The organism is Streptomyces coeruleorubidus, assembly GCF_008705135.1.
Lineage (GTDB): Bacteria > Actinomycetota > Actinomycetes > Streptomycetales > Streptomycetaceae > Streptomyces > Streptomyces coeruleofuscus.
The window spans coordinates 3,372,205-3,429,009 of record NZ_CP023694.1 but is presented as its reverse complement, the minus strand read 5'-3'; the positions used below and the strand labels follow the sequence as shown (position 1 = coordinate 3,429,009).

Genomic DNA, 56,805 nt, shown 5'->3' with positions numbered 1-56,805 from the left:
CGGCGCGGGCGTCGATCGTGCCGTACGGGTAGCAGAAACCGTCGACCGGGGCGCCGGTCAGCTCCTCGATCTGTGCGCGGCTCTCGGCGACCTCGGCCTTGAGGGTGAGGTCGTCCGCCTTGGTGAGGTCGACGTGCGTCAGCCCGTGCGAGCCGATCTCCACGCCTTCGGCGGCCGCGCGCCGGATGCCGTCCGCGGTCAGGAGCGGCTTGCGCGGACCGAGCGGATCCCAGGCGTTCTCGCCGCCGAGCCGTCCGGGCAACACGAAGAGGGTGGCGCCGCAGTCCCAGCGGTGCAGCAGCGGCAGGGCGTCGGTGACGAAGTCGGCGTACCCGTCGTCGAAGGTCAGCCCGACCAGGTTCCGCCCCTCGCCCCGGGCGCGGGCGGCGAGCAGCTCGGTCACGGACACGCCCCGCAGCCCGCGCCGGCGCAGCCAGGCCAGCTGCCTCCCGAGCCGCTCGGGCGTGACCGTGATGCGGTACGGGTCGTCCGAGCAGTCGCCCACGGAGTGGTACATCGCCACCCACGGGACGGGACCCCTGTGCGGGGCCGCGGGTCTGCCGGTGCCGAGGGAATCAACGGAAGCGGCCATGTGTGAGCCTTCGTGTGACGGCGCGTAGGGAGCGCAGAGCGGACGCGGGAGTCTGGGCACCGAGGGCCCAGGTGAGCGGGAGGAAGACGAGGGTCACGGTCAGGAAGCCGGCCGCGAGGCCCGCCGCCGGGGACGGCAGCCGGCTCGCGGCGAACGCCCCCGCGGCCGTGGCGACGACCGCGGCGCACACCAGCCTGCCCAGTTCGGCCAGGACCCGCCCGACCCGGACCGAGACGCTGTGGGGGCTGTTCAGCCGGCCCGCTCGCAGCCCGGCGAGCAGCAGGGCGGCCGTGACGGTGATGCCGAGGGCATTGGCGGCGGCGATCCCCGCCACGCCCCAGGAGTGCACGGTGGCGGCGCCGATCCAGGACGTCACGGCGATGCCCGCCGTCATCGCGCCCAGGGGATACCAGCTGGCCCGGCCCGCCGAGAAGTAGGAGCGCACGAGCGCGCCCACCAGGGTCTGGCTCAGCAGCCCGAGGGCGTACACGCGCATGACGTCCGCCGTCGCGGCGGTGTCGCTCGCGGTGAACGCGCCCCGCTGGAAGAGCAGTTCGATCATCTGGGGGGCGCAGGCGATCACCGCGCACGTGCCCAGCAGCACCAGGCACGAGGCGAGCGCCAGATCCCGCTCCACGCGGCTGCGGGCCCGCGCGGTGTCACCGTCCGCGAGGGCCCGCGCCACCACCGGGAAGGTGACGGTGCACACCATCAACGACAGCGTCATCGGGATCTGGGCGACCTTCTGCGCGTAGTTCAGGTGCGAGATGGCACCGGCGGGCAGGCCGGAGGCGAGGAAGCGCTCGGCGAGGACCTGAGACTGGCGGCACAGGGCGAAGAGGAGTACGGCGGCGACCAGGGCGAGTTGCATCGGCCGCTCCTCGACGTCCGCCCCGGCCCTGGCGAGGGGCGGCGTGGGCGACGCCAGTCGCCGCCACAGCGACGGCAGTTGCACCGCCACCATCAGACAGCCGCCCGCCGCCACCCCGACCGCGGCGGAGCGCACGCCCCAGCCGTCGCCGAGGAGGAACATCGCGGCGATGATGCCGGCGTTGTAGGCGACGTAGATCGCCGCGGGCGCGAGGAAACAGCGGTGTGCCCGCAGGGCGGCGCTGCAGTACCCGGCGAGCCCGAAGGCCAGCACGCAGGTCGCCGTGATCCGGGTGCAGTCGGCGGCGAGCCGGGGGTCGGGCAGGCCGGGAGCGAGAGCCTGGACCAGGTAGGGAGCCGTGCCGGCGATCAGCGCGGCCACCGCGGCGAGGGCGAGGCACAGCCGGGGCAGGGTGGCGCCGACCAGGGCGCGGACCGGGTCGCCCGGGGCGCCCCGGGCGCGGCGCGCCAGCGCCATGCTGAACGCCGGGATCAGCGCGATCGCCAGCCCGTCCTCGATGAGCAGCGTGGCGGCGAACTCCGGGACGGTCCATGCGACCAGGAAGGCGTCCGTGTCGCTCCCGGCGCCGAACAGCCGCGCCAGCGACTGGTCGCGCACCAGGCCGAGCAGTGAGCCGACGATGGACAGCGACGCCGTGACGAGCGCGGCCCTGGCCAGGAAACTCCCGGAAACCGACGCCGCCGAGGACGGGTCGGCACCGTCCCCTGCCTTGGTGGCGGCACGCGCCGCGGGCACTGTCGCCGCGTCGTCCGTTTCGGAGCCGGGGGACTGCGAAGGCACCACCGTCATCGCGCCAGGGCCTCCTCGGCGTGTTCCCACACCACGCTGCGGGGCGCATCCGCACGCGTCTCGCCGGTCAGCGCCCACCACGCCCCGAGCCCCATGGCCACGGCGATCAGCACGGTCGAGGGGCCGCCGATGTCTCCGTACATGAAGTCGGTCAGCAGCCAGACCAGCAGCCCGCAGGCGACGAGTCCGCACTCGAGTCCCGGCCCGCGGTCGCGGACGCGCAGCAGCCGCCGCATCCCGCACACCAGCAGTGCCAGCCAGCTCCCGGCGAGCGCGAGCAGCCCGATCAGGCCCTGCTCGCTCAGCACCAGCAGATACATGTTGTGCGGCGACAGCAGCGGCTGCCTCTGGTAGGCCACACCCGCGCCGTCGGTCTCGCTGCCCGACGACAGCGCGAGCGTGGCGTGCCCGTCCCGGTACTCGGGGAAGCCCTTCAGCCCGACCCCTGTCAGCGGGTGCTGCCGCCAGATCTCCGTGGCCGACGCCCACAGGGTGTACCGATCGACGACGGACTGGTCGGGAGCGTCGGTGACCTGGGCGATGCTGTCGATCCGCTCCTGCAGAAGCGCCGAGCCCACACCGAACCCGCCCACGAGGATCACGCCCGCGGCGAACGTGGCCGCCACGACCATGAGCGCGCGCCGCAGCCCGGCCAGCACCAGCTGGAGGGTGCACGTCAGGACGGTCGCGATCCACGCTCCGCGGCTGAAGGAGAGCGCGAGCGGCAGCAGCAGCACCAAGGCGCACGCGGTGGCGGCCACCCGCTGCCGTACGGACACCCGGCCCAGCGCGATCCCGACCGCGCACACCAGGCCGAGGGAGACCGCCGTCGCCATGCCCATCACGTCGTGCGGTCCGAAGGTGCCGACCGCCCGGATGTTCTCGCCCTGGTAGGAGGCGCCGGTCCGGGTGACGAACTGGTGGACGCCGACGGCCCCCTGACACAGACCGAGCCCGACGAACGACCAGGCCACCAGCCGGAAGCCGGCCCGGTCGCGGAGCAGCAGCAGCACGGCCGCCGGGACGAGTACGAAGGTCTGCAGATAGCGGCCCAGGCCGGTGAGCCCGGCATCGGGTGAGAACGCCCCCATGGCGGCGAGCGCGAGCCCCACGACCGGCAGGCCCAGAACCACGGCGGCGGCGGGCGACAGCGGGCGCCGCCGTTCGACCAGGAGGCGGATCACGCAATACACCACCATCAGCCCGGAGAAGACGTCGGCGGGCCCCGCACCGTCCGGCGTCAGTGGCAGCGCCAACAGGGCGGGCACGGCCACCACGGGCAGGGCCGGTGCCAGCGCGGCGACGCGGCGGGGGAGCGGTGTCAGTGCGAGGCTCACCTCTGTCAGCTCCCCGTGGGACGTACCACCGTGGCCGCGGTGCGCAGCAGGATGCAGACGTCCTGCCACAGGGACCAGTCGTCGATGTAGGCGTTGTCGAACCGGCAGCGGTCCTCGATCGAGGTGTCGCCGCGCAGTCCGTGGATCTGGGCGAGGCCGGTGATGCCGGTCCGCATGCGGTGGCGGACCGCGTAACCGGGGTAGGTCTGCCCGAACTGCGCGACAAAGTAGGGGCGTTCGGGCCGCGGTCCGACCAAGCTCATGTCGCCCCGGAGCACGTTCCACAGCTGGAGCAGCTCGTCGAGCGAGGTGCGCCGCAGCATCCGGCAGAACCAGCGCATCTCGTTCTCGTTCGCCACGCTCCACCGGGTCGCCGACTCGTGCTCGTCGACCGGGCGGTGCGTACGGAACTTCAGGAGCGTGAACGGCTCGCCGTTTCTGCCGATGCGCTCCTGCCGGAACACCACGCCCGGCCCGTCACTGATCCGCAGCGCCACGGCGAAGGCCAGCAGCAGCGGGCTGACCAGCAGCAACAGCGTTCCCGACACGAGAATGTCGAGCGTCCGTTTGGCCGCGCTGCCGCGCCGGGCCGGGGACATGTCCAGGCGCCGGCAGGAGAACCCGGCCAGCCGCTCCCGCGTCGCGTACGACGGGGAATCGGCGTCGACCTCCCAGACCACGCAGCCCGACTCGGCCAGCGCCCGCAGCAGCGGCTCCTGTTCGGCCCGTACGGAGGGGTGAACGGCCAGCACCGCCCGCACCCCGTTCTGGATGACCGCACGCTCGACCTCCTCCGGGGTCGTCAGAACCGGCAGGCTCTCGGTGCCGTCCGGCTGCTCGGCGACGATCCCCACCGGCCGCACGCCGCACCGCGGGTGACGCAGTACGGCGGCGGCCACGCGCTGCGCGGTCGCCGCCGGTCCGAGGACGAGTGCGGTGTGCGGGTGGCGCAGCAGCGCGGCGCGCCGCCGCGCGTGCACGGCTCCGCGCAGCACACAGCCGGCCGCCGCGTGCAGGGCGAGGCCCGTCAGCACGGTACGGAGGGACAACGCGTGCTCCGGCCGGTACGCCGCCAGGAGCGCCGCGAGTGCCAGCCAGGCCACCGCGATGCGGCCGCACACGGCGGGCAGTTCCTCCAGCAACCCCGGTACCGGCGGCCGCCCGTCGCGCCGGCGCAGCAGCAGCGACATGACGATCAGCAGGGTGACGAGCAGTGGCTGGCGCTGGACATCGGTGAGCGCCGGCGCGCCCGCCAGGGCGGCGACGCCGTCCGCGACGAGCAGCGGGACGGGGGATGCGGGCCGGGCCGGGCCCCGCGGGGCGGACGACCGGAAACCGGTGGCGGTGCCGCGCGGCGGCATGACCGAGACTGGTGAGGATCCGTGGTCCCGTGGCGGTACGCCGGGGGACGGCACGGTACGTTCGGCGGTCACGAGTGGATGGACTCCCTGTACTCGGTGGGCTCGACGCGCTGGGTTGTCCGGTTCACCTCGGCGCCATGTCCGGTGCCGAGCGGCTGACCGTGCTCAGCGCTGGGGGTGGTGGCGGTCCATGGGCCGAGCAGCTCGCGATAGACGTCCGAGACGGCCTCGGCGGTGTACCGCACGTCGTGGGTGGACAGCACGTGCCGGCGGCCCTGATGGCCGAGCGACTCGCGCAGCAGTGGGTCGGCCAGCAGCTCGGTGACGGCCCCGGCCAGCGCCGCCGGGTCCTCCGGCGGGACCAGGCACCGGGCGGCGAAGGAGGGCGGCAGGCTCTCGCGGGCGCCGTCGACGTCCGTCACCACTACGGGCCGCTCGCTGGCCATCGCCTCCAGTGGCGCCAGGGCCATGCCCTCCCAGCGGGACGGCAGGACGACGAGATCGGCGGCCTGGTACCAGGGGGAGGCGTCGGCGACGGCTCCCGCGAACACCACCGATTCCGGGGCGCCCTCACGAAGCCGGTCGTGGTCCGGCCCGTCGCCGACCAGGACGAGGCGGGCGTCGGGCACCTGCCGCACGACGGCTTCCCAGGCCCGCAGCAGGACGTCCTGCCCTTTCTGCCGGCACAGCCGCCCCACGCACACGGCGAGCGGTGCCGCCGGGTGGATTCCGGCGAGCGGTGGGAGCCCGGCCCGCACGGCGCCCGCGGCGGCCGGGTGGAAGCGCTCGGGGTCGATGCCGTTGGGGACGACGGCCCACCGGCCGGTGATCCTGGCGCCCATGCCGGTGGCGCGTTCCGCCTCGCTCACACACACCACGCGTGAGGCCCAACGCGCCCCCCAGCGTTCCCACATGAGCGCCAGGGCCGCGGTGCCCCCGCTGACCGCTTCGAACGACCAGGCGTGCGGCTGGAAGACCGTCGGAATCCGCCCGCGTACCGCGAGCCGGCCGGCGAGCCCGGCCTTCGCGCTGTGCGCGTGCACCAGATCGGGCCGCACCTCGTCGATCACCCGCGCCAGGTGCCGTACCTCCCGGACGAGCGACGTACCCGGCGACCGCGTCGCGTGCCAGTGCCGTACGCGCGCGCCGAGGGTCCGCAGTTTCGTGGTGAGCGCGCTGTCGGGGCAGGCCACGGTGACGTCCAGGCCGTCCGACAGTTGTGCCCGGACCAAGTCCGTCACGACGCGCGCGACGCCGCCGTCCACCGGTTGGGTGAGGTGCAGGACTCTTGGGAGAGGGACGGTGGATGACAGGTGCATGTGGGCGGATTCCTCGCTCGCGAAGGTGTTCGGGGCGGGCGGCGACAAAGTCACCGCCGTGCGTCGACGGCGACGAAGAGCACGCCGGCCCACGCCGCGTCCTGCTGGGAATGGAGCCGGAAGGTCGCCTGGTCACCGGCGTGCTGCAGGCCTCTGCCGAGATCGAACACGTCGGAGTCGTAGCCGAGGTTGTTGGCGTGCGCGGGCACACGTGCCGCATCCGCCCCGGGCTCACTGATGGTGGAATTGAGGACGTCGTCCTGGGGGTTGGCGGCGTTGCCGAGGGCGACCTCGGACTGGCCGGTCGTCATGGTGAGCGCGTCGCCGGTGGTGCCGCGGTCGCCGTTGTACGCCACCAGCCCCGCACGGCCCGACGCGCCCGCGGCAAACCCGAGGTTGGTCAGGGGAATTTCCTGTCCTGCACCGGAATTGAGCGGGGTGAAGCCGTCCCAGAGCGCGAGGTGCCGCAGTGGCTCCGACGGATTCTCGTAGACCACCACGAGCGTCCAGCCACCCCACGCCCCGGCCGCCGAACTGCCCATGGCGACGTTGACCTGTGCCACGGTGTACAGGCCCGGTCCGCCCTCCCGCACCAGCCGTGTCACGTCGGACGAGGCCTGGAAGGCGTCCATGCCGTCCGCCACGCGGTGTCCGACCGTCGTGTCGGCGACCAACTCCTTGTACTCCCCGCCGGGTTCGGCGATCAGCACGCGCCCGTTGTCCTGCGGCGGCTTCTGTTCGCCCACGCGCAGGTTGCCGCCCCAGTAGAGGCGCGCGTAGGTCACGTGGGAGCCGTTGGGGAGGCGGACCTCCGCGCGGGAGGAGTTGTAGGTGTTGGGGTCGCGGTCGACATCGACGTAGAACATGTCGAAGTCGCCGTTCACACCGGACCCGCCTGCCTGGGCGTCCCGGCACGAAGGCCCCTGGGTCGTGCGGCAGGTGATCGATGCGTTGGCCGCGCGTGCGATGCCGCCGTGCTGGAGCGTGAGGTACCGCCCGGTGAACCCGAGGCTCTCGGCCTCCGGTGCGGGCGCGGCGGCCGGCGCGGCGGCCGGGGAACTGCTGGTTGCCCACATGGCGGCAAGGGCCAGGACGCCCACGGTCGCACGGCGCAACACGGGGCCCAGAGGATGGCGCATGACCGGTCGTTGCCCTTTCGGAACAGGTGGCCGTGGCAGCAGCGCCACGAGTGCGGTGTGTCCGCGCTGAGAGTGCGTCGGGCGGTTCGCAACTCTAGTCACCAATCGGACATAGATGAAGAAATTCGGTGAAGTCTGACAAGTGTGTCGGAATCGTGAAACCCCAGTCTTCGCGGGTTCCGGCCGTCGCCTCCTGCGTCGGTCAGCGCCTCCACCCGGGGGCGGCCGGTGCCTTACTCCGGCAGAGGTGGAGAAGGGAGCGTCCTGACATACCGTCTGATCAGGGTGGGCACGGCGAATGGGGGAATTGTTAAATCCTGAAAGGCGTATGAGCGGTTGCGGGAAGTCGCGGGCGCTTTCACGGTGGGCTCAAGATCCAAGGCCGTCGAAAGGAATCCCCATGAGTGCTCTGCCCGCACGGCGCATCGCGTCCAGCGCCCTGTGCGCCGCCCTTCTGGTCGGTATCACCGGCCCCGTCGCCATGGCGGCCGACTCGGCTCGCGGGCACGCTCATGTGGCGCCCGGCGCCCGGCTCCCCGGCGCGGATGCGCGTCTCGCACAGATCGCGAAACTCAACCGGGGTGAGCTCACCCCGGTCGCCGACCTGCTGAACGCCGTGCTGGACAGTAACGGCCTACTGCCCGCGGCCGAGGCCAGGAAGCTGGGAGCCGGAGCGAAGGCCGCCCTGGCCGAGGCGGCCGCCAAGGACCCGCGAATCCCGGTGACGTCGACGGTTGTCCTGTTGCCGGCTCCCGCTCCCGCCCTGCCCGCCCTGGTGCCCGCAGCGCCCGAGCGGCGCGCCGCCGACCCCGTGACCGACCTGCTGGACCTCGTGCTGGGGGCTGTCGACAGTCTCCTGCAGGCGATCACCTCTGGTGTCGGCGGCATCCTTCCCTCCGTCGACGGCCTGCTGAACGGGGTGGACGACCTCCTCGCCGGACTGCTCGGAGGCAACCTGCTTCAGGACGAGCCCGTTTCCTCGACGCCGTCCAGCACGTCGTCGACATCGGTGTCGACGACGCCCGAGGCCGTCACGTACCCCGCAGTCACGCTGCTGCCGCCGGCGCAGCCGACGGCCTCCTGAGCCACGCCCAGTCGTGGTGCCGACCTCAGAGAGCGGCGCCACGACTGTTGTTCTTCCCGCCCCACTTCGCGTATTCCTCCGGTTCTTTTCCGTTCCGCGGCCCGGTCTGTTAATAGATCTCGTATGAGGTATCGGCAATCTTGGGCTTCTCCGGTTTCCGCCCAGGCCAGGGCTCGTTAGGCACGGCGACAGAATCCCCTCCGGCGACGCGCGTTGCCGAAGAAAGGAACACGATGAAGTCTCTGAAGGCTGCCGCCGTCTTTGCCGGGTCCTTGATCGCCGCCGGTTCCGCCACCCCCGCGTTCGCCTACAACGCTCCTCAGCAGGCGCCGACCGGTTACAGCGCCCCCGACCAGGCGCCGGCTGCTCAGAGTGCTCCGTACTACGCGTCGACCCCGCAGGCTGCTCCGCAGCAGGCCCCGGCTCCGTATCAGGCCCCCGCCCCTCAGCAGGCTGCTCCGCAGCAGGCCCCGGCTCCGTATCAGGCCCCCGCCCCTCAGCAGGCCGCTCCGTATCAGGCTCCTGCTCCGCAGCAGGCCGCTCCGCATCAGGCGCCGGCTCCGCAGGCCGCTCCGTATCAGGCCCCCGCTCCGCAGCAGGCCCCGGACCCCCGTCCTGCTCCGGACCAGGCGCCCGCGGCGACGGAGGGCCACCGTACCCGGGACCTGGCAGCCACCAGCGTCAGCGGCGACATGACCACGCGGGTTCCGCTCGACGTGACTGCCGAGGGTTCCAACGCGCTGCTCCCTACGGCTAAGGAGGCTGTGGCTGCGCTGAACGAGGCCAAGCCGGCGCACGGCAATCTGTGGCTGTAGGGCCGAGACTCATCAGTCAGGAGGCGGTCCCCAGTGGTTCCGGGGGCCGCCTCCGTTGTCACCGCAATGGTCGCGCGGTGGTAACCGCCCTTGTTGTTCCTCGGTTACGGCTGTAGACAACTGAAGGGGCGTGGAGCGAATCATGGTCGTCGACATCGGCGCGGTATCGGTTGGCGCCGCAGGTGCGGCACCGGGCCCGCCGCGGCCCAGAACGGAACAAGCCACACGGCGAGATGCGGTGCGAGGTCTGGCCGCGGGCGCACTCGCTGCGGTCATGGTCCCGTTCGCCACCGCCTCCCGACCTCGGCGCCCCGGCCCGGCGCCCGGGAACGCGGTGCTCGACACCCACTTCGACCAGACCTACAGCGGCCGCCGCATTCGAGGTGTGTGGATCCCCGAGCGTGGCACGGCTGAGGCCGGCCGGTGGCAGGTCTCGGTGGACGGCCGACCGCTGCATCTGATGCGCCGGGCCGACGGTACCTGGCTGAGCATGGTCGACCACTACTGCTCCTACCGGTCACCGCTCGAGGCCGCCCGCGCGGCCGTCGACCAGCTCGGCCCCGGTCAACGACTGCGTGAACCGGCCAGGGGCACCGGAGGCGCGGGGCATGTGCACAAGGGGAGCCGGCGTGGCGTACGTACGTAAGGACGCCGGCTTGCTCACCAAGGCCGAGCGAGTCCGCTTCGTCAAGGCGCTGCTGGAGGTCAAACGGCGGGGCGAGTACGAGGAGTTCGTGCGGATGCACATCGAGTACTTCTCCGCGGACGGTGAGCACGGGCTGCGTGCCGCGCACATGGCGCCCTCGTTTCTGCCCTGGCACCGCCGGTTCCTGCTCGACCTGGAGCGCGCGCTGCGCCGGGTGGACTCCTCGGTGACGGTGCCGTACTGGGACTGGACGCGCGACCGCACGACGACTTCCGCGCCCTGGACGGCGGACCTCCTCGGCGGCAACGGGCGTCGATCCGACCTCCAGGTGATGACCGGTCCATTCGCCCACCGAGAGGGCAACTGGACCATCACGACAGGCGTGACCGACCTGAAGTTCCTCACCCGTGACCTCGGCCGCCGCCGCGCCCGGATCGGCCTGCCCACGAAGAGAGAGCTGGAGTGGGCGCTGAAGGATCCGGTGTATGACGTGGCGCCCTGGAACTCGACGGTTCCACGAGGGTTCCGCAACAAACTGGAAGGCTGGGGTGGCGGCCGAGGCGCCACCTCCTGGCGCAACCACAACCGGGTGCACGGTTGGGTCGGTGGGGCGATACTCGGCGGAGCCTCCGTCAATGACCCCGTCTTCTGGCTGCATCACGCCTTCGTGGACCTTCAGTGGCACCGCTGGCGCCTGCGTCACCGCAGGGCACGTTACCTGCCCGCCACACCGCCGGGACAAGGTGATGAGCAGCACGCCCGGATCGTGGCGAGACACCAGACGCTGCCGCCGTGGGACGTGACACCGGACGAACTGGAGGATGTCAGCCACATCTACCGGTACGCGTGAGATGCCGAGGCTTCACGGCAAGAGCCCCGACGCTGAGACACGCCGGGGCTCTTGGGGAAAACGGCAGACTCAGCGGCCGTGGTGGTGAAGGGCCTTCTTGTCGGCCTTCTTGTTGTCCTTCTTACCCTTCTTGTCCTTTTCGTCGTTGCCGTTCTTGCAGACGCCGGCAGACTCGTTGAGTGCACCGATCACGGTGACGGTGTTTCCGCACACGTTGATCGGCACGTGGATCGGGACCTGGACCACGTTGCCGGACAGGAAGCCGGGCGAGCCGATCGCCGCAGCCTTGGCGTCGGCGTCCGCCGCGGCCAGACCGGCCCCGCTGAGCACCATGGCGCCCGTGCCCAGTGCGACAGCGCCAACCTTCGCGATGCGAGACATCACTTCTCCTTAGTGACTCGGATGAGTGCGGCAGCGGGACGCGCGACCGCACTGCCCCTTCAACGCGGCGGCAGGGGACCGGTCACGGCTGCCCCAACGATGGTTTTTTCATGAAAGTTGCGCATGTGTGCGTTTTGCCTGTGAAAGGTGGGAAAAAATCGTCTACTGTCAGAAACTGTAAGTGACCGGTCCGTCACGGATCGTGTCGACTCAAGAAACGGAGAAGTAATGCGCAAGTACCAGAAGGCCGCAGTCGTCGCGGTCATGCTCGGCAGCGTCAGCTTCCTCGGTGCTGGCGTCAGCCAGGCCGGCGACAAGCCGGCGTTCGAGGTGGACAGCAAGCAGTCCAACACCTGTGGCAACGAGAGCCAGTCGGGCGTGCTGAACATCGGCCGCGCCAACGTCCAGGTCCTGAACATTCTGGCGAACCAGCCGGTCGACCAGAGCACCTCGGTGCCCTGCTCCAACGCCTTCGGCATCGGTGGCTGACGATCGCTGACCAGGTGACCTGAGCGGGCCCCGGCGTTCGGACCATGTGTCCGGACACGGGGCCCGCTCGTCGCTGTGCGGAGCCGCGCTCGTGGCGTTGGCGCGGATCCCCGCACGGCGTGGCAAGAAAATTACGCGACTCGGCGTTTCGCCTGTCAAAAGCCGCGAATCTCTCCTAGCTTGAACACCGTCGGTAGGCGGTTCATAACGGACCGTGTGCGACGTGAGAAACGGAGAAGCAATGCGCAAGTTCCAGAAGGCTGCGGTCGTCATGGCCGCGCTCGGCACCGTCACCTTCCTCGGCGCCGGCGTCAGCCAGGCCGGCGACGGGCCGGCGCTCGAGGTGGACAGCAAGCAGTCCAACACCTGCGGCAACGAGAGCCAGTCGGGCGTGCTGAACATCGGCCGCATCAACGTCCAGATCCTGGACATTCTGGCGAACCAGCCCGTTGACCAGAGCAAGTCGGTGACCTGCACCAACGCCTTCGCTCTCGGCGGCGGTCACTGAACAGCTGATCAGGGCGGGCTCCGAGACTCGAACATTTTCGGGGTCCGGGGCCCGCCCCTGGCTTTTGCCGATGCAAGTTCTCGAAGGTCCCCGTCGTCCACCCGGGGAATCGATGCAAAAAGGAGTATGGACATGCCGAATGCAAAGAGGATCGCCGTCGTAGCTGGAGTTCTGTGGAGCGTCGCTCTCCTTGGAGCCGGGGCCGGCCAGGCCTTCGCCCTTGACGGCTCCGGCGGGTCCAGTGGCTCCGGCAAGTGCGTCGATGACGGCAAGGGGAATGTTCGCTGCGTGCACGAGGCCGTATACCGCGACGGAGACGGAAACGTCCACGTCGTCGCGAGCCAAGCGCAGAACTGTTCCAGCGAGGGCTGCAACAGCAGTGTCGTCATCGGCGGCAAGGAGTCCTGACTTCCGAGGCAGCCGACGCGCCTTTGTTCACGTCGGCGCCTGTCGCGTAAGTCCACCCGACGGTCAGGGATGGCCGGGACCCGGTACAGGGTCCCGGCCATTTGCTGTGCCGGGGGCCGCTACTGCTCGCATGCGGCGCCCGGCGAGTGTGTCAGGGCAGCCGTCGCACCGGCGCGCCCGAGAGGAACGCGCGAATGTTCTCGACCGCCTGTCCGTAGTACGTCGCGTAGTTGGCCTGGGAGACGTAACCGAGGTGCGGGGTCGCGAGAAGGCGGGGGGCGGTGCGCATCGGGTGGTCGGCGGGCAGGGGCTCGATGTCGAAGACGTCGACGCCGGCGCCGGCGATCCGGCCCTCGTGCAGGGCGGCGAGGAGGGCTTCCTGGTCGACGATGGCCGCGCGCGAGGTGTTGATCAGGTACGCGGTCGGCTTGAGGAGGGCGAGTTCGGCGGGTCCGAGCAGTCCGCGGGTGCGGTCGCTCAGTGCGAGGTGGATCGAGACGAAGTCGCTGCCGGCGAGGAGGTCCTCCCGGGAGGGGGCGAGTTCGACGCCGATCTCGTCGGTGCGCTCCTTGGTGAGGTTCTGACTCCACGCGCTGACGTGCATGCCGAAGGCGAGGCCGACCCGCGCCACGCGGCTGCCGATCTTGCCGAGGCCGAGAAGTCCGAGGCGGCTGCCGTACAGGTCGGCGCCGACGGTGGACTGCCAGGGGCCGCCGGAGCGCAGGGCGTTGCTCTCCTCGACGAGGCCGCGGGCGAGGCCGAGCAGCAGGGCCCATGTCAGTTCCACCGGCGGGGTGGAGGAACTCGTGGTGCCGCACACGGTGACGCCGTGCTCCTCGGCGGCCGCGTAGTCGATGACCGAGTTGCGCAGGCCGGAGGCGACGATCAGTTTCAGCCGGGGCAGCCGGGCGATCAGTGACCCCGGGAAGGGCACGCGCTCCCGCAACGTCACCACGATGTCGAAGTCGGCCAGGGCCGCGGCCAGGGCGTCCTCGCCGTCCATGTGGGTGTCGAAGGAGACGACCTCCACCTCGTCGGCGACCGGCGACCAGTCGGCGACTTCGGTCGCCACCCTCTGAAAGTCGTCCAGCACAGCACAGCGCAGCCGCACGTCACACCCCTTCCTCGGCCCACGACGGGTTCCCCGGACCATGATCGGGCCTGAGCCGGGCTGCGGGAAGCGGGGTGGGACCCTCGGGACACGGCGGGGGTGTCAGGGAGACGGCCCTCGCCAGGCCTCCGGGCGTGGCCGCGGCACTGCGCATGGCCGAGCGGCCGAAGAGGGTGGTCGTCGCGACGGCCACCAGGGGAGCCCCGGCGGCCAGCGCGGCAAGCGGCCCGCCGGCCAAGGCCGGCACGGCGGAACCGGTGACCGCGATGCTGAGCGGCACCAGCACCGCCGCGCAGACCAGAGCGGCCGGCAGCAACGCGATCGCGCAGGTGAGCACGGCTTCCCAGGCCGGCATCCACAGCACCTGCGCCGACTGCGCGCCGGCCAGCCGCAGCAGGGCGAACTTCCCTCGGCGGCCTGCGGTCACCATGCGAGCGCCACGGACGTCTCGCCGAGGCGGGCGAGCGAGCCGGTGTGGACCCCGAGGTCGAGGAGATCGGGCACCGCGTCGGCCCGCATCACGACCAGGTTTCCGCCGATGACGGACGCGTCGTCGTCCTGGTCGGCGTCCGCGCGGCTCAGTTCGCCGTCCACGGACAGCTGCCCGGAGGCCGCCGCCACGCCGGGGAGCCGGGCGGCCCGCTCCGCGTAACCCGGTGCGATACCGGGCCCGGCCGAGGACACCACGTGCTCGGCGAGCAGCCGCCCCCGTCCAGCCGACCGGTCGCCACCGCGCCGGGACAGTCGCCCGCCTCATCGTCGGCCGGCGCGTCCTGGAGTGGTGCGCAGTCGATGACAAGGCCCGAACGGTAAAAACGCCCTCCCGAGGGGAGGGCGGAGACTTGCGCCCCCGGCAGGACTCGAACCTGCGGCCAAGCGCTTAGAAGGCGCCTGCTCTATCCACTGAGCTACGGGGGCCGGTGTGGTGGCCTCTGTCGTGGTGCCCTGGTGTGGGCCGATCCGTGACGTTGCCGGGGACAAGGATAGGGCTCCCGCGTCCTTGTCCCTGTTGCTTCGCCTCCGTGGCTCGATGTGGAGGTTCGGTGAAGCGGTCCTGATAATCGCAGGCAGGTACGAATCGTGCACCGCTTTTGGCGTCAGAGGCATCGGGTGTTGTGCACTCGTTATGCCTGGAGTGGGCCCGTGTCCCAGTAGTCCCTTCCATCCCTTGTGTTCCATCGGCGCGCAGACATGCTCATATGCTTCAGAATTCCCCCAAAGTTGGGCATTCTTCACATGTGGTGACCTTGGACGTACGGCCTCAGCTGCTCAACGCACTCTCCGCCCTGCGCGACCGTGTCGCCGCCGCACGCTTTCCGCTGCCCCTGGCGGGGGCCCCACGCGCGCGTGCCAGCCGCGACGAACTGCTCGCCCAGCTCGACGACTACTTGGTGCCCCGGCTGAGAGACCCCGAAGCGCCACTTCTGGCCGTCGTCGGGGGCTCCACCGGAGCCGGGAAGTCCACGCTGGTGAACTCCCTCGTGGGGCGCCGGGTCAGCGAGGCCGGGGTGCTGCGGCCGACGACACGGACGCCCGTGCTGGTCTGCCACCCGGAGGACCATCACTGGTTCAGCGGCATGCGGGTGCTGCCCGATCTCACCCGCGTGTGGGTAGCCCAGCAGGACCCCACCGACGATCTGCTGCTCCCGGGCGAGAACCCCGCGCGCGTGCTGCGCGTCGAGACCGCCGAGACGCTGCCGCCCGGCCTCGCCCTCCTCGACGCCCCCGACATCGACTCCCTGGTCTCCGACAACCGCGTCCTGGCCGCCGAGCTCATCTGCGCGGCCGACATCTGGATCATGGTCACCACGGCCGCCCGCTACGCCGACGCCGTCCCCTGGCACATGCTGCGCACCGCCAAGGAGTACGACGTCACCCTCGTCACCGTCCTGGACCGGGTGCCCCACCAGGTGGTCGCCGAGGTGTCACGGCAGTACGGGGCCCTGCTCACCAAGGCCGGACTCGGGCAGGTGCCGCGGTTCACCGTGCCCGAACTGCCCGAGTCGGCCTGGGGCGGTGGCCTCCTGCCGGCCAGCGCCGTGGCCCAGCTGCGCACCTGGCTGGTCCACCAGGTCCAGGACCCGGCGGCCCGGCAGCAGGTCATGGCCCGCACCGCGCACGGCGTCCTCGACTCCCTCAAGTCCCGGATGCCCGAGCTGGCCGGCGCCGCCGCCGCGCAGTACGCCGCCGCGCTGCGGCTCACCGCCGCCGTCGACGGGGCATACGACAGCGAGCACACGCGCGTGCGGGGCCGCTTGCAGGCCGGGGCGGTGCTCGCCGGGGACGCCCTCAAGCGGTGGCGCGCCTTCCCCCTGGACTGCACCGCCGGCGAACTCCTCGACGCGCTCGTGGAGAGCCTGAGCACACTGCTGCTGTGCGCCGTCACCGCCGCCGACGAGCGCATCGACGACGCCTGGCGGCGCGAGCCCGCGGCGGCCGCACCCGGGCTCGCCGACCGGGAACCCGCCGCGGAGAGCGCCGAGCACCGGATCGGTCTCGCCGTACGGCGGTGGCGGCGGGAGCTCGAGGAGTACGCCGAGGACGAGGTGCGCGAGCTCGACCGGAATCTCGCGCCCGACCCCGAGCTGGTCGCCGCCCTGGTCGCCACCTCCCTGCTGGGCGGCCGCCGGGGACGGATGGCCGGGGAGGGGCTCGCCGAGCGGATCGGCGCCCACGGCGCGCTGCGGCTGCGCGACCGGGCCGGACGGCTGCTCGCCGAGCACGTCGACCGGGTCCTGCACGTCGAGCGCGAGCGCCGGCTCGCCCCACTCGACGCCCTCGACGTCCATCCGGAGCCCCAGGCCGAACTCATCGCCGCCCTGTCCGTACTGCAGAAGGAGAGGTGACCGGTGACCGCCGTCACTGACCAGGACCACACCGAGCGCGCCGACCAGCCGGGCGACGCGGACAAGGCGGGAGCCGCCGAGAATCCGCCGTCGAAGGCTTCCGGGAACGCCTCCGGGACCGCCTGCGGGAACGCCTCTCCGAACGCCTCCGAGGGCGAGAGCGTGGACGATGCGCGGGCCCACGCGCGCGTGCCGGACGGCGACTCCTCCTCCCGTAGGGATCCCCGTGCGGATCCCCGTACGGATTCCCGTACCGATCCCCGCACGGACTCCTCCGGCACCTGGGACGACGGCCTCATCGCACGGCGGGTCGACGAGACCACCGGAGGGAACCAGTACGCCGTGATGGACAGCCGTACCGCCGCCCCGCCGACGGTGTCCCCGCTGGTGTACGACGGGCCGCTGCGCTCCCGGCTGGAGGCGTTGCGCGAACTGGTGGGGCTCTCCCGCACCCGGCTCGACAGCAGGACGCTGGCGGAGGCGGGCCGGGTGCTCGACGAGGCGTCCGCGCGGCGCAGGCTCTCCGGGCAGCACACCGTCGTCGCCATCGCGGGCGCCACGGGCAGCGGCAAGTCACAGCTGTTCAACGCGCTCGCCGGGGTGGCCATCTCGGAGACCGGTGTGCGCCGGCCCACCACCGCGGCGCCCATCGCGTGCAGTTGGAGCGACGGAGCCGCGAGCCTCATCGAGCGGCTCGGCATCCCGCCCCGGCTGCGCCGGCGTCCGTTGCCGACCGGGGACGGGGACTCCCAGCTGCGCGGACTCGTCCTCATCGACCTGCCCGACCACGACTCCGCTGCCGTACAGCACCGCGAGCACGTGGACCGCATCCTGGCGCTCGTCGACGCGGTCATCTGGGTCGTCGACCCGGAGAAGTACGCCGACGCCGTCCTCCACGAGCGCTATCTGCGGCCGATGGCGGCCCACGCGGAAATCATGTTCGTCGTCCTCAACCAGATCGACCGGCTGCCCGGGGAGGCCGCCGAGCAGGTCCTCGACGATCTGCGGCGGCTCCTCGACGAGGACGGCATCGCCCTCGGGGAGTACGGCGAACCGGGTACGACCGTGCTCGCGCTGTCCGGGCTCACCGGGGACGGTGTCGGTGAACTGCGTGAGGCGCTCGGCCAGTTCGTCGCGGAGCGCGCGGCGCCGGCCCGCCGTATCTCGGCCGACGTGGACATCGCGGCGGCCCGGCTGTGGCCCGTCTACGCCACGCAGCGCCGGACCGGGCTCAGCGAACAGGCCCGGGAGGAGTTCGCCGACCGGCTCGCGGACGCCGTGGGCGCCACGGCGGCGGGCGAGGCCGCCGAGCGCGCGTGGTTGCGCAACGCCAACCGCGCCTGCGGCACGCCCTGGCTGCGGTTGTGGCGCTGGTACCAGGACCGCGGCGAGCCCACCACGGGGCGGCTCCCTTCGCGCACGCAGGCCGACGAGGAGGCCACCGCCCGGCAGCGGGTCGAGCAGGCGGTACGGACGGTGGCGGATCGGGCCTCGGCCGGTCTGCCCACGCCCTGGGCGCAGGCGGTGCGCGAGGCGGCCGTCCGCGGCTCCCAGGGGCTGCCCGAAGCGCTGGACGAGCTGAGCGTGCGCGCGGGCGTGCCGACGGGGCGGCCACCGCGGCCCGGGTGGTGGCCGATGGCCGTCCTGGTCCAGGCGTCCATGACCATCCTTCAGTTCCTGGGCGGGCTGTGGCTGCTGGGCCAGATCGTCGGGGTCATGTCGCCGAACCTGGGCGTGCCGGTGCTGCTGATGGTGATCGGCATCGTCGGCGGGCCGCTCATCGAGTGGGGCTGCCGGATGGCGGCGCGGGGGCCGGCGCGGCGCTACGGACTAGAGGCGGAACGCCGGTTGCGGGAGGCGGCGGCCGGGTGCGGGAGGGCCCGGGTGCTGGATCCGGTGGCGGCGGAGCTGCTGCGGTACCGGGAGGTTCGGGAGCAGTACGGGAGGGTGGTGGGGGCGGGGAGCTGACGCCGGGCCGGCGTCATTCGGAACTTGGCGTCATTCGGAACTTGGCGTCACGCGCCGCTTGGCGTCCCTCGCCGCTCGGCGTCACCCGTCCGGGTGGCGGCGTTGTCCACAGGCGGGCGGTGATCCACAGCGCTCAGCGGGCTCGGCCCGGCGGCGGCAGTCTGGCAGACACAGCCGTACGGGACGGGCCCGTACGCGTGTCGGCCCGGTGTCGCAGTCCGGGCGTGGGAGGGGTTCGCGATGAACGAGACGATGGTCTGCGCGGTCGGCAGGGTGGCGACGCAGCCGGTGTACCGGGAGATGGCGTCCGGCCCGTCGGCGAGGTTCCGGCTGGCGGCAACCGCGCGTTACTGGGACCGCGAGAAGAACATGTGGACGGACGGGCACACCAACTTCTTCACGGTGTGGGCCAACCGCCAGCTCGCCACGAACACGGCGGCGTCGCTGACGGTGGGCGAGCCCGTGATCGTCCAGGGCAGGCTGAAGGTGCGGACCGATGTGCGCGAGGGGCAGAACTGGACCTCGGCGGACATCGACGCGGTCGCGATCGGCCACGACCTGGCCTGGGGCACCTCGGCGTTCCGCCGCGCAGGCAAGCCGGAGACGGCGTCCGCGCCGACGCAGCCGGAACCCAACTGGGAGACACCGCCAGGAGGTTCGCCGGATCCTACGGACGTGTCCGTTCAACAGCCCCCGGAAGCCGCCGCGTTGACGTGACGTCAATCACCCGGCCACCTGCCCGAACTGCGGCTTATCGGCGAGTGCGCACCGAAAGATCGGCGGTGGACTTGTCGATAAGCCCTGCTCACAGGGGTCTTGGCGATAACGATTCCGAGTCGGATCACTCGTCCGACCGTCTCACCGGCGAGCGGCGTCCGCCGCGTACCTAGGATGCCGGGCATGGCTCTCGGGGCTCTTGCGGCCTGTGAGACTTCTGATTCTGCAGGTGGGACCGTACCCCCCACATCGACGGGTCCTGCTCGAAGGGGAATTTGGTGTTTGCTTCGTTCTCTGCGGTGTTCGTACGCAGGCGAGGGGCTGCCCGCCTCGGTGCCGCGACGCTGGTGTCCGGGCTCGTCGCCACGGGCGGGCTGGCCGGCGCCGGCCACGCGATCGCCCAGGAGACCACGCGGAGTCAGGGCGGAGCGACCGCGACGATAGCCGGGCTCAAGACGTTCGGCACGGCGGTGATACACGGCGGCAGCGGGGACCAGCAGGTGTCGGCGGGCCTGTTCGAGATGTCCGTCGAGGGCGGCGGCATGCTCCAGACGTACTGCGTCGACCTGCATAACCCGACCCAGCGGGACGCCAAGTACCACGAGACGCCCTGGAGCGGCACGTCCCTGGGCGCCAACAAGGACGCCGGCCGGATCCGCTGGATCCTTCAGAACTCCTACCCGCAGGTGAACGACCTCGCGGCGCTGGCGCGGAAGGCGGGCGTCCGCGGTGCGCTGACCGAGCAGGACGCGGCGGCCGGCACGCAGGTGGCCATCTGGCGTTATTCGGACGACGTGGCCGTCGACGCCCTCGACCCGCAGGCCGAGCAGCTCGCGGACTATCTGGAGAAGAGTGCCCGGAGCCGGCCCGAGCCCCGGGCCTCGCTGACCCTCGACCCGCCGGCGGTCTCCGGCCGGCCGGGGGAGCGGCTGGGCCCGGTGACGGTGCGCACCGGCGCCCGCAGCGTGACGGTGAGCCCGCCCACGGACGCCGCCACGAGCGGGGTCCGGATCGTCGACAAGCAGGGCAAGGCCGTCACCTCCACGTCCGACGGCGGACAGGTGTTCTTCGAGGTGCCCAAGGACGCGGCGGCCGGCACGGCGGAACTGACCGTGCAGGCCTCGACCACCGTGCCGGTCGGCCGTGCCTTCGCCTCCGAGAGCCGGAGCCAGACGCAGATCCTGGCCGGTTCCAGCGAGTCGACGGTGTCGGCGGCGGCCTCGGCGACCTGGGCGAAGGAGGGCCCGATCCCGGCACTGACGGCGGCGAAGAACTGCGCCGAGGGCGGTGTGGACATCATCGCGTCCAACAAGGGCGACGAGCCCTTCACCTTCGAACTGGCCGGGCTCGAGCACACCATCGCCGCGGGGGAGTCCCGTACGGTGACGGTCCCGCTCCAGGAGGACCAGGCGTACGACTTCACGATCCACGGCCCGGGCGGCTTCACCCAGCGCTTCGCCGGCATGCTGGACTGTCAGATCCAGGGCAGCGAGACGGGCACGGCCACACAGACCCTCAGCGAGCCGAGCCCGGCCTCGGTGGGCGGCACGGCCTCGGACACCAACCTCGCCGAAACCGGCAGCTCCGGAGTCACCCCACTCATCGCCGGCATAGCCATCGCCCTGGTCCTGATCGGCGGAACGACCCTGATCGTGCTCCGCTGCGGGGAGACACCGACGGGGGACTGACGGGTCACGCTCCGCTGAAGGCCACTGCCCGGGCAGGCCCTCGCTCTACGCTCACCCCATGAAGATCACGACACGGGCGGCAGGCGAGGCGGATCTGGGGGCGCTGCTGGGCCTCTACGGCGAACTGAACCCGGACGACGCGCCGTTGTCCCAGGGGGCCGCTGAGGCCGTCTGGGCGGCGATATCCGGGCAGCAGGGGCGGACCGTCCTGGTCGCCGAGGCCGACGGCGTCGTGGCCGGGACGGTGGACTGCGTCGTGTTGCCGAATCTCACCCGCGGCGGTCGGGCCATCCTGTTCGTGGAGAACGTGGTGGTGGCCGGCCGCTTCCAGCGGCGGGGCGTCGGGCGTCGGCTGATGGAGGCGGCCGTGCGGCTGGGGGAGTCGGCCCGTTGCTACAAAGTGCAGTTGCTGGCGGCGGACGACGAGTACGTGCACAGCTTCTACGAAGCGTGCGGCTTCAAAGCGCTGGCGCAGGGGTTTCGCCGCTATGTGGAGTAGCTGTGCGCGTCCCGGCGGGAACCGAACCGATTCCCCTGACGTGTTTCTGGGCAAGGGGTGGTGCCTCGCGCTGCGATCTGATCAAGATCGAGGCAAGGCCGGTGCGGATGTCAGTGCCGGAAGGGATACTTGCGGCGACGGATGACCACGGGGGAGGTCACAGTGACACATCTGCCGACGAGCAGCACACCACCAACGGGGCCGGGCATGCCCACGCTCCCGGCCGTGCCGGCCCAACCGGCACCCCCGGCACCACCGGCCCAAGCCCCCCGCGGCCCCGCTGAACCTCAACCCCGGCGCACCGCCTTTGCCGAGGGGCTGGACCAACTCCGGGCCGCCGCCACCACAGAGCCCGGCCGCCTGCGTATCATCGGCGCCCTGCTCGCGCTCCTCGTCGTCGCCTTCGGCGCCGTCACCGCCTGGCAGATGACCGACCGCGCGGCCGCCGCCGACGACGTCCTCACCCGCAGCCAGCCCCTCAGTTCGGACGCGGCCGACATCTACCGCTCCCTCGCGGACGCCAACACCGCCGCCTCCAGCGGCTTCCTCGCCGGCGGCCAGGAGTCGGCCGCCTCCCGCGACCGCTACGAGAAGGACATCCGCACGGCCGCGGAGAAACTCGTCAACGCCGCCGCCAACTCGGACCCGGACTCCCCGTCCGCGGCGACCATCGCCAAGCTCAACAGACTCCTCCCGGAGTACAAGGGCCTGGTCGAACGCGCCCGCACCTACAACCGTCAGGGCTTCCCGGTCGGCGGTGCCTACCTCCGCTACGCCAACGAGAAGATGCAGGAGGAGATGCTCCCGGCGGCGGAGGACCTGTACAAGAAGGAGAACCAGCGTCTGAGCGCGGACTACGGGGACGCCACGCCCTACCCCTGGGCCGCCATCGCCCTCGGAATCGCCGCCCTGGCCGCCCTGGCCTGGGCCCAGCACCGCAACTACCAGCGCACCAACCGCGTCCTGAACCACGGCCTGGTCGCCGCCACGGCCACCGCGACCGTGGTCCTCCTCTGGCTGGTCGTCGGCCACAGCGTCGCCCGAGCGGGCCTGAACGACTCCTACGACCACGGCGTCCGCTCCCTGAACGTGCTGCACGACGCCCGTATCGCCTCCCTCAAGGCCAGGGGCAACGAGAACCTGACCCTGGTGGCCCGCGGCGCCGAGACGAAGAAGGTCGGCGAAGAGACCTACGACGCCTACGACTACGACTTCCGCACGGACATCGACGCCCTGGGCAAGTACCTGGCGGCCGCCGGCGAGCTCGCCGACGACGCATCGGGCGAAAGCCCCGTCACCGCCGCCGTCGGCAACATGACGGAGTGGAAGAAGCGCCACACCGCGGCCCGCGACCAGGACGAGAAGGGCAACTACCAGGAGGCGCTGAAGAGGGTCATCGGCAGCGAGAACGCGACCGGTGAATGCTTCGACAGCGTCGACGAGAACCTGCGCACGGCACTCGCGCACGAGGAGACCGAGTTCAAGCGCGCGGCCGGTGACGGCCGGGACGCCCTGACGGGCCTGTCGGCGGGCGCGGCCGTCCTGGCGGTGCTCGGCGCCGCGGGCGCGGTGCTGGGCATCGGCCGCAGACTGTCGGAGTACCGATGAACGGGACACGGGTGAAAGGGGGCGCGACCATGCGAGCACGACGTCTGCGGGCCAGTCTGAAGGGCTGGGGCGGGGTGGCCGCGATGGCGGTCGTCTGCGCCCTGGTGGCCGTCTTCGCACTGTACGTCCCGCTGTCCGGGACGAGGACCGTGGACGGCCAGTCCGTGGCCCAGTCGGCCCGGGTCAAGGCCGAGAAGGCCGAAGAGGACTGCGAGGCCCCCGAGAAGCAGACGCTGTCGCCCTCCTCCGCCGACGGCGACACCATCCAGAAGATCAAGAACCGCCAGGGCGACATGCGCAAGCTGATCGTCGGCGTCGACCAGAACAGCTACCGCTGGGGCTACCGCAACCCCAACAGCGGCAAGACCGCGGAGCTCGAGGGCTTCGACATCGACCTGGTCCACCGCATCGCCGAGGACATACTCGGTGATCCGCGTGCGGTCCAGTTCAAGGCGATCCCCACCGACCAGCGCATCCCGGCGATCCAGGACGGTCGCGTGGACATGGTCGTCCGCACGATGACGATCAACTGCGAGCGCATCGACGACGTCGCCTTCTCCGCGCCGTACTTCAAGACGGGACAGCAGGTCCTGGCCCCCAAGTCCTCGCCCATCAAGGGCTACGACGACACGCTCGCCGGCAAGAGGATCTGCACGGCCACGGGGTCCACGGCGTACTCCACGCTGAAAGCGGACCAGAAGGCCGGCGAACTCCCCGCCACCGCCGACATCTCCAAGACCGTCCCGAACCAACTCGACTGCCTGGTCAGGCTTCAGCTCGGCGAGGTTGACGCGGTGGTCACCGACGGCGCGCTCGCCGCGAGCCAGGCGGCACAGGATCCGACGGTCGAGCTCAAGGGCGACGCCTTCACTGCCGAGTACTACGGCGTGGCGATGAAGAAGAGCGCCAACGATCTGGTACGCCGGGTCAACCAGATCCTGGTGGACTACCGCAAGGACACCGCGAACGGCTGGCAGGCGTCGTACGGCAAATGGCTGTCGGCGACACTGGGCAAGATTTCGGAGAAGTCGGAACCACCGGCACCGCAGTACCTGCGCACAACCTGACAACCGCACCGACCCCCCAACCGGCACAACCGCAGCGAGAGGTGATCGATGGGCGTCACGGGATCCACCGGGCCGGTGATGGACCGGGACGAGGTGGACCGTGCGCTGGCGCGGCTCGGCGCGGAGCACGAGGCGATCGAGACCTCGCTCCTCGCCCTCCAGGACCACGCGGGCCGCAGACTCCTGGAGGGCGCCGAGCTGACCGGCGTCACCCAGGAACGCTGGACGTCCACGGAGGCGTCGATCACGCTGCTCTGGACGTACTTCGACGCGTACGCGGACGCCTTGCGCACCGCCCGGGAGATCCGTGCCCGCCGCCGCTGGTCCAGCCGCGAGGACCTGGTGGAGCTGACGGAGCTGCTGAACGGCGAGTCGGTCACGGTCGCGGGCAGCGCCACCGCGACGGCCAACGCCCCGACCCTGCACGGCACGGGGAACAAACTCAGCGAACGCTACTCGCTCGCCACCCTCGTCGACCGGATGAACGAGCTGTACGCGACGAGCCTGGACATGGTCGTCGCGGCCGACGCGGTCTGGTCGGCGCTGCCCGCCCGGATCGATCTGCTGGCGGCCGAACTCCAGCGCACCCGCCGGCTCGCGCACTCGGTCGGGGTGCGCCCCGGCGAGCACCCGGCGGGCGACGACCTGGAGCGCATCACCCGCACGCTCACCAAGCTGCGCGAGCAGGTGGTGTCGGACCCGCTGGCGTTCTGGCTGGCCGCGGAGGGCAGTTCGGCCCCGGGCGGCGGCAGGCCGGACACGACGGTGTACGACCGTGAGGCGCGCGCCCTGGAGGACGTACGCCGGGAGATCGACGCGGTCCTGACCGTACGGCAGGACGCCGAGAAGCGGATCGTCAGACTGCGGGACGTCCTCAGCCGCGCGGACCGTACGCTCGCCGAGGCGCGCACCGCCCGTGGCGAGGTGCTCGCGAAGATCGCGGCGACGGAGGTGCCGGTCGTCAGCGGACCGCCGACCGCGTTGCAGGAGCAGCTGGCGGCGGCCGCGGAGTACCGCAGACAGGCACAGTGGCACCGCCTGTCCCCGCTTCTGGAGTCGCTGGAGGAGAAGGCGGAGGACGAACTGCTGCGCGCCCGCGAGTCGTTGACCGCGGTCACCGCACCCCTGGCGGTCCGCGCCGAACTGCGTGGCCGGCTCGACGCGTACAAGGCGAAGGTCGCCCGGCACGGCTTCGCCGAGGACACGCTGCTCGTCGAGCGGTACGAGAAGGCCCGCCGCATGCTGTGGAGCGCCCCCTGCGACCTGCGCGCCGCCGAACAGGCCGTGCTGCGCTACCAGCAGGCCGCCGCGGAACTGCTCGGCGGCCCGCGGGTGCCGGACCAGGGCGTGCCGGAGGACGACCGGAGGGGGCCGGGCGCATGAGTGACAAGGGGGAGTCCGTGAGTCAGGCACCGAACGAACCACCGAACGAACCACCGAGCGAACCGCCGAGCCGGTCACCGGGCGAAACGCGAGGTGAGCCGCAGCGCACCTGCCAGCGCCCCGCCTGCGGCGGCAGCTACGAAGACGTGGGCGGCGGCGAACTGTACTGCGACACCTGCGGCCTGGCCCCCGTCGTCGCGTCGAACGGCATGGTCGGCTCACCCCCGACCGGCATCACCGCCGGCGGCAAGGGCGGCTCCCGCGGCTCGGGGGGCAGCGGCAGCTCCCGTTCCAGCAGCCGCACTTCCCGCACGTCGTCCCAGTCGTCGAAGTCCCGCCGCTCGGTGTCGGGACGCCTCTCGCGCTCCCTTTCGGGCAAGACGACGGGCCGCTCGGTGTCGGTGCGCAGCTCCGGCTCCGCCGCCGGTTCCTCGTCCCGGGGCCGGCTGGGCGCCGGACTGGTCCAGGTCCCGCCGATCCCGCGGCCCGACCCGCGCGCCATGGTCCTGGACAACCCGGAAGTGCCAGAGCGGAAGCGGTTCTGCTCGCGTTCCGACTGCGGTGCCCAGGTGGGCCGCGCGCGCGGCGACCGGCCGGGCCGTACGGAGGGCTTCTGCACCAAGTGCGGCCATCCGTACTCGTTCGTGCCGAAGCTGAAGGCCGGGGACGTCGTGCACGGCCAGTACGAGGTGGTGGGCTGCCTCGCGCACGGCGGCCTGGGCTGGATCTACCTGGCCGTCGACCGGGCGGTCTCCGACCGCTGGGTGGTCCTCAAGGGTTTGCTGGACACCGGCGACCAGGACGCGATGGCCGCGGCGATCTCCGAGCGGCGCTTCCTGGCGGAGATCGAGCACGCCAACATCGTGCGGATCTACAACTTCGTGGAGCACCTGGACCAGCGCACGGGCTCCCTCGACGGCTACATCGTCATGGAGTACGTCGGCGGGAAGTCGCTGAAGGAGATCGCCAACTCCCGCCGCACCCCGCAGGGCAGGCGCGACCCGCTGCCGGTGGAACAGGCCTGCGCGTACGGCCTGGAGGCCTTGGAGGCGCTCGGTCATCTGCACAGCCGCAACCTGCTGTACTGCGACTTCAAGGTCGACAACGCCATCCAGACCGAGGACCAGCTCAAGCTGATCGACATGGGCGCCGTCCGCAGGATGGACGACGACGAGTCGGCCATCTACGGCACGGTCGGCTACCAGGCGCCGGAGGTCGCCGAGGTCGGCCCGTCCGTGGCGAGCGACCTCTACACCGTCGCCCGCACCCTGGCCGTCCTGACCTTCGACTTCCAGGGCTATACGAACGTCTACGTCGACTCCCTGCCCGACCCGGACAACATCGAGGTCTTCCGGCAGTACGAGTCGTTCTACCGCCTCCTGGTCCGCGCCACCGACCCCGACCCGGCCCGCCGGTTCGCCTCCGCGCAGGAGATGACCGAACAGCTCACGGGCGTCCTGCGGGAGGTCGTCTCCCTCCAGACGGGCCGCGCCCGGCCCGCCCTGTCCACACTGTTCGGGCCCGAGCTGCGGGTCACGGACACGGTGTTGTTCCCGAAGCTGGACGGTGAGGTGTCCCGGCTCGGGGCGAGGGCCGTACAGAAGCGGCGCCACTCCGGGACCGCGGCGGCGCTGCCCGCTGTCCCCTCCCAGCCCCACGCCGCCCGGCTTCACGCCGGACCCGGAGGAGCCACGGCAGGGCCGCGCCCCGGCGGCGGCCATGGTGGCGCGCAGAGCCTTCCCACCCCCCACGGCCTCGTCAAACCCGTCGACACCCCCGCCGCCGCCCTCGCCCTTCCCGTCCCCCGGGTCGACCCGTCCGACCCCAACGCCGGTTTCCTGGCGGGCCTGATGACCTCCGCCCCGGCCGAGCTGCTCGGCGCCCTCGCGGCGGCTCCGGCCCCGTCGATCGAGACGCGGCTGCGGCAGATCCGGGCCTGGCTGGAGACCGGTGATCCGGCCGCCGCGCTGGAGGCGCTGGTCACGCTGGAGGGGGAGCGGCCCGACGACTGGCGGGTGGTCTGGTACCGGGGCGTGACCGCGCTGGTGACGGGCGACGACGAGGGCGCCGCGCTCGCCTTCGACGCGATCTACGACGCCTTCCCCGGCGAGATCGCGCCCAAGCTGGCGCTGGGCCTGTGCGCGGAGGTGCTGGGCCAGCTCGACAACGCCGCCGAGTACTACCGGCTGGTGTGGTCGACCGACCCGAGCTATGTGAGCGCCGCGTTCGGGCTGTCCCGCGTGCAGTTGGCGACCGGGGACCGGCGCAGCGCCGTAGGGACGCTGGAGTCGGTCCCGGAGTCCTCCATCCACTACACGGCCGCGCGCGTTGCCGCCGTCCGGGCGCGGCTGCGGCAGCGCACGGCGACCGCCTCGGACGTGCCGTTCCTGGAGGACCTGACGGCCGCCGCGGCGCAGGTCGAGGCCCTGGACGCGTACGGTCTGGACCCGGCGCGGCGCGAGCAGTTGTCGGCCGAAGTCCTCGGTTGCGCGCTGGACTGGGTACTCTCCGGGGGCCAGGGTTCCGCCCCTCCCGCCGCCGGGGGACGGACGCTGCTCGGCAGCGGCCTGGACGAGCGGGGCCTGCGTTTCGGACTGGAACGCTCGTACCGCACGCTGGCCCGGCTGGCGCGGGGCGGCGAGGAGAGGATCGACCTGGTGGAACGTGCCAATCGTTACCGCCCCCGGACGTGGGTGTAGTTGATGTCGCAGATGCCCCAGTTGTCCGCCTGCCCGAGTTGCGAGGAACCCCTCGAATCGGGTGACCGTTTCTGTGGCGCGTGCGGATACGACCTGTCCGCCGTGCCGGAACGGCCGGAGGACAACCCGACCATCACCATGAACGGCTCGGTGCCCGCGCAGGGCGTTCCGGCCGCCGGTGCGTATCCCGAGCCGCCGACGGTGCCGCCCGCCGGCACGGGCTGGCCCGCCCCCGGGCCGAACGGCGCGGGCGGATCGCCGGCGGCGCACCTGCCGACGGACCTTCAGGGCGCGGACTCGGGCGGCTCCCCGCTGCCCCCGGACACACCCCCGCCCCCCGGCGCACCCCCGGCCCCCGCAGCGGGCGTCCGCTTCGACCATCCGCCGCAGGCCGCGGGCCATCCCGGGCCGCCCGGCGGCGCCGAGGGACATCCCGTGCCGCCCGGCGGCTACGCCCCACAGCCCGACGGATATTCGGCACAGTCAGTGACCTATCAGGCACAGCAGCCCGACGAGTACCTCCTCCAGGCACCGGACCCACGGGTGTCCGCCGACCCGGCGGCCCAGGCCGCGGGCGCCGGCGGCAAGGTCTGCGTGGCCTGCCGGGCCGGCCGCGTGGACGACGACGGCTACTGCGAGAACTGCGGCCACGCCCAGCCGCGCGAACGGGACCACATGGAGCAGGAGTCCGGCCCGGTGGCCGCGGTCAGCGACCGCGGCCTGCGCCACCACCGCAACGAGGACGCGTTCGCCATCGGCAGCACCGCCCTGCCGGACGGCTCGCCCGCCTCCGTGGCGATCGTCTGCGACGGCGTCTCCTCGGCGACCCGCCCCGACGACGCCTCGATGGCGGCGTCGAAGGCGGCGAGCGAGGCACTGCTGGCCGCCCTGCCACGCGGTACGCACCCGCAGCAGGCGATGCACGACGCGATCATCGCCGCCTCGCGCGCGGTGAACTCGCTCGCCGCGGAACCCGCCACGGCCCGCGAGCACGCCCCGCACCAGAACGCCCCCGCGTGCACCATCGTCGGCGCCGTGGTCACATCGGGCCTGCTGATCGTCGGCTGGGTCGGCGACAGCCGCGCCTACTGGGTCCCGGTCGACCGGAGCGCACCCCCCGCCCGGCTCACCGAGGACGACTCGTGGGCCGCGCAGATGGTCGCCGCGGGCCTGATGAGCGAGGCCGAGGCCTACGCCGACGAGCGCGCCCACGCCATCACCGGCTGGCTCGGCGCGGACGCCTACGAACTGGAGCCGCACACCGCCGCGTTCAAGCCGGACCGGCCGGGCGTGGTCGTGGTCTGCACGGACGGCCTGTGGAACTACGCGGAGGCGGCCGAGGAGATGGCCCGGGTCGTCCCGCTCGACGCCGCTGCCCACCCGCTGCACAGCGCCCGGGTGCTCGTCGGCCACGCCCTCGACGGCGGGGGCCACGACAACGTAACAGTGGCCCTCGTGCCGTTCCCGGCCGTCCCCCAGGGGGCAGGATCGGCCTGAGGCCGCATTACGGGGATGCCTCAGCGGACCGGTCCGCATACCGTCATCACCCCGCTCCGGTGGGGGCTTTCGAGGGGGATCGAAGCAGGCATGGCCAATTTCTCGAAGTCGAACGTGCCCCAGTTCTCGGTGGACGTGTACCAGAACGAGTACCTGCCGGAGGGCGCCGGCGAGGTCAACGCCATCGTCACGGTGACGGCGACCGGCGGCGGCACGATCGGCACCGCGGTCTCGGCGCCCCACCTCTTCTCGCCCGGCCAGGGCCCGTCCGCGGCCGTGGCGATCATGGTCGACTGCTCCGGGTCGATGGACTACCCGGCGACGAAGATGCGCAACGCCCGCGACGCCACGGCCGCCGCGATCGACACCCTGCGCGACGGTGTGCACTTCGCCGTGGTCGGCGGGACACACGTGGCCAAGGAGGTCTACCCGGGCGGCGGTCGCCTCGCGGTCGCCGACGCCACCACCCGCGAGCAGGCCAAACGGGCGCTGCGCTCGCTCAGCGCGGGCGGCGGCACGGCCATCGGCACCTGGCTGAAACTGGCCGACCGCCTGCTGTCCTCCGCGGACGTCGCCATCCGGCACGGCATCCTGCTCACCGACGGCCGCAACGAACACGAGTCACCCCAGGACCTGAAGGCCGCGCTCGACGCGTGCGCGGGGCGCTTCACCTGTGACGCGCGCGGCGTGGGCACCGACTGGGAAGTGAAAGAAGTCACAGGGATCGCCTCCGCCCTGCTCGGCACCGCCGACATCGTCGCCGATCCGGCCGGACTCGCCGCCGACTTCACGCAGATGATGGAGACGGCGATGGGCAAGGAGGTCGCGGACGTCTCCCTGCGGCTGTGGACCCCGGTCGACACGACGGTGAAGTTCGTCAAGCAGGTCGCGCCCACGGTCGAGGAACTGACCGGACGGCGCACCGAGGCGGGGCCGCGCGCCGGTGACTACCCCCTGGGTTCCTGGGGGGACGAGTCCCGTGACTACCACGTATGCGTGGAGGTCCCGGCCGCGAACATCGGGCAGGAGATGCTGGCGGCCCGGATCTCGCTGGTCATTCCGCAGCCCGACGGCACCGTCCAGAACCTCGGCGCGCAGGGCCTGGTCCGTGCCGTGTGGACGGACGACATGGTCGCCTCGACGTCGATCAACCCCCAGGTCGCCCACTACACCGGGCAGGCAGAACTGGCACAGGTCATCCAACAAGGACTGGATCTTCGCAAATCGGGTGATACGGACGGAGCAACGGCCAAACTGGGCCGGGCCGTTCAGCTCGCGAGTGCCTCCGGGAACGCCGATACTGCGAAACTGCTTGCGAAGGTGGTGGACGTGGTCGATGCCGCGACCGGTACTGTGCGACTGAAGGCGAAGGTCGAAGAGGCCGACGAGATGACGCTCGAGACCCGGTCCACCAAGACTGTTCGCGTGAAGAAGTGACCTAGAAGGAATCGAAGGAGGGACGCGCCGACATGCCGACCTGCCCGAACGGACACCAGTCGGGTTCCGACGACTGGTGCGAGGTCTGCGGTCACCGCATGGCGGGTGCCGTGCCTCCGCCTCCTCCGCCGCCCCCGCCCGGCGGCGGCTACGGCTTCCCGCCCCCCGGTGGCCCTGGCGGCCCTCCCGGCGGCCCCGGTGGCCCTCCCGGCGGCCCCGGTGGGCAGCCCGGCGGGCGCCCTCCGCACCTGTCCGCCGTACCGAACGCCGAGCCGGAGCTCTGCCCGCAGTGCCGTACGCCGCGTGAGGGCGGCGCGCCGTTCTGCGAGGAGTGCCGGTGGAACTTCCTGACGAACACGGCGACTTCGTACACCCCCGCCGCCCCGCCCCCGCCGCCGCCCGGCCCGGGCGTGCGCTTCCAGCCGCCGGGCCAGCCCGGTCCCGCCGGTCCGCCGGGACCGTCGTACGGCGGCGGTGACTCGTACGAGTACCAGGGCTCCCGCCCGTCGCAGATGAACCGCCCGGCCGAACCGATCCCGCCCTTCGGCAGCGACCCCTCGGGCTACCCCGGACCCGGCGGGCCCGGCGGTCGTCCCGGCCCAGGCGGTCCTGGTGGCCCCGGCGGTCCTCCCGGTCCGGGCGGTCCTCCCGGCCCCGGTGGTCCTCCCGGCCCCGGTGGTCCTCCCGGTCCCGGTGGTCCTTCCGGCCCGCCCGGATTCGGTGCCGACCCCTCGCGGCCGGTCCCGCCGCCGCCCGGCCCCGGCGCGCCCGGTGGCCCCGGCGGTCACGGCGGCGCTCCGCAGGGCTTCCAGCAGTCCGGTCCGCCGGCTCCGCCCGGATTCCCGCAGGAGACCCAGCGTCCGCAGCAGGGCGGTCAGTCCTTCGGCGGCGGCGGTGACGACTGGGTGATTTCCCCGCCGTCGTCCACCGGCCCGGGCGGCGGCCCTGGCGGGCCCGGTGGCCCTGGCGGCGGCTACGGCTACCCGCAGCCCGGCGCGACCCAGGCACCGCCCGGACCCGGCGGCGGTCAGGGCGGCTACGGCTACCCGCAGCCCGGCGCCACCCAGGCACCGCCCGGACCCGGTGGCTTCCCGCAGCAGCCCCAGGCGCCCCAGGGACCGGTGACCTGGACCGCGACCATCGGCCCGGACCGTGAGTACTTCATGGCGATGATGCAGCGTTCCGGCCCCGAGGCCGCGGGCCTGAACCTGCCCGCGTACTCGCCCGAGCAGCAGCGCACGCTCACCGGCAACCAGCTCACGATCGGCCGCCGCCGGCACTCCACCGGCGACACCCCCGACATCGATCTCTCGGTGCCGCCGGAGGACCCGGGCGTCTCGCACCAGCACGCGGTGCTGGTCCAGCAGCCCGACGGCAGCTGGGCGGTCGTCGACCAGAACTCGACGAACGGCACGACGGTCAACGGCTCGGAGGAGCCGATCCAGCCGTTCGTCCCCGTGCCGCTCCAGGACGGCGACCGGGTGCACGTCGGCGCCTGGACGACGATCACGATCCGCCGCGGCTGAGCCCCGGCAGCAGCCTCGTCAGGCCGGGAGGGGCCAGGCGTACGGCCCCTCCGGGTCGTCCAGCCAGGCCCACTCCCGGTCCCCGCTGACCGTGATGCCGTAGCGCTCGCGCTGCGGCATGCCCTCCTGCTCCCACAGCGCGTGCGCCTCCTGCGGGTCGAGGCTGCCGCGGGTCAGGGCCAGCAGGAAACGGAACAGGTCGTCCTCCCTGGCCCGGCGCGGTACGCCGCCCAGTTGGAGCGGCTCGCCCCCGGGCCGGCTCCCGCCGCGCAGCGGCACGAAGTAGGCGGGCGTGTGCAGGAAGCGCCCCTCGGCATGGCCCGCGTCGCGCACCGTGAGCACGACCAGGCCGGTGGCGAGCGGCAGCAGGATCCGGCCACCGGGGCGGCTCTGGGCGAGCCAGGCGCGCGGCACGGTGCTCAGCGCGCAGGTGGCGATGATCCGGTCGAACGGCGCGCGCTCGGGCACGCCCCGGGCGCCGTCGCCGGTGACGACGACCGGGTGGTACCCGGCCGCGGCCAGGTGCCGGCGGGCCGACTCCGTGATCTCCGGGTCGAGGTCCACGGTGGTCACCTTGTCGTCGCCCAGCCGGTGGGCGAGCAGCGCGGCGTTGTAGCCGGTGCCGGCGCCGATCTCCAGGACCGTGTGCCCGTCCTCCACGCGCAGCGCGGCCAGCATGTCCGCCATCAGGGACGGCTGGCTGCTGGAGGAGAGCAGTTCGCCGTCGCGCAGCCGGGTCGCCAGCGGGGTGTCCTCGTAGGCGCCCCGCAGCCACCGCTCGCGCGCCTGCGGGTCGGGGCTCTCGCCCCACCGGCGTTCGTAACCGCCGGCGACGCCGACGTAGTAGTACGGCACGAAGAGGTGGCGCGGGACCGCCGCGAACGCCTCCTGCCACGCCGGGTCGGCGCCCCAGGCCCCGCTCGCGTCGATCCGGCGCACCAGAGCCGCCCGCGCGGAGGCGGAGAGATCGTCCGGTTCCCTGTCGGGTGCATGCCCGCCCATACCCCCACAGTAAGGGCACCGGGGCCGGTCCTAGGCCTTGAGACCTATGTCCCCACGTCTGAGAGCATGGAGGGCGTGAAAGAGATTCGGCGCGGCACGCTTCAGGAGCAGACCTTCTACGAGCAGGTCGGCGGGGAGGAGACCTTCCGTCGGCTCGTCCACCGTTTCTACGAGGGAGTCGCCGAGGACCCGCTGCTGCGGCCCATGTATCCCGAGGAGGACCTGGGCCCGGCCGAGGAGCGCCTCACGCTGTTCCTCATCCAGTACTGGGGCGGCCCCACGACGTACAGCGACAACCGCGGCCACCCCCGCCTGCGGATGCGGCACGCGCCCTTCACCGTCGACCGTGCGGCGCACGACGCCTGGCTGAAGCACATGCGGGTCGCCGTCGAGGAGCTCGGGCTGTCCGAGGAGCACGAGCAGACGCTGTGGAACTACCTGACGTACGCGGCGGCGTCGATGGTGAACACCCCGGGCTGACAGACGAGGGCGCTGTCAGCGGACGCTGACGTCCAGCGCCCCGAGCCCGGCCTGTCGTACGGCGATCGACCCGTACGGAGTGCGCAGCCGCAGCCACGCGCCCGACGAGAACAGCCCCAATGGCGCCCCGGGCCGCAGGAATCCGAGCGACTGCGCCGCGTGCACGGCGCGGACCGGGAGCCGGGTGTCGCCGACCGTACGGGACCAGATGTCCCGCCCGATCCGGTCCAGCTCGGCCCGCGTGCGCCCTTCCGGCGGCAACTCCTGCGTACGGGACCGGAACTCGGCGACGGCGGCGGCCACGAGGGACCGCAGGGCGTCGGGCGCCGGCAGCCCCGGCTCGGGCCGCCAGCCGCCGCGCGGCGGCAGTACGCCCGCCCACGGCGGCCCGGTCACCGCGCCCGGCACGAGGGCCGTGGCGCCCCTCTCGTCCACCGACTCCAGCAGCTCACCGGCGGACACGGTCACGTCCAGCGTGACGTCGAGTCCGTCCTCGTACGGCTTCGCCAGCCGTACCGCGCGCACGGCCAGCACCTCGAAGGACGGCGGCCGCCCGAACACGGCAAGGGCGGTGCCCGCCGCCTGGAGACGCACCGCGGCCCCACGGTCGTAGTGGAGCAGCCGGGAGAGGAAGGCCGCGAGATCCGCCGCCTCCCCCTCGTCGGCCAGGTGGAGCACCGTCATGCGGCGACGGCCTCTTCCTCGTCGTCCGTGTACTCCCGGAGGAACTCGCGTTCCTCCGGGGTGAGCCGGCGCGGGCGCTGTGCCTCGAAGTCGAACGGCACTATCACCGTCGAGGCCCGGACGTAGACCAGGTCGTCGTCCTTCACCTCGTACGTGAGGGTGAAGGACGCCGCCCTTATCTCCGTGACCCACAGCTCGATGTCTACGGGGGTGTGCCGGTGGACCAGTTGCCGCTTGTAGTCGATCTCATGGCGTGCCACCACGGACCCCTGCTTGAAGTCCTTCTCCGGACGGAACAGGAAGTCGATACGGGCTTCCTCCAGGTAGCGGAGGAACACCACGTTGTTGACGTGGCCGTACGCGTCCATGTCCGCCCAGCGCAGCGGGCAGCGGTAGATGTGCCGCAAGATCAGCCCCGGGTCAGCTTCTTGTAGGTGGCGCGGTGCGGACGCGCGGCGTCCGGGCCGAGCCGCTCGATCTTGTTCTTCTCGTACGACTCGAAGTTGCCCTCGAACCAGAACCACTTGGACTCGCCCTCGTAGGCGAGGATGTGCGTGGCGATCCGGTCGAGGAACCACCGGTCGTGGGAGACGACGACGGCGCAGCCGGGGAACTCCAGCAGCGCGTTCTCCAGGCTGGAGAGGGTCTCGACGTCGAGGTCGTTGGTCGGCTCGTCGAGGAGCAGCAGGTTGCCGCCCTGCTTGAGGGTGAGCGCGAGGTTCAGCCGGTTGCGCTCACCGCCGGAGAGCACACCGGCCGGCTTCTGCTGGTCCGGCCCCTTGAACCCGAAGGCGGAGACGTACGCGCGCGAGGGCATCTCGACCTGGCCCACGTTGATGTAGTCCATCTCGTCGGAGACGACGGCCCACAGCGTCTTCTTCGGGTCGATGTTCTCGCGGCTCTGGTCGACGTACGAGATCTTGACGGTGTCGCCGACCTTGATCGCACCGGAGTCGGGCTCCTCGATGCCCTGGATCATCTTGAACAGGGTCGTCTTGCCGGCGCCGTTCGGTCCGATGATGCCGACGATGCCGTTCCGCGGCAGCGTGAAGCTCAGGTCGTCGATGAGCACCTTGTCGCCGAAGGCCTTGCTGAGGTTGTTGACCTCGACGACGACGCTGCCCAGGCGCGGGCCCGGCGGGATCTGGATCTCCTCGAAGTCCAGCTTCCGCATCTTGTCGGCCTCGGCGGCCATCTCCTCGTAGCGGGCGAGACGCGCCTTGGACTTGGCCTGCCGCCCCTTGGCGTTCGACCGCACCCACTCGAGCTCTTCCTTGAGCCGCTTCTGCCGCTTGGCGTCCTTCTGGCCCTCGACCTTGAGGCGGGCGGCCTTGGTCTCCAGGTACTTGGAGTAGTTGCCCTCGTAGGGGTAGAGGCGGCCGCGGTCGACCTCGCAGATCCACTGGGCGACGTTGTCGAGGAAGTACCGGTCGTGGGTGACCGCCACGACGGTGCCCGGGTACTTGGCCAGGTGCTGCTCCAGCCAGTTCACGGACTCGGCGTCGAGGTGGTTGGTGGGCTCGTCGAGCAGCAGCAGGTCGGGCTGCTCCAGCAGCAGCTTGCACAGCGCGACGCGGCGGCGCTCACCGCCGGACAGGTTGACGACGGGCCAGTCGCCGGGCGGGCAGCCCAGGGCGTCCATGGCCTGCTCCAGCTGGGCGTCGAGGTCCCACGCGTTGGCGTGGTCGAGGTCCTCCTGGAGCTTGCCCATCTCGTCCATGAGCTCGTCGGTGTAGTCGGTCGCCATCTGCTCGGCGATCTCGTTGAACCGGTCGAGCTTGCCCTTGATCCCGGCGACACCCTCCTGGACGTTCTCCAGGACGGTCTTGTCCTCGGTCAGCGGGGGCTCCTGGAGCAGGATGCCGACCGTGTAGCCGGGGCTGAGGAAGGCGTCACCGTTGGACGGCTGCTCGATCCCGGCCATGATCTTGAGGATGGTCGACTTGCCGGCGCCGTTCGGGCCGACGACGCCGATCTTCGCTCCCGGGTAGAAGCTCGTCGTCACGTCGTCGAGGATCACCTTGTCGCCGTGCGCCTTACGCGCCTTGCGCATGGTGTAAATGAACTCAGCCAAGAGAAACCGTCCGGCAGCTTGAATACGGCAGTGGGCAGATACACCCCATCTTGCCGTACCGCCACCCCTGGGTGGAAACGCGTATGGGTGGGGGGCTCTGACCTGGGCATTCGTGGTCAGTGGCTGGGACTCGACCGTCGACGTAGGTCGCCGTCGGCCGGTCACCGGGCTATCGTGCCGCCGTGACAAGCGCAGCGGAGCGCCCTCTCCTCTTCCTCGACGTCGATGGCCCGCTCATCCCGTTCGGGTCGCCGTCCGGTCATCCGCAGTCCCCTGCTGCCGACGCCTCGGCGCCTGCCGGTCCGGGGAACCCACTGCTGACGCGGCTCGACCCTGGGGTCGGGTCGCGCCTCATGGCCTTGGGCTGCCGTCTCGTATGGGCCTCGACCTGGGGGCAGGAGGCGAACGAGGTCGTAGCTCCGCGCATCGGTCTGCCGAAGCTGCCAGTACTGGAGTGGCCGGAGAACAGCGCCGAGGCAGGTCCGCGCGGCCTGCACTGGAAGACCCGCCCTCTGGTCGAGTGGGCCGACGGCCGGCCGTTCATCTGGGTCGACGACGAGATCAGCGCCATGGACCGCCTTTGGGTCGCTGCCGGCCATCCTGGGCGGTCGCTGCTTCATCACGTCGACGCGGCCGAAGGCCTCGACGACGCCGACTTCGTCACGCTCGCCGCCTGGCTCCGTGCCGTCGCGCCGAGATGAGCACCGTGCCTCCGTGAGGCACGGCAGGCCGTGGGACCGCCCCGGATGTCACCACCAGCGCGTGGCGCAATCCCTGGCTCGGGCTCGTCCTTTTCATCGAAGGCCGGGCCCCCTGCTACCGCTGAGAAGCCCGGCCGGCCAAGTCGCCGGGCTCCGGATGAGCGGCCGCGAACGGGTCGAGTTCATGCGGAAGCTGGGCGAAGCTGCCCATGAGATCATTCCTCGTGAACTGGGCCTGTTGCTCGACCGAGGATGGCGCGAGAGCGGAACGGCGGCCTGGCTCATCGCTGTTGCCGGCAGGACCGAATTCCGGGAACGCCTCGGCGAACTGCTGGATGCACGGCGGACCCGGGTGGGCGTGGTGACGGTGTCGGCGTGCCTCGCGCTGACGGCTTGCGGAGCCGAGATCGCTGTCCGGGACGCGGCACCCGGACAGGAGAGAACCGCCGTCGACGTGCCCGCCGGCACGGTGCTCAACCCGCGCGCTGGCCCGACGCCTGCTCGTTCGTCACCGACGCCGAGATCAAAGCGATACTGCCGCAGGCGAAGAAGCTCAGCCGGGAGTCGGACTGGGTCAAGGTCCCTGAGGACGGCGCCCTCGGCGGGAAGGCGGGCGCCGGGCTCGCCTCCGACGGGAAGTGTGCGTGCTCGTTCGGGCTGCCGCAGAACGGCGGGTACAAGGGACACATCGAAGGCTGGGGCGCCTTCGACGTCGAGATCCTCGCGGTGGCCGACCCGAAACTGCTCACCCGGTACGTCGCCGACTCCAAAGCCGCGCACCAGAAGGATGCGGTCGTCCTCGAAACGGACGCCAGGACGTTCGGAGCCGATGAGTGCTACTCCCATGCGAGGTCCAAGAAGGAGACACCGACCGTCGTCTGCCGCAAGGGCCCGCTCATGTTCCAGAGCAACGGCGTGGGCTTCAACTACATCGACTTCGAGGGCGCCGAAGAGGACACGGCCGCCTTCGACAAGATCGTCAAGGAACGGGTGACACCGGCCGTCTTCCGCGCCATTACCGCGAACCTCTGATCAGTCCCGGCATGCAACGTCGGCGCAGCCGTCTGGAGCCGGGCACGCGTAAAGCCGTCTCCGCGAGCTACCGGGCCGCCGGTCAAGCCCACGACGGCCCACGGACGGCTCAAGCCGCCTGACACGGCCCCTCATCGGCGAGGAAACCGCTGGTGAAGGGCATTTTCATGCCCTTTGAGGCAAGTGAAAGTGTGCTCTTGGCCGGGTTCTACCGTCCGTGCCGGTCACCGTGGAGCGGCTCCGGCGCTGTCGCGCTGTCGTCCTCTCCGAAGTCCGGGGCCTGGAAGGGGTTCGTGGCCGGAGGCGGCGATGCCGTGGCCGCGGAGTGAGGTGCCCCTTCCGGGGCGGAGAAAAGCGAGGTCAGATCGATGAGAGGTCTCCTTCTGGTGCCAAGCCCCGGGAGGGACCTGGTGTGCCGTGACCGGGCACAGCGGTGCTAGAGCTTGGTCATCTTGGAGTACGGGCTCAGGATCCGCTTCTGAGCGGAGCCGAAGTCCACGAGGACCGCGATCCCGTCCTCGATGCTGATGACCCGGCCGAGGCCGTACATGTCGTGTGTGACCTGGTCGCCCACGGAGAAGTGCTTCGGGGCCGGAATGACCGGGGCCTTGAAGGGGCTGGTGGGCAGATGGCGCTTAGGTGCAGCAGGCTTTGTCATTGCCCCTAGTATGCGCCCTCGCGTGTTCGGGCGCCTTCGTCTGTCCATCTCCGCTGTCCCGCGGGGCCCCGGCCGGTCTCGTGGGAGGGCCTCTCGCACGCCCCGATCAAGCCCCGGTCACACCCCGAAGTGCGCCCGCAGACGCCCCTGCGCCCCCTCCCCGGCTCCCACCTCGTCCAGCCCCAGCAGTGCGGCCCCGAGGACAGGACTGGCCGTGACCACCTGAGGGGCCGCCTTGGGGGCCCGGTCGGCCAGCAGGTCGGTGATCATGCCGTTGAGCTGCGGGTGCTGGGCGGCCAGCACCCCGCCGCCCAGGAGGACGGGCGTCGGCTCGTCCAGCAGTTCCAGGCGGGTCAGGGCCACCACCGCCATCGCGACCACCTCTTCCGCCTGGCGTTCGACGATCGCGCGGGCGACCGTGTCGCCGTCCGCCGCCGTCGCGAAGAGGACCGGCGTCAGCTCGTGGCGACGAGATTGTTCCAGGTCGCCCAGGTGGAGTGCCTCGATGAGGGCGTACATGGAGGACAGGCCGAAGTGGGCGGGGAGGGTGCGGGCCAGGGCCGTGGGGCGGCCGCGGCCGTCCTCCGAGCGTGCCGCGTGCCACAGGGCCTCCTCCGACAGGCCCCAGCCGCCGCCCCAGTCGCCCGAGACCCGGCCCAGTGCCGGGAAGCGGGCCGTGCGGCCGTCGGGGCGCATGCCGACGCAGTTGATGCCCGCGCCGCAGACGACCGCGACTCCCCGGGGTTCCGTCACACCGGCCCGGAGGATGGCGAAGGTGTCGTTCCGGACGGTCACCGTCGTGCCCCAGCCGCGCGCGTGCAGTGCGGCCGCCAGCCGGTCCTCCTCGACCGGGAAGTCGGCGTTGGCGAGGCACGCCGAGACGTGGTCGACGGTGGCGAGTCCGGCGGTGGACAGGGCCTGGGCGACCGTGTGGGCGAGAGCGGTCATCGCCGTGTCCAGGCCGACCGCGGGCGGGCGGAAGCCGCCCCCGCGTGCCGTGGACAGCACCTCTCCGTCCGCCGTCACGACCGCGACGTCCGTCTTGCTGTTGCCGGCGTCGATGGCGAGGACGTGTGCGGTCAGGCCCACGCGAGGTGCTCCCGGTTATGTGCGATCAGCCGGTCGGTGAGCGCCTCGGCGTACTCGTACTGGCCGATGAGGGGATGGGAGAGGAGGGCCCGGAAGACGCGGGTCCGGCCGCCGTGCAGAGCCGCCTGAAGGGCCAGGTCCTCGTAGGTCGTCACGTTCGCCATGAGGCCCGCGTAGAGGGGGTCCACGGACGGGACCGGGAGGGGGGAGGCGCCCTGCGGGCCGACCGCCGCCTGGACCTCGATCACCGCGTCGTCGGGGAGGAAGGGGAGCGTGCCCCGGTTGTACGTGTTCACCACCTGGTACGTGCTGCCGCCACCGCCCAGGAGGGCCGCCGCCAGGTCCACCGCCGCCTCCGAGTAGTAGGCGCCGCCCCGTTTGGCGAGCAGGGCCGGCTTCTCGTCCAGGGACGGGTCGGCGTACATCGTCAGCAGTTGCCGTTCCATGGCCGCCACCTCGGCCGCGCGGGACGGTTTCGTCCCGAGTTCCCGTACGACCTCGTCGTGCGCGTAGTAGTAGCGCAGGTAGTACGACGGGACCACGCCCAGGCGGTCGAGCAGGGCGCGGGGGAGGCGCAGGTCCGCCGCGAGCCTGTCGCCGTGCTCGGCCAGCAGCTTGGGCAGGACGTCCTCGCCTTCGGGGCCGCCCAGGCGTACTCCCGTCTCCCAGGTGAGGTGGTTGAGGCCCATGTGGTCCAGGTGGACTTCCGGGGGCTCGACGCCCAGCAGGGCCGCGAACTTGCGCTGGAGGCCGATCGCCACGTTGCACAGGCCCACCGCCTTGTGGCCGGCCTGGAGCAGGGCGCGGGTGACGATGCCGACCGGGTTCGTGAAGTCGATGATCCAGGCCTGCGGATTCGTGCGGCGTACCCGCTCCGCGATGTCCAGGACCACCGGGACGGTGCGCAGGGCCTTCGCAAGGCCCCCGGCGCCGGTCGTCTCCTGGCCCACGCAGCCGCACTCCAGGGGCCAGGTCTCGTCCTGTTCCCGGGCCGCCTGGCCGCCCACGCGGAGCTGCAGGAGGACCGCGTCCGCGCCGTCGACCGCCCGGTCGAGGTCGGTCGTGGTGGTGATGCGGCCGGGGTGGCCCTGGCGGGCGAAGATGCGGCGGGCGAGGCCGCCCACCAGGTCCAGGCGGTCCTGCGCCGGGTCCATCAGGACCAGTTCCCCGACGGGCAGGGTGTCCCGCAAACGGGCGAAGCCGTCCACGAGTTCGGGGGTGTAGGTCGAGCCTCCGCCGACCACGGTGAGTTTCATGTGCCTTTATCCCTTTACTCCGGTGAGCGTGACTCCCTCTACAAACGCCTTCTGGGCGAAGAAGAACACGAGGATCACGGGGGCCATCACCAGCACGGTGGCGGCCATGGTGAGGTTCCAGTCGGTGTGGTGGGCGCCCTTGAAGGACTCCAGGCCGTAGGAGAGGGTCCAGGCGCCCGGGTTGTCCGAGGCGTAGATCTGGGGTCCGAAGTAGTCGTTCCACGCGTAGAAGAACTGGAAGAGGGCCACCGCGGCTATGCCCGGTTTCGCCATCGGGAGGACGACCTTCAGGAGGGTGCGCAGGTCGCCGCAGCCGTCCACCTTGGCCGCGTCCAGGTACTCGTCGGGGATCGTGGTGAGGAACTGGCGCAGCAGGAAGATCGAGAACGCGTCGCCGAACGCCATGGGGATGATCAGCGGCCACAGCGTGCCGGACAGGTCAAGCTGCTTCGCCCAGAACAGGTACATCGGGATGATGATCACCTGCGGTGGCAGCATCATCATCGAGATGACCAGCATCAGGGCGAGGTTGCGGCCACGGAAGCGGAACTTCGCGAGGGCGTAGGCCACCGGGATCGAGGAGATCACCGTGAGCGCCGTGCCCAGGACCGCGTAGAACAGGGTGTTCCGCCACCAGGTGAGGAAGCCGGGGGTGTCGAGGACCCTTCGGTAGTTGTCCCACTCCCAGGTTTCCGGGATCAGGTCGCGGCTGAGCGCCTGACTGTCGCTCATGAGTGAGGTGAGGAGGACGAAGAGGAAGGGGAGGGTGAAGAAGAGGGCGACCGCGACGCCCAGGGAGTGCACCGCGATCCATTCCAGGAACGCCCTGCGGTGGGCCGTGCGTTCCGCCGGAGTGGGCGGTGCCTTCGACTCCAATGGTGTGGCGAGTAGTTGGGTCATCGGTCACCTGCCTGGATCAGACCGCCCTTGCGGCGCATCAGAAGTGCGGTGAAGGCCATGGAGAGGGCGAAGAGGACCAGGGCGACCACGCAGGCGGAGCCGTAGTCGAAGCGCTGGAAGCCCAGGTTGTAGACGAGTTGGGGGAGCGTGAGCGTGGACTTGTCCGGGTAGCCCGGCTCGAACTGGGTGCCCGCGCCCTGGATCACGCCCGAGGCGACCTTTCCGGCGATCAGCGGCTGCGTGTAGTACTGCATGGTCTGGATCACGCCGGTGACGACCGCGAACATGACGATCGGGGAGATGTTCGGGAGCGTGACGAACCGGAAGCGCTGCCAGGGTGTCGCGCCGTCCAGTTCGGCCGCCTCGTACTGCTCCTTCGGTACGTCCAGCAGCGCGGCCATGAAGATGACCATCAGGTCGCCGATGCCCCACAGAGCCAGGAGGGTGAGGGCCGGCTTCGACCAGGTGGGGTCGTTGAACCAGCCGGGGGCGGGCAGCCCGGTCTTCTCCAGGATCGAGTTGACCGGGCCCGTGCCGGGGTTGAGGAGGAACGCGAAGGCCATGGTGGCCGCCACGGGCGGGGCCAGATACGGCAGGTAGAAGAGGGTGCGGAAGACACCCGTAGCCGTCTTGATCTTGGTGATCAGCAGGCCCACGCCCAGGCCGAAGGCGACCCGGAGCGTGACCATGATGACGACCAGCCACAGGGTGTTGCGCAGGGCGGGCCAGAAGAGGGGGTAGTGCTCGAAGACGTACGTCCAGTTCTTCGTGCCCGACCACGTCGGCGGTTTGAAACCGTCGTACCGCATGAAGGAGAAGTAGACGGTGGAGATCAGCGGGTAGGCGAAGAAGACCGAGAAGCCGATCAGCCAGGGGGAGAGGAAGGCGAGGGTACGAAGGGTCGAGCGGCGGTGTTTCGCGCGCAGGGTGTAAGTGCTCACGGTGCTCACGGTGCTCACGGTGCTCACGGTTCTCATGGCCCTACTTCGCCTGCGCGATGTCCGTGTCGATCTGCTCGGCCGTCTTCTTCAGGCCGGCCTTGAGGTCGGTGGCCTTGCCGCTCTCGTAGTCGTAGCCGAACTCCTGGATCGTGGTGAGGTAGACGCCGCCGTTGACGGAGGCGGGGGCGGTGGTGGAGTTCGGGTCGGCGGCGATCTCCAGGAACGTCCTGAAGCGCGGGTCGTACTTGAGGTTCGGGGACTTCAGGGCCGCGAGCGTCGACGGCACGTTGTGGATGGCGTTGGAGAAGTTCACCACCGCGTCCGTGTCCGTGGTCATGTACTTCACCAGCTCCCAGGCCGCGTTCTGCTTCGTGCTGGTCGCCGCGACACCGGCGATGGTGCCGGTGATGTAGCCCTTGCCGTACTGGTCGGCCTGGTCGTCGGGGACGGGCAGCGGGGCCACGCCGATCTCGAACTCCGGCTTGGTGTCCAGGGCCATGCCCAGGCGCCACTCGCCGTCGAGCTGCATGGCGACCTGGCCGGTGTGGAAGGGGTGCTTGGGGCCCCACTCGTCGCCGAGCCTGGAGCGGTAGGTCTCCAGCTTGCGGTAGCCGCCGAGCGCGTCGACCAGCTTCTTCTGCATCGTGAACGCCTTCTCGAAGGCCGGGTCCTTACCGACGTTCGACTTGCCGTCCTTGTCGAAGTACGTGGGGGAGAACTGGCCGAGGTAGTGCTCGGTGGTGGTCTCCCAGCCGTGGTAGTTCGGCATGAAGCCGAGCTGCTTGTAGGTGTTGCCCTGGGGGATCGTCAGCTTCTCGGCGACCTTCTCGAACTCGGACCAGGTCTTCGGCGGGCTGGTGATGCCCGCCTTCTCGAAGGCCGTCTTGTTGTAGTAGAGGCCGTACGCGTCGCCGAGGAGGGGGACCGCGCAGCGGTTTCCCTCGAACTGCGTGTACTCGTTCATCGCCTTCGGGAAGGTCTTCTCCGGGTCGATTCCCGACTTCTCGAAGAACGGGTTGAGGTCCACCAGGGCGCCGGAGGAGCAGAACTTGCCGACGCTGTTCGTGGTGAAGGACGAGATCACGTCCGGGGCCTTGCCGCCGCCGGCGCGCAGGGCCTGGTTGATCTTGTCGTCGGTCATGTTGCCGACGACGTTCACCTGGATATGGGGGTGCGCCTTCTCGAAGCCGGCGACGAGGTCCTTGACGGCCTTCACCTCGGCGGGCGCGCTCCAGGCGTGCCAGAAGTTGAGGGTCGTCTCCTTGGCGGCGTCGTCTGAGGCGCCGGAGTCCGCCTGGCCCGTACAGGCCGTGGCGAGGAGGGCTACGGAGGCGGAGGCGGCGAGGGCTATGGCCGTCTTTCGGGACATTCCGGGCATGGCAGGGTCTCCCTAGGGCACGGGGAACGGCGTGGGAAAGGAGGGGGGTGGGGTCAGTGAGGGCGGAGAGCGGGAGGTGGCGTCAGCGTGAGGTGTCGAAGACCTCGTCGCGCGTGGTCGCGAGCGCGCTCTCCAGTGCGCCGCGCAGCACGGGGTGTTCACGGACGTCGCCCACGACCAGGCGTGGGCGTGACGCGGCCAGTTCCTCCAGCTCGGCCTGGACGAGGGCGCGCAGCGTCTCGCCGCCCGAGGTGAGGGACGCGCCGCTCAGCACGACGAGCTCGGGGTCGAGGACCGAGACGAGGGAGGCCAGACCGGTGGCGAGCCGGGTCGCGTACGACCGCAGCAGCTCCCGGTGGAGCTCGTCGTCCCGTGTGGCGGCCCGCTCGACCAGGGCCGCGGCCACCTCGGTGTACGGGCCCGCCGGGATGTCCTCGATGCCCAGTTCACGGGCGAGCCTCGGGACGGCCTGGGAACCGGCCAGCTCCTGGTAGCCGCCGCTGTTGGCCTTGGTGACCTGGCGGACCAGGGGCGTGCCCGGCACCGGCAGGAAGCCGACCTCGCCGGCGCCGCCGGTCCAGCCGCGGTGCAGCCTGCCGCCCAGGACCAGGGCGGCGCCCAGGCCCTCCTGGTTCCACAGCAGTACGAAGTCCGTGTGGTCCCGGGCCGCGCCCAGCCGCTGTTCGGCGAGGGCGACCAGGTTGACGTCGTTCTCGTACTCGAACGGCATCGGCAGGGCGGCGGCGAGCTCGTCCAGGAGGGTGGGGGAGTGCCAGCCGGGGAGGTGGGATGCGTAGCGCAGGCGGCCGGTGGTGGGGTCGAAGGCGCCGGGGGTGCCGATGACGAGCCGGTGGATGTCGTCCCGGGCGAGGCCCGCCGCCTTCACCGCGCCGTCCAGGGCGTCGGTGACCTGCTGGACGACGGGAGTGCCGGTGCGCCTGCCGGGGGCGGGCAGTTCATGGCGGCCGACCGTACGGCCGGTGATGTCGGCGACCGCGGCGAGGATCCGCTGGGGGGTGACGTCGAGTCCGGCGGCGTAACCGGCGGTCGGGTTGACCTCGTAGAGCTGGGCGTTCGGGCCCGGCCGGCCCTCGGTGGTACCGGTGGCCAGGACGAGACCCGCGGCCTCCAGGCGAGCCAGGAGCTGGGAGGCGGTCGGCTTGGACAGGCCGGTGAGCTTGCCGATCCGGGTGCGCGACAGCTGTCCGTGATCCAGCAGCAGGTCCAGGGCGGCCCGGTCGTTCATGGCGCGCAGGACGCGCGGGGTGCCCGGCGTGCCGGCGGTTCCTGCCATGCGTGTCCACACCTGCCCTTCGGCTGCTCAGCTTCTCAGTGATCCGGCGGGGAAGTCCATCCGGCCGACCTGCGCCGGACCACTGTTAGGAAAGTTTCCTATCGGTGTGGAGGAAGGTAAGCCCGGCGCCGCGCGGGCGTCAATAGGGGACGGTTCAGGCAACGCAGTCGTTACCCGGGCATGCGAAGAGGGCGGCACCCGGAAAGCCCGGGTGCCGCCCTCGTCGTGCCGCGGGTCGGCTACTTCGTGGTGCTCGTCGGCGGTGCGGCGGGCGTGAGCGGGGACGCCGCCGCCGACTGCGGGGACGCCGAGTTCGCGTACACCGACGGGGGCGCCATCCCCGCCGTCGGATCGGCGGGCGCCTCCTCGACCGGGGCCGTGGCCCCGCCGACGATCCGGATGCCCGCCGCGTCGAAGGCCCGCTTGATGCGCCAGCGCAGCTCGCGCTCCACGGTCAGGGACTTGCCGGGCATGGTCTTCGCCGAGATGCGCACGACCATGGAGTCCAGCAGGACGCTGTCCAGGCCGAGCACCTCGATCGGGCCCCACAGCAGCTCGTTCCAGGGCTCCTCGGCGCCCATCTTCTCGGCGACCTCGTCCAGGGTGGCCTTGACCCTGTCCAGGTCCTCGCCGGAGTGGACCGTGACGTCGACGTTGGCCGTCGCCCAGCCCTGGGAGAGGTTGCCGATGCGCTTGACCTCGCCGTTGCGGACGTACCAGATCTCGCCGCCGTCGCCGCGCAGCTTGGTCACGCGCAGGCCCACCTCGATCACCTCACCGGAGGCGACGCCCGCGTCGATCGTGTCGCCGACGCCGTACTGGTCCTCGAGGATCATGAAGACGCCCGAGAGGAAGTCCGTGACCAGGTTGCGGGCGCCGAAACCGATCGCCACACCGGCGACACCGGCCGAGGCCAGCAGCGGGGCCAGGTTGATCTGGAAGGTGCCCAGGACCATCAGCGCGGCCGTGCCCATGATCAGGAACGACGCCACCGAGCGCAGCACCGAGCCGATCGCCTGCGAGCGCTGGCGACGGCGTTCGACATTGACCAGCAGCCCACCGAGCCCGGAGCCGTCCACGGACTGGCCGGTCCGGTTCATGCGGTCTATCAGCTTGGTGATCGCACGCCGGACGACGACCCTCAGCACTGCCGCTATCACCACGATGAGCAGGACCCTCAGGCCGATCGCGAGCCACGTCGACCAGTTCTGCTCGACCCAGCCGGCGGCGTTCGTCGCGCTCTCCTGGGCGTCCTGGAGCGAGGGCACTCTCGGGGTCTCCGTATCCGAGGGGGTCGGCGACGGCGACGGGCCGGCGGCGAGCAGGACAGCGGACAGGGACACGGCAGGTACCTCCAAGTACAGCGGTCCGCCCCGGTGCGGTGGTTCAGGGGGGTCGAGGTCACGACTGGGTCACCGCGGGGGCAGAACCACCACACTAACGGGGCATTGTGTGTGCTTCGGCAGGATGTGTGAAGGAGAGACCGTGCTCACCTGGGCTTGAACAGGCCATGATCCGGGGGATGAATCAGATGTGGTCGAAAACACTCCCAGCCCGTTACGGGGACATGGTGGCGCTTTCACCAGGCATGAGGGGAGACTGGCTACGAATCGTCCCGGCGCGAGCCACGCGCCGCCGGCGTCCAAGGAGGCATCCGTGCCGCACGTCCTGGTCCTCAACGCGTCGTACGAGCCACTAGGTGTCGTACCGCTCCGCCGCGCGCTCGTCCTCGTCCTCGAGAACAAGGCCGTATGCCTCGAGGAGTCCGGCGCCTTCATGCACAGCGCGACCGTCACAGTCCCCGCACCCAGCGTGGTCCGGCTCAAGCGATTCGTCCGGGTTCCCTATCGGGGGCCCGTTCCTCTGACCCGCCGGGCGCTGTTCGCCCGTGACGGGGGCCGGTGCATGTACTGCGGTGGCGTCGCAACCAGCGTCGACCACGTCATCCCGCGCAGCCGCGGGGGCAAACACGTCTGGGACAACGTGGTGGCGTCCTGCCGCCGCTGCAACCACGTGAAGGCCGACCGGCACCTCTTCGAGATCGGCTGGCGGCTGCGCCACAAACCCGCCCCGCCCACCGGCCTGGCCTGGCGCATCATCGGGACCGGCCATCGGGACCCGCGCTGGCTGCCGTACTTGCAGCCGTACGGCGCGGACGACGCCTTGGCCCGGATCGACGGCATTTCCGCCTGAGAGGATCCGGGCTTTCGTATTGCCGCGTGACGTTCGTCATGGGCGCGTGCGGCCGGCCGACCGGCCCGGTGAACCCCCGTTCCCCCGGGCCGGCCCGCCCTTATGGAGGGCGCCTACGCGTACCGCAGCTCCCCCGGGCGTGCCGATCGGCGCAGCAGGGGCAGCGAGGTAGCCGCGGCCAGCAGGCAGGCGGCGTAGACGGCGACGGGCACCAGGGCGATCGCCCAGGACACAGGCCGGCCGGAGAGCAGGGCGTACCCGGTGCCGATGGTCATCCCGCCCAGGCCCGAGAGCAGCACGGCGGGGGCGAGGGGCAGCGCGGTCTCCAGCAGGAGGGCCCGGCCGAGCACCGGGTGCGGCACCCCGGCGGCGGCCTGCGCGGCCAGGCCCCGGCGGCGGGTGGCCAGGGACTCGGCGGTGCCGACGGCGAGGCCGGAGAGGGTGATCGCGAAGGCTACGACGATGGCTGCTCCGGTGAGGTCGAGGCCGGTGGTGTAGTAGGACGCGCGCTCGGCGAGGTACCGCGTGCTGTGCACCTGGTCGCTCAGCACCTGCCGGATGCCCAGGAAGCCGGTGCCCACGACCGTGACCAGCAGCACCGCCGCATGCGTGCGGGCGGCCGACCAGGGGTCGTCGCGCAGCCGTTCCGCCGCGATCAGCGTCGCCGCCGACCGGGCCCGGGGCGCGAGGATCCGACCGGTCGCCTTCGCGGTGGCCCCGGAGAGCCACACCGCGCCCGCGCCGACCGCGAGGACCACGCCCATCATCATCAGCGGCACCCTGCCGTTCGGCCGATTGGGGGCGGCCGTGGACGTGGTGACCACGGCCAGCAGCGCCAGCACCGCGACGAGCAGCACCCCGGCCAGGAACAGCAGCCCGGGCCCTCGTCCGCCCCGCGCCCCGACCCGGCGCACCCAGCCGAGCGGGGAGGCCACGACCCGGCGCAGCGCCAGTGCGCCCGCCACCGCGCCCAGCACCGGTACGGCGACGGCGACCAGGGCGATCCCCACCCAGGCCAGGGCGGTCGGCCGGTCCCACTGGCGCAGCAGGACCAGCACCGAGAGGACGGTGGCGACCGCCGAGCCCAGCAGACAGGCCAGCCCCGTCTCCAGCGCGGCGATCCGCCGCACCTGCCAGGGCGTCGCCCCGGCCAGCCGCAGCCCGGCCAGCCGCCGGTCGCGGTGCACGGCGCCGATCCGGGCGCACTGGCCGAGGAACCCCAGCACGGGCACGAGCAGGAGCAGCAGGCCCACGATCACGCCGGACCGCGTGCCGGGCTCGTCCAGCAGGCCCGCGGCGACGGGCACCTGGTAACCACCCCGCAGGGAGGCCAGGGCGACGGCGGCCAGCGCGAATCCCGTGGCGAGCGCGGCGCCGGTCGCCGTCAGCGCGACCCGCCACCACTCGCCTCGGTCGGAACCACGGGTGAGCTCCCAGGCCAGACGCAGATCGGTACGCAGGGAGTTCATGCCGTCACCCCCAGCGGCGTCACGGCGCCGTCCCGCAGCTGGACCTCCCGGTCCGCGTACGCCGCCACCTTGGCGTCGTGAGTGATGAGCAGGACGGCCGTGCCCGACTCGCGGGCCGTGTGGACCAGGGCCGTCATGACCTGCTCGGCGGCGAGCGAGTCCAGGGCGCCCGTCGGCTCGTCGGCGAAGACCACCTTCGGGCCGGTGACCAGGGCCCGGGCCAGTGCGGTCCGCTGGGCCTGGCCGCCGCTCATCTCGCCCGGCCGCAGGTCCTCCTGCCCGCGCACGCCGAACCGCTCCAGCCACTCACCGGCCCGGGCACGGGCCCGGGCCCGGTCGGTGCCGGCCAGCAGCAGCGGCAGGGCGACGTTGTCCAGGGCCGTCAGCTCGGGGATGAGCTGCCCGAACTGGAACACCACGCCGAAGTCGGTCCGCCGCAGCTCGCTCAGCCGCTTCTCGGGCAGGTCCTCCAGCCGCCGGCCGTCGTACGACACCGAGCCCTCGTCGGGCCGGACGATCCCGGCCAGGCAGTGCAGCAGCGTCGACTTCCCGCTGCCGCTCGCGCCGGTCACGGCGAGGATCTCGCCGGCGTGCAGGTCGACCGAGGCGCCGCGCAGCGCGGGTGTCCTGCCGTGTGTTTTGGTGAGGCCGCTCGCCGAGAGAAGAGGCACGGGTCTGCTCATGCTGCGTCGACCTCCGCGGTCAGGGTGGTGAGCCGGGCCGCCGTGGTGCTCATCCAGCGGAGGTCGGCGTCGAGGTGGTTGAGGGCGTAGTCCGCCGAGAGCACGGTCGCGAGGTCAGCGCCCTTGGCGGCCTTGACCGCCGTGAGCTCCCGCATCCGCTCCATGTGGGCGGCGCGCTGGGCGCTCAGGTACGCGGCCGGGTCGCCGCCCGAGAGGATCGCGACCACGACCTTGGCGAAGATCTCGTTCGCCACGAAGGGCGCGGGCGGCGCGATCTCCCCGGCCCACCGGGACAGTTCACGCGTCCCCTCGTCCGTGGCGCGGTACGTCGTCCGCTCCGGGCCGCCGTCCGAGTCGGTGCCCTCGACCGCGGCGAGGCCGTCCCGGACGAGGCGCTGGAGGGTCGTGTAGACCTGCCCGTAGGCCAGTGGTCGGGCCTGCGGGAACCGTTCGTCGTGGCGCCGCTTGAGGTCGTAGCCATGGCTCGGACCCGTGGCGAGCAGGCCCAGCAGGATGTGGCGGGTGCTCATGGCGATCATTATGTACTGAGTACATGTACTGAGTGAATAGTGGGGGCCGAAGAAGTCCGTCGCGGAACCTCCGACGGGTTCAGTCCGTGACGGCGTACGCCTCCGCCGACCACAGCGAGTACCCGTACGGCGTGGCCCGCTTCTCGCCCTGCACCCGCACGAAGCGCACGTCGCGCTCGTCCATGCGGACGCTCTCGTGGCCGCCCCTGCCGTCCCGTACCGCGGCCGCCGTGCGCCAGCGGCGGCCGTCGGGCGAGACCTGGACGCGGTACGCCGAGGGGTGGGCGTCCTGCCAGCGCAGCACGACCTGCCCGAGCCGCACCGGGCGGGGCAGCTCGACCTGCCACCAGGCGCCGTCGTCCACCGGGGACGACCAGCGGGTGTCCGGGTCGCCGTCGTTCGCCGCCGACGCGGGGAAGCCGGGCGTCTCGTCGCCCGAGGAACGCGCCGTGCCGGTGCGGGCCAGGTCGGGCCCGCCGGTGGGCGGGAAGGCCCGGACGGTGAGGGTGCGGGTGGCTCCCGCGAACCCCAGCCGGATGTCGTAGGACCGTTTCGGCGCACCGCGCTCCACGGTCACCTCGACCGGGACCTCCACCCTCGTGCCGCGCGGCACGGACAGTTCGGACCCGGGCACCCGGACTCGTACGCCCTCGGGCGCCTCGACGGTGAGCCTGCCGCGGGCGCCGGCGGGGCGCAGCGAGCCCAGCCCGGCCGTCAGCCGCCGCGTCCTGCCGGTCTCGGCGTCCACGCGGTCGCGCGTCAGCTCCAGGGAGGTGGCGGGGGAGTCCGCGAACCACGGGACCAGGTGACGCACACGGGAGGACGCGGGACCGGTGACCCGCACGGCGTCCACCCGCTGCCCGGCCCGCACCTCGGTCGCCCCCGAAGCGGCCAGCCGGCCGGCCCGCCGCCAGCCCAGGTCCGGTACGTGCACCTCGACGTCGCCCTCGGTGCCGGGGTCGGTGAGGGCGGTCACGGCCGTCAGTGACCGGGGGTGCGAAAAGCGCAGGGTGCGGCCGTCGCCCGGGTCGCCGGGGCTCGGGGGCGGCTCGTGGTCGATGCCCGACCAGGCCGCGTACGCCTTCTGCGCCCGCCCCAGAAAGGGGTCCAGGACGTCCGTGCCGACCTTGACCGGCGCCGGCTCCAGCCGGGCCCGCAGCGCACCGAGTTGGCGGTACGCCGTCCAGGCCGCCGCCGCGTCCCCGGCGCGCTGCGCGTCCAGCATGTCGAGCGCGGTCGTACCCGCCTCGCCGTAACGGGCCAGTCGCTCCGACCAGGGGGCGACCTCCGGGGCGAGGGCGGTGCCCGCCAGCCGCCGGGGCAGCTCGCGCAGCACGGTGAACGCCTCGCGCAGCCGCCGCGCGGCGTCGCCGTCCGTACCGGGACCACTCGCCGTACGGGCCCGCCAGTACGCCTCGGTCAGCGGGCGCAGGTACGCCGACTCCTCCTCGCCGAGGACCGACGACGCGTCGTTCCCGGCGAGCGCGGCCAGGGCCTCCTCGCGGCGGCGGTCCCCGCCCGCCAGGTCGGCGATCGCGGCGCGCCAGGACTCCCCGGGGTGGTAGGCGCGCGGGTTCCAGGCGTAGTCGGCGGCGGTGAACAGCGGGATGCGGGACGCCTCGGGCTGCTGCATCGCGTTGGCGAGCAGGGCGGCCGAGCCGGTGGCGACGGCCGGCTCGCGGCCCCGGTAGGGGCCGAGGAAGAGGCGGCCGGGCTCGTAGTCGTTGACCGGGTAGTTGTCCATCGTGACCAGCGGATGCCGGAACGCCTCCCGGGCGTCGGCCAGTTCACCGCCCGTGATGGTGCGGGGCACCACCCCGACACCCGTCCACGCCACCTCGACACGCGTGTCCAGCGAGCTCGCCAGCGCCCGCCGGTAGTCGGTCGTGCCGTCCTCGTAGTACTCGGTCGGCATCAGCGACAGACCGGCGGCACCGGGATGCCGTTCCGCCAGGTGCCGGGCCACCGCGTTCGCCACCCGGGCCTGCGCCCTCGCCGCCGCCCGCGGGCCGGAGCCGAACCGGCCGGCGTCCGCGTCGCAGTGCCACTCACTGTAGCTGACGTCCTGGAACTGGAGCTGGAAGGCCCGGAAGCCCAGCGCCCACATGGCGTCGAGCTTGCGGGTCAGCGCGCGCACGTCGTCGTCCGACGCGAAACACATCGCCTGGCCCGGGGCCACCGCCCAGCCGAGCGTGACGTGGTTGCGGCGCGCCCGCTCGGCCAGCTCCCGGAACGCGGCGCGCTGCGCCCGCGGGTACGGCTCACGCCAGCGGGCCTGCCGGTACAGGTCTTCACCGGGGGCGTACAGGTAACGGTTCTGCTTGGTGCGCCCCATGAAGTCGAGCTGCCCCAGCCGCTGCCGGTGCGTCCAGGCGGTGCCGTAGAAACCCTCGGTGATGCCGCGCACGGCGGTGCCGGGCCAGTCGCGTACGACGGCGGCTGCGATCGCACCGCCGGGCCGCAAAAGCTGCCGCAGCGTCTGGACCGCGTGGAACAGGCCGTCCTCGCCGGTTCCGGTGAGCGAGACGCCGCTCCTGCCCACGGACAGCTCGTATCCCCCGGGCGGGAGGGCGCGGCGGTCGTCCCGGCGGACGGGCTCCGTCCGCACCCGCACGACCAGCGCCCCGGGCGCGGCGGAGTCCGTGATGCGACGGGCCCCGGCCTGGCGCAGCAGGTCGCGCAGGGTTTCGACGGCGTACCGGTCGGCCGTCGGTTCGGTGATCAGCGCGACCTCGTCGGTGACCGCGACCGGTGCGCCGTTCGCGCGCAGGGACTGGGGGCGCGGCCGGACGGAGAGGTCCGGACGGGCGGTGTCGGGGGTGGTGGGTGCCGCGGTCGCGCCCGGGACGGGCGGGGCCGCCACCGCGGCGGGCGGGGTGCCGAGGGTGCCGGCGACGACGGCGACGGCGAGAGCCGCCGCCCGCTTCCCACGCCGCAGTCCCACAGGCCCCCTCCACAGGTGTTCGACCGGGAGAACGAGCCCACCACCCGCCCGGTGAGGGTGTCAACGAGAGTGGCCGTTGTGACCGAATTGCCGGACTCTGGAGTGAGTGGAGGAGAGTGGAATGTGAGCAGAAGCACGATGTTCGGCCTGGGGTGTCTGCCTTCGCCTTGACTGGGTAGGGCTGCGATAGCCGTTGAACGCCGTACCCAACAAGGAGGCCCCCGTGGCTGCGATGACTTTCCTTCCGCTCCCGGCCCCGTCCAAACCCGTGGCGGACACGTCCGCCGACCTCGATCCCCACTATGACGATCCCCGCTACGAAGACCCCCATTACTGCATCTTCAGCTCCGAGAGCACCTGCGCCGAGCCCCCGCTGACCAGCGAGCCCCCGCTGCCCGACGCCGAGCCCCTCACCAGCGAGCCGCCGCTCGCCGAATCCGCCCCCCTGACCAGCGAACCCTCCGCCTTCGTCCCGGACTTCACGAGGTCCTAGATGACCGCACCCCGGCCGGCCGAACCGCCTTCCGAGGACCTGTCCCGACTCGCCGACCTGCACGGCGTCGCCACTTCGTACAGCCCGTCCCCGGACCGTACGGTCGCGGCCTCGGCCGCCGCGGTGACCCTCACCCTGGCCGCTCTCGGCGTGGACGCGAGCACGCCCGGCGCCGTACGCGCCGCGCTCGCCGCCCGGGAGCGGGAACTGGGCGCCAGGCTGCTGCCGCCCACGGTGGTCGGCTGGGGCACCGGCCCCCCGGCCGCCCTGGCCGCGCTCCCCGAGGGAAGCCGGCTGCTCATCGAGACCGAACAGGGCGAGACCCACGCCTCGGCCGAACACCTCCCGCCCGGTGTCCACCGGCTGACCGCCACCGTCCCCGACGGCCGCACGGCCACCGCCCACCTGGTCGTCGCCCCGGCCCGCCTGCCCAGTCCCGCCGGACGCTCCCACGGACTCCTCGTCCAGCTCTACTCCCTGCTGTCCCGCCGTTCCTGGGGCATGGGCGACCTGGGCGACCTCGCCGAGCTGGCCGGCTGGGCCGGGCGGTCGCTCGGCTCCGGGTTCGTCCAGGTCAACCCGCTGCACGCGGCCGTGCCCGGTGCCCCCACCGACCCCTCCCCGTACCGCCCCTCCTCCCGCCGCTTCCCCGACCCCGTGCACCTGCGCATCGAGGACGTCCCCGAGTGCGCGTACGTCGAGGACCGCGAGCGGCTGCGCGCGCTGCTGGAGAGATCCGGCCGGCTGCGCGAAGCGGTGCTGGACAAGGGCGCGCTGATCGACCGCGACGCCGTGTGGGAGCTCAAGCGGGAGGCGCTGGAGCTGCTGTGCGCGGTGCCGCTCGGCCCCGGCAGACGCGCCGCCTACTGCGACTTCCTCGCCGAGCAGGGCCAGGCCCTGGAGGACCACGCCACCTGGTACGCGCTCGCCGAGGTGCACGGCCCGGACTGGCACCGCTGGCCGACCGGCCTGCGCGACCCGCGCTCGGCCGAGACCGTCCGTGCCCGCAACGGACTGATGGACCGGGTGGACTTCTGGTCCCGGCTCGCCTGGCTCACCGACACCCAGCTGACCGCCGCACAGCGTGCCGGCCGGGAGGCCGGGATGCCGGTCGGGATCGTGCACGACCTCGCGGTCGGCGTCCACCCCGGCGGCGCCGACGCCTGGGCCCAGCAGGAGTACTTCGCCGCCGGCATGTCGGTGGGCGCCCCGCCGGACGCCTTCAACGCCCGCGGCCAGGACTGGGGCCTGCCGCCCTGGCGCCCCGACCGCCTGGCCGAGTCGGGCTACGCCCCCTTCCGCGAACTGCTGCGCGCCCTGTTCCGCTACGCCGGAGCCCTGCGCATCGACCACGTCATGGGCCTGTTCCGCCTGTGGTGGGTGCCGCTGGGCCACCCGCCCACGGAGGGTACGTACGTCCGCTACGACGCCGAGGCCATGCTCGCCGTCCTCGTCCTGGAGGCCTCCCGGGCCGGGGCGCTGGTGATCGGCGAGGACCTGGGCACCGTCGAACCGGGCGTGCGCGAGGCGCTGCGCGAGCGCGGGGTGCTCGGCACGTCCGTGCTGTGGTTCGAACGCGACTGGGAGGGTGACGGCCGCCCGCTGCCCCCCGACCGCTGGCGCGCCGACTGCCTGGCCACCGCCACCACCCACGACCTGCCCTCCACGGCCGCCCGCCTCACCGGCGAGCACGTCGCGCTCCGCGACAGCCTGGGCCTGCTGACCCGCCCGCTGGAGCAGGAGCGCGCCGAGGCCGCCGCCGACACCGCCGAGTGGCTGGCCCTGCTCACCGAGCTCGGCCTGCTGAACGGCACCGGCGGCACCGACACCTCCTCGGAGGAGGCCGAGATCCAGGCCGTCCACCGCTACCTGCTGCGCACCCCGGCCCGCATGGTCGGCGTCTGGCTCCCCGACGGGGTGGGCGACCGCCGCCCGCAGAACCTCCCGGGGACGTGGGACCAGTACCCGAACTGGCGGCTGCCGATCGCGGACGCGGCGGGCCGTCCCGTGACCTTGGAGGACCTGGCCGCCTCGCCCCGGCTGCACGCCCTCATCGAGGTTCTGCGGCAGCCGCCCGACGCGTCGGGCGGCTGAGGACGTCTCTTACGGCACCCCGGGCGCGCGGCCCCGACCGGCGTTGGATACTTTTGGCACCGTGGACAAGAAGAACGCCCTGCGCGCCGGCGCCCTGGCCGCCGGTACGACGCTGATGATGCTGCTCATGTCGTCGCCCGCCTCCGCGCTCACGCGCGACGACGGTGACGACCCCGGTCAGGGCCTGAGCGTCATCGAGACGCTGGGCCTCTTCGTCGCGGCCCCGATCGTGCTGTACCTGGTCATCCACGGTC

52 protein-coding genes, 1 tRNA gene and 1 pseudogene (2 of these 54 cut by a window edge) are annotated in these 56,805 nt (G+C 71.9%); 27 read left to right on the top strand and 27 right to left on the bottom strand.

The features are described 5' to 3' along the window. The 6 genes in view from CP976_RS15765 to CP976_RS15740 are tightly spaced (at most 50 nt apart) and all read right to left on the bottom strand, a layout consistent with a single transcriptional unit that may run on beyond the window. Window positions 1-592, bottom strand: the 5' portion of a protein-coding gene (locus CP976_RS15765) for a polysaccharide deacetylase family protein (RefSeq protein WP_150480935.1). Its footprint begins 173 nt before the window's first position; only the first 592 of its 765 coding nucleotides appear in the window; its start codon is at window positions 590-592; its stop codon lies beyond the left edge, outside the window. After that, entirely contained in the window at window positions 576-2,273 is a 1,698-nt protein-coding gene (locus CP976_RS15760) for a lipid II flippase MurJ (protein WP_150480934.1), read from the bottom strand. Before CP976_RS15760 ends, CP976_RS15765 begins: the two co-directional genes overlap by 17 nt. Beyond that, window positions 2,270-3,610: an O-antigen ligase family protein gene (locus CP976_RS15755; protein ID WP_150480933.1), complete on the bottom strand. Its 1,341-nt coding sequence runs from the start codon at window positions 3,608-3,610 to the stop codon at window positions 2,270-2,272. The genes CP976_RS15760 and CP976_RS15755 overlap by 4 nt, the downstream gene beginning before the upstream one ends. A 5-nt stretch (window positions 3,611-3,615) precedes the next feature. Beyond that, window positions 3,616-5,043 (bottom strand): exopolysaccharide biosynthesis polyprenyl glycosylphosphotransferase, encoded by a 1,428-nt coding sequence (locus CP976_RS15750; RefSeq protein WP_150480932.1) that lies wholly within the window; start codon window positions 5,041-5,043, stop codon window positions 3,616-3,618. After that, window positions 5,040-6,290, bottom strand: coding sequence for a glycosyltransferase (locus CP976_RS15745; RefSeq protein WP_150480931.1), 1,251 nt, complete (start codon window positions 6,288-6,290; stop codon window positions 5,040-5,042). The genes CP976_RS15750 and CP976_RS15745 overlap by 4 nt, the downstream gene beginning before the upstream one ends. Window positions 6,291-6,340: 50 nt before the next feature. Next, complete coding sequence (locus tag CP976_RS15740) at window positions 6,341-7,429, bottom strand: DUF3344 domain-containing protein (protein WP_150480930.1); 1,089 nt, start codon at window positions 7,427-7,429, stop codon at window positions 6,341-6,343. A gap of 400 nt (window positions 7,430-7,829) precedes the next feature. Between CP976_RS15740 and CP976_RS15735 the strand changes: the two genes are divergently transcribed. From CP976_RS15735 to CP976_RS15720, 4 genes are all read left to right on the top strand, one after another. Then, entirely contained in the window at window positions 7,830-8,513 is a 684-nt protein-coding gene (locus CP976_RS15735) for a hypothetical protein (protein WP_150480929.1), read from the top strand. Between the two features lie 233 nt (window positions 8,514-8,746). Beyond that, on the top strand, window positions 8,747-9,328 hold the full coding sequence (locus tag CP976_RS15730) for a hypothetical protein (protein ID WP_150480928.1): 582 nt from the start codon (window positions 8,747-8,749) through the stop codon (window positions 9,326-9,328). 238 nt (window positions 9,329-9,566) lie between these two features. Continuing rightward, window positions 9,567-9,974 carry a tyrosinase family oxidase copper chaperone gene (locus CP976_RS15725; protein ID WP_373304837.1) on the top strand — a complete coding sequence of 136 codons (408 nt, stop codon included), beginning with the start codon at window positions 9,567-9,569 and terminating at the stop codon, window positions 9,972-9,974. After that, entirely contained in the window at window positions 9,958-10,824 is an 867-nt protein-coding gene (locus tag CP976_RS15720; protein ID WP_150480926.1) for a tyrosinase family protein, read from the top strand. Before CP976_RS15725 ends, CP976_RS15720 begins: the two co-directional genes overlap by 17 nt. Window positions 10,825-10,893: 69 nt before the next feature. On the opposite strand, the gene CP976_RS15715 is transcribed toward CP976_RS15720, so the two are convergent. Further along, window positions 10,894-11,205, bottom strand: a complete 312-nt coding sequence (locus tag CP976_RS15715; RefSeq protein WP_150480925.1) for a chaplin — start codon at window positions 11,203-11,205, stop codon at window positions 10,894-10,896. Between the two features lie 228 nt (window positions 11,206-11,433). Here CP976_RS15715 and CP976_RS15710 point away from each other — a divergent pair, with 228 nt between their 5' ends. The 3 genes from CP976_RS15710 (at window position 11,434) to CP976_RS15700 (ending at window position 12,610) form a co-directional block, all read left to right on the top strand. After that, window positions 11,434-11,694: a hypothetical protein gene (locus tag CP976_RS15710; protein ID WP_150480924.1), complete on the top strand. Its 261-nt coding sequence runs from the start codon at window positions 11,434-11,436 to the stop codon at window positions 11,692-11,694. A 241-nt stretch (window positions 11,695-11,935) separates the two neighbouring features. Continuing rightward, a complete protein-coding gene (locus tag CP976_RS15705) occupies window positions 11,936-12,202 on the top strand; it encodes a hypothetical protein (protein WP_150480923.1) in 267 nt (88 codons plus the stop codon). 132 nt (window positions 12,203-12,334) lie between these two features. Beyond that, window positions 12,335-12,610 (top strand): hypothetical protein, encoded by a 276-nt coding sequence (locus CP976_RS15700; protein ID WP_150480922.1) that lies wholly within the window; start codon window positions 12,335-12,337, stop codon window positions 12,608-12,610. Window positions 12,611-12,761: 151 nt separating this feature from the next. On the opposite strand, the gene CP976_RS15695 is transcribed toward CP976_RS15700, so the two are convergent. The 4 genes from CP976_RS15695 to CP976_RS15680 form a co-directional block, all read right to left on the bottom strand. Then, complete coding sequence (locus CP976_RS15695; protein WP_150480921.1) at window positions 12,762-13,721, bottom strand: D-2-hydroxyacid dehydrogenase family protein; 960 nt, start codon at window positions 13,719-13,721, stop codon at window positions 12,762-12,764. 1 nt (window position 13,722) lies between these two features. After that, window positions 13,723-14,151, bottom strand: coding sequence for an FtsX-like permease family protein (locus CP976_RS15690; protein WP_150480920.1), 429 nt, complete (start codon window positions 14,149-14,151; stop codon window positions 13,723-13,725). Then, entirely contained in the window at window positions 14,145-14,408 is a 264-nt protein-coding gene (locus tag CP976_RS15685; RefSeq protein WP_167537346.1) for a hypothetical protein, read from the bottom strand. The genes CP976_RS15690 and CP976_RS15685 overlap by 7 nt, the downstream gene beginning before the upstream one ends. A 158-nt stretch (window positions 14,409-14,566) precedes the next feature. Beyond that, window positions 14,567-14,639 (bottom strand) — tRNA-Arg (locus tag CP976_RS15680). Between the two features lie 320 nt (window positions 14,640-14,959). Here CP976_RS15680 and CP976_RS15675 point away from each other — a divergent pair. From CP976_RS15675 to CP976_RS15620, 12 genes are all read left to right on the top strand, one after another. Then, complete coding sequence (locus CP976_RS15675; RefSeq protein WP_150480918.1) at window positions 14,960-16,567, top strand: dynamin family protein; 1,608 nt, start codon at window positions 14,960-14,962, stop codon at window positions 16,565-16,567. A gap of 3 nt (window positions 16,568-16,570) precedes the next feature. Next, window positions 16,571-18,535 (top strand): YfjP family GTPase, encoded by a 1,965-nt coding sequence (locus CP976_RS15670; RefSeq protein WP_150480917.1) that lies wholly within the window; start codon window positions 16,571-16,573, stop codon window positions 18,533-18,535. 240 nt (window positions 18,536-18,775) lie between these two features. Continuing rightward, window positions 18,776-19,252: a single-stranded DNA-binding protein gene (locus tag CP976_RS15665; protein WP_150480916.1), complete on the top strand. Its 477-nt coding sequence runs from the start codon at window positions 18,776-18,778 to the stop codon at window positions 19,250-19,252. Between the two features lie 278 nt (window positions 19,253-19,530). Beyond that, entirely contained in the window at window positions 19,531-20,940 is a 1,410-nt protein-coding gene (locus tag CP976_RS15660) for a Cys-Gln thioester bond-forming surface protein (protein WP_150480915.1), read from the top strand. Between the two features lie 58 nt (window positions 20,941-20,998). Next, window positions 20,999-21,439 (top strand): GNAT family N-acetyltransferase, encoded by a 441-nt coding sequence (locus tag CP976_RS15655; RefSeq protein WP_150480914.1) that lies wholly within the window; start codon window positions 20,999-21,001, stop codon window positions 21,437-21,439. Between the two features lie 207 nt (window positions 21,440-21,646). Then, the gene (locus CP976_RS15650; protein WP_150480913.1) at window positions 21,647-23,047 is read left to right on the top strand and encodes a hypothetical protein; all 1,401 of its coding nucleotides are present in this window, start codon (window positions 21,647-21,649) and stop codon (window positions 23,045-23,047) included. A gap of 29 nt (window positions 23,048-23,076) precedes the next feature. Beyond that, a complete protein-coding gene (locus tag CP976_RS15645; RefSeq protein WP_150480912.1) occupies window positions 23,077-24,114 on the top strand; it encodes a glutamate ABC transporter substrate-binding protein in 1,038 nt (345 codons plus the stop codon). Window positions 24,115-24,162: 48 nt separating this feature from the next. Continuing rightward, entirely contained in the window at window positions 24,163-25,497 is a 1,335-nt protein-coding gene (locus CP976_RS15640; RefSeq protein WP_150480911.1) for a coiled-coil domain-containing protein, read from the top strand. Further along, window positions 25,494-28,196, top strand: coding sequence for a serine/threonine-protein kinase (locus tag CP976_RS15635; RefSeq protein ID WP_373304838.1), 2,703 nt, complete (start codon window positions 25,494-25,496; stop codon window positions 28,194-28,196). The genes CP976_RS15640 and CP976_RS15635 overlap by 4 nt, the downstream gene beginning before the upstream one ends. A gap of 3 nt (window positions 28,197-28,199) precedes the next feature. Continuing rightward, window positions 28,200-29,693: a PP2C family protein-serine/threonine phosphatase gene (locus tag CP976_RS15630; RefSeq protein WP_150480910.1), complete on the top strand. Its 1,494-nt coding sequence runs from the start codon at window positions 28,200-28,202 to the stop codon at window positions 29,691-29,693. 90 nt (window positions 29,694-29,783) lie between these two features. Further along, window positions 29,784-31,130 carry a vWA domain-containing protein gene (locus CP976_RS15625; protein ID WP_150480909.1) on the top strand — a complete coding sequence of 449 codons (1,347 nt, stop codon included), beginning with the start codon at window positions 29,784-29,786 and terminating at the stop codon, window positions 31,128-31,130. 32 nt (window positions 31,131-31,162) lie between these two features. Continuing rightward, a complete protein-coding gene (locus CP976_RS15620) occupies window positions 31,163-32,656 on the top strand; it encodes an FHA domain-containing protein (protein ID WP_150480908.1) in 1,494 nt (497 codons plus the stop codon). 18 nt (window positions 32,657-32,674) lie between these two features. On the opposite strand, the gene CP976_RS15615 is transcribed toward CP976_RS15620, so the two are convergent. Beyond that, complete coding sequence (locus CP976_RS15615) at window positions 32,675-33,658, bottom strand: methyltransferase domain-containing protein (protein ID WP_150480907.1); 984 nt, start codon at window positions 33,656-33,658, stop codon at window positions 32,675-32,677. A gap of 66 nt (window positions 33,659-33,724) precedes the next feature. Here CP976_RS15615 and CP976_RS15610 point away from each other — a divergent pair, with 66 nt between their 5' ends. Then, window positions 33,725-34,138 carry a globin gene (locus CP976_RS15610; protein WP_086604702.1) on the top strand — a complete coding sequence of 138 codons (414 nt, stop codon included), beginning with the start codon at window positions 33,725-33,727 and terminating at the stop codon, window positions 34,136-34,138. Between the two features lie 15 nt (window positions 34,139-34,153). Here the strand turns inward: CP976_RS15610 and CP976_RS15605 are convergent, their stop codons facing one another. Genes CP976_RS15605 through ettA form a run of 3 tightly spaced genes read right to left on the bottom strand, consistent with a single transcriptional unit; the run spans window position 34,154 to window position 36,896 of the window. Then, window positions 34,154-34,822 carry a DUF8185 domain-containing protein gene (locus CP976_RS15605; protein ID WP_150480906.1) on the bottom strand — a complete coding sequence of 223 codons (669 nt, stop codon included), beginning with the start codon at window positions 34,820-34,822 and terminating at the stop codon, window positions 34,154-34,156. After that, window positions 34,819-35,229, bottom strand: coding sequence for an acyl-CoA thioesterase (locus CP976_RS15600; protein ID WP_059419984.1), 411 nt, complete (start codon window positions 35,227-35,229; stop codon window positions 34,819-34,821). The genes CP976_RS15605 and CP976_RS15600 overlap by 4 nt, the downstream gene beginning before the upstream one ends. 2 nt (window positions 35,230-35,231) lie before the next feature. Further along, window positions 35,232-36,896, bottom strand: coding sequence for an energy-dependent translational throttle protein EttA (gene ettA, locus CP976_RS15595; protein ID WP_150480905.1), 1,665 nt, complete (start codon window positions 36,894-36,896; stop codon window positions 35,232-35,234). Between the two features lie 182 nt (window positions 36,897-37,078). Here ettA and CP976_RS15590 point away from each other — a divergent pair, with 182 nt between their 5' ends. The 3 genes and pseudogenes from CP976_RS15590 to CP976_RS15580 all read left to right on the top strand — a co-directional run bounded on the left by CP976_RS15590 (window position 37,079) and on the right by CP976_RS15580 (window position 38,629). Next, a complete protein-coding gene (locus CP976_RS15590; RefSeq protein ID WP_150480904.1) occupies window positions 37,079-37,597 on the top strand; it encodes an HAD domain-containing protein in 519 nt (172 codons plus the stop codon). Between the two features lie 157 nt (window positions 37,598-37,754). After that, a pseudogene (locus CP976_RS43700) lies at window positions 37,755-37,925 on the top strand (DUF6000 family protein); the annotation flags it as partial. A 47-nt stretch (window positions 37,926-37,972) separates the two neighbouring features. Beyond that, window positions 37,973-38,629: a hypothetical protein gene (locus CP976_RS15580; protein WP_150480903.1), complete on the top strand. Its 657-nt coding sequence runs from the start codon at window positions 37,973-37,975 to the stop codon at window positions 38,627-38,629. Between the two features lie 436 nt (window positions 38,630-39,065). On the opposite strand, the gene CP976_RS15570 is transcribed toward CP976_RS15580, so the two are convergent. The 8 genes from CP976_RS15570 to CP976_RS15535 all read right to left on the bottom strand — a co-directional run bounded on the left by CP976_RS15570 (window position 39,066) and on the right by CP976_RS15535 (window position 47,488). Then, window positions 39,066-39,287: a hypothetical protein gene (locus tag CP976_RS15570; protein ID WP_086850784.1), complete on the bottom strand. Its 222-nt coding sequence runs from the start codon at window positions 39,285-39,287 to the stop codon at window positions 39,066-39,068. A gap of 117 nt (window positions 39,288-39,404) precedes the next feature. Next, the gene (locus CP976_RS15565) at window positions 39,405-40,376 is read right to left on the bottom strand and encodes an N-acetylglucosamine kinase (RefSeq protein ID WP_150480902.1); all 972 of its coding nucleotides are present in this window, start codon (window positions 40,374-40,376) and stop codon (window positions 39,405-39,407) included. After that, window positions 40,367-41,632: a 6-phospho-beta-glucosidase gene (locus tag CP976_RS15560; RefSeq protein WP_150480901.1), complete on the bottom strand. Its 1,266-nt coding sequence runs from the start codon at window positions 41,630-41,632 to the stop codon at window positions 40,367-40,369. Before CP976_RS15560 ends, CP976_RS15565 begins: the two co-directional genes overlap by 10 nt. 6 nt (window positions 41,633-41,638) lie before the next feature. Further along, window positions 41,639-42,532 (bottom strand): carbohydrate ABC transporter permease, encoded by an 894-nt coding sequence (locus tag CP976_RS15555; protein ID WP_150480900.1) that lies wholly within the window; start codon window positions 42,530-42,532, stop codon window positions 41,639-41,641. Then, window positions 42,529-43,473 carry a carbohydrate ABC transporter permease gene (locus tag CP976_RS15550; protein ID WP_150480899.1) on the bottom strand — a complete coding sequence of 315 codons (945 nt, stop codon included), beginning with the start codon at window positions 43,471-43,473 and terminating at the stop codon, window positions 42,529-42,531. The genes CP976_RS15555 and CP976_RS15550 overlap by 4 nt, the downstream gene beginning before the upstream one ends. 40 nt (window positions 43,474-43,513) lie before the next feature. Further along, window positions 43,514-44,851, bottom strand: coding sequence for an ABC transporter substrate-binding protein (locus CP976_RS15545; RefSeq protein ID WP_150480898.1), 1,338 nt, complete (start codon window positions 44,849-44,851; stop codon window positions 43,514-43,516). 82 nt (window positions 44,852-44,933) lie between these two features. Further along, window positions 44,934-46,145, bottom strand: a complete 1,212-nt coding sequence (locus CP976_RS15540) for an ROK family transcriptional regulator (RefSeq protein WP_150480897.1) — start codon at window positions 46,143-46,145, stop codon at window positions 44,934-44,936. Between the two features lie 239 nt (window positions 46,146-46,384). After that, complete coding sequence (locus CP976_RS15535; RefSeq protein WP_150480896.1) at window positions 46,385-47,488, bottom strand: mechanosensitive ion channel family protein; 1,104 nt, start codon at window positions 47,486-47,488, stop codon at window positions 46,385-46,387. 313 nt (window positions 47,489-47,801) lie between these two features. Between CP976_RS15535 and CP976_RS15530 the strand changes: the two genes are divergently transcribed. Continuing rightward, on the top strand, window positions 47,802-48,338 hold the full coding sequence (locus CP976_RS15530; protein WP_086843133.1) for an HNH endonuclease: 537 nt from the start codon (window positions 47,802-47,804) through the stop codon (window positions 48,336-48,338). Between the two features lie 113 nt (window positions 48,339-48,451). Here CP976_RS15530 and CP976_RS15525 read toward each other — a convergent pair whose 3' ends face one another. The 4 genes from CP976_RS15525 to CP976_RS15510 form a co-directional block, all read right to left on the bottom strand. Beyond that, window positions 48,452-49,807 (bottom strand): FtsX-like permease family protein, encoded by a 1,356-nt coding sequence (locus CP976_RS15525; protein WP_150480895.1) that lies wholly within the window; start codon window positions 49,805-49,807, stop codon window positions 48,452-48,454. Further along, window positions 49,804-50,490 carry an ABC transporter ATP-binding protein gene (locus CP976_RS15520; RefSeq protein ID WP_150480894.1) on the bottom strand — a complete coding sequence of 229 codons (687 nt, stop codon included), beginning with the start codon at window positions 50,488-50,490 and terminating at the stop codon, window positions 49,804-49,806. The genes CP976_RS15525 and CP976_RS15520 overlap by 4 nt, the downstream gene beginning before the upstream one ends. Beyond that, window positions 50,487-51,020 carry a PadR family transcriptional regulator gene (locus CP976_RS15515; protein ID WP_086603775.1) on the bottom strand — a complete coding sequence of 178 codons (534 nt, stop codon included), beginning with the start codon at window positions 51,018-51,020 and terminating at the stop codon, window positions 50,487-50,489. The genes CP976_RS15520 and CP976_RS15515 overlap by 4 nt, the downstream gene beginning before the upstream one ends. 79 nt (window positions 51,021-51,099) lie before the next feature. Continuing rightward, window positions 51,100-53,964, bottom strand: a complete 2,865-nt coding sequence (locus tag CP976_RS15510; RefSeq protein WP_150480893.1) for a glycoside hydrolase family 84 protein — start codon at window positions 53,962-53,964, stop codon at window positions 51,100-51,102. 223 nt (window positions 53,965-54,187) lie between these two features. On the opposite strand from CP976_RS15510, the gene CP976_RS15505 reads away from it, so the two are divergent. The 3 genes from CP976_RS15505 to CP976_RS15495 all read left to right on the top strand — a co-directional run. Next, entirely contained in the window at window positions 54,188-54,457 is a 270-nt protein-coding gene (locus CP976_RS15505; protein ID WP_059420006.1) for a hypothetical protein, read from the top strand. Beyond that, window positions 54,458-56,551, top strand: coding sequence for a 4-alpha-glucanotransferase (gene malQ / locus CP976_RS15500; RefSeq protein ID WP_150480892.1), 2,094 nt, complete (start codon window positions 54,458-54,460; stop codon window positions 56,549-56,551). A 61-nt stretch (window positions 56,552-56,612) separates the two neighbouring features. Next, window positions 56,613-56,805: the 5' portion of a hypothetical protein gene (locus CP976_RS15495; protein WP_150480891.1), read on the top strand. It continues 95 nt past the right edge of the window; 193 of the gene's 288 nt are visible here — the first part of the coding sequence; its start codon is at window positions 56,613-56,615; the stop codon falls past the right edge of the window.

What these genes read in the sequence shown, in the direction of transcription:
- CP976_RS15760 (WP_150480934.1), bottom strand. Translation starts at nt 2,273, where the DNA reads ATGACGGTGGTGCCTTCGCAGTCCCCCGGCTCCGAAACGGACGACGCG.
- CP976_RS15745 (WP_150480931.1), bottom strand. Translation starts at nt 6,290, where the DNA reads ATGCACCTGTCATCCACCGTCCCTCTCCCAAGAGTCCTGCACCTCACC.
- CP976_RS15740 (WP_150480930.1), bottom strand. Translation starts at nt 7,429, where the DNA reads ATGCGCCATCCTCTGGGCCCCGTGTTGCGCCGTGCGACCGTGGGCGTC.
- CP976_RS15735 (WP_150480929.1), top strand. Translation starts at nt 7,830, where the DNA reads ATGAGTGCTCTGCCCGCACGGCGCATCGCGTCCAGCGCCCTGTGCGCC.
- CP976_RS15730 (WP_150480928.1), top strand. Translation starts at nt 8,747, where the DNA reads ATGAAGTCTCTGAAGGCTGCCGCCGTCTTTGCCGGGTCCTTGATCGCC.
- CP976_RS15715 (WP_150480925.1), bottom strand. Translation starts at nt 11,205, where the DNA reads ATGTCTCGCATCGCGAAGGTTGGCGCTGTCGCACTGGGCACGGGCGCC.
- CP976_RS15710 (WP_150480924.1), top strand. Translation starts at nt 11,434, where the DNA reads ATGCGCAAGTACCAGAAGGCCGCAGTCGTCGCGGTCATGCTCGGCAGC.
- CP976_RS15705 (WP_150480923.1), top strand. Translation starts at nt 11,936, where the DNA reads ATGCGCAAGTTCCAGAAGGCTGCGGTCGTCATGGCCGCGCTCGGCACC.
- CP976_RS15700 (WP_150480922.1), top strand. Translation starts at nt 12,335, where the DNA reads ATGCCGAATGCAAAGAGGATCGCCGTCGTAGCTGGAGTTCTGTGGAGC.
- CP976_RS15690 (WP_150480920.1), bottom strand. Translation starts at nt 14,151, where the DNA reads ATGGTGACCGCAGGCCGCCGAGGGAAGTTCGCCCTGCTGCGGCTGGCC.
- CP976_RS15665 (WP_150480916.1), top strand. Translation starts at nt 18,776, where the DNA reads ATGAACGAGACGATGGTCTGCGCGGTCGGCAGGGTGGCGACGCAGCCG.
- CP976_RS15655 (WP_150480914.1), top strand. Translation starts at nt 20,999, where the DNA reads ATGAAGATCACGACACGGGCGGCAGGCGAGGCGGATCTGGGGGCGCTG.
- CP976_RS15650 (WP_150480913.1), top strand. Translation starts at nt 21,647, where the DNA reads ATGCCCACGCTCCCGGCCGTGCCGGCCCAACCGGCACCCCCGGCACCA.
- CP976_RS15645 (WP_150480912.1), top strand. Translation starts at nt 23,077, where the DNA reads ATGCGAGCACGACGTCTGCGGGCCAGTCTGAAGGGCTGGGGCGGGGTG.
- CP976_RS15640 (WP_150480911.1), top strand. Translation starts at nt 24,163, where the DNA reads ATGGGCGTCACGGGATCCACCGGGCCGGTGATGGACCGGGACGAGGTG.
- CP976_RS15635 (WP_373304838.1), top strand. Translation starts at nt 25,494, where the DNA reads ATGAGTGACAAGGGGGAGTCCGTGAGTCAGGCACCGAACGAACCACCG.
- CP976_RS15630 (WP_150480910.1), top strand. Translation starts at nt 28,200, where the DNA reads ATGTCGCAGATGCCCCAGTTGTCCGCCTGCCCGAGTTGCGAGGAACCC.
- CP976_RS15625 (WP_150480909.1), top strand. Translation starts at nt 29,784, where the DNA reads ATGGCCAATTTCTCGAAGTCGAACGTGCCCCAGTTCTCGGTGGACGTG.
- CP976_RS15620 (WP_150480908.1), top strand. Translation starts at nt 31,163, where the DNA reads ATGCCGACCTGCCCGAACGGACACCAGTCGGGTTCCGACGACTGGTGC.
- CP976_RS15615 (WP_150480907.1), bottom strand. Translation starts at nt 33,658, where the DNA reads ATGGGCGGGCATGCACCCGACAGGGAACCGGACGATCTCTCCGCCTCC.
- CP976_RS15610 (WP_086604702.1), top strand. Translation starts at nt 33,725, where the DNA reads ATGGAGGGCGTGAAAGAGATTCGGCGCGGCACGCTTCAGGAGCAGACC.
- CP976_RS15605 (WP_150480906.1), bottom strand. Translation starts at nt 34,822, where the DNA reads ATGACGGTGCTCCACCTGGCCGACGAGGGGGAGGCGGCGGATCTCGCG.
- CP976_RS15570 (WP_086850784.1), bottom strand. Translation starts at nt 39,287, where the DNA reads ATGACAAAGCCTGCTGCACCTAAGCGCCATCTGCCCACCAGCCCCTTC.
- CP976_RS15560 (WP_150480901.1), bottom strand. Translation starts at nt 41,632, where the DNA reads ATGAAACTCACCGTGGTCGGCGGAGGCTCGACCTACACCCCCGAACTC.
- CP976_RS15555 (WP_150480900.1), bottom strand. Translation starts at nt 42,532, where the DNA reads ATGACCCAACTACTCGCCACACCATTGGAGTCGAAGGCACCGCCCACT.
- CP976_RS15545 (WP_150480898.1), bottom strand. Translation starts at nt 44,851, where the DNA reads ATGCCCGGAATGTCCCGAAAGACGGCCATAGCCCTCGCCGCCTCCGCC.
- CP976_RS15540 (WP_150480897.1), bottom strand. Translation starts at nt 46,145, where the DNA reads ATGGCAGGAACCGCCGGCACGCCGGGCACCCCGCGCGTCCTGCGCGCC.
- CP976_RS15525 (WP_150480895.1), bottom strand. Translation starts at nt 49,807, where the DNA reads ATGAACTCCCTGCGTACCGATCTGCGTCTGGCCTGGGAGCTCACCCGT.
- CP976_RS15520 (WP_150480894.1), bottom strand. Translation starts at nt 50,490, where the DNA reads ATGAGCAGACCCGTGCCTCTTCTCTCGGCGAGCGGCCTCACCAAAACA.
- CP976_RS15515 (WP_086603775.1), bottom strand. Translation starts at nt 51,020, where the DNA reads ATGAGCACCCGCCACATCCTGCTGGGCCTGCTCGCCACGGGTCCGAGC.
- malQ (WP_150480892.1), top strand. Translation starts at nt 54,458, where the DNA reads ATGACCGCACCCCGGCCGGCCGAACCGCCTTCCGAGGACCTGTCCCGA.